At 34.3% G+C, this 57,671-nt stretch carries 30 protein-coding genes, 2 tRNA genes and 10 pseudogenes (1 of these 42 cut by a window edge); 3 read left to right on the top strand and 39 right to left on the bottom strand.

Annotated features, from left to right (window positions below):
- Window positions 1-5 precede the first annotated feature (5 nt).
- The 33 genes and pseudogenes from ACZZ95_RS09180 to ACZZ95_RS09020 all read right to left on the bottom strand — a co-directional run bounded on the left by ACZZ95_RS09180 (window position 6) and on the right by ACZZ95_RS09020 (window position 46,983).
- Entirely contained in the window at window positions 6-356 is a 351-nt protein-coding gene (locus tag ACZZ95_RS09180) for a cytochrome C oxidase subunit IV family protein (RefSeq protein ID WP_463468804.1), read from the bottom strand.
- A 19-nt stretch (window positions 357-375) separates the two neighbouring features.
- A pseudogene (locus ACZZ95_RS09175) lies at window positions 376-1,363 on the bottom strand (cytochrome c oxidase subunit 3).
- Window positions 1,364-1,405: 42 nt separating this feature from the next.
- Window positions 1,406-1,993, bottom strand: coding sequence for a cytochrome c oxidase subunit 3 (locus ACZZ95_RS09170; protein ID WP_463468803.1), 588 nt, complete (start codon window positions 1,991-1,993; stop codon window positions 1,406-1,408).
- Window positions 1,994-1,995: 2 nt separating this feature from the next.
- Window positions 1,996-2,899, bottom strand: a pseudogene (gene cyoE / locus ACZZ95_RS09165) (heme o synthase).
- Window positions 2,900-3,056: 157 nt separating this feature from the next.
- Window positions 3,057-5,180 carry a gliding motility protein RemB gene (locus tag ACZZ95_RS09160; protein WP_463468802.1) on the bottom strand — a complete coding sequence of 708 codons (2,124 nt, stop codon included), beginning with the start codon at window positions 5,178-5,180 and terminating at the stop codon, window positions 3,057-3,059.
- 19 nt (window positions 5,181-5,199) lie between these two features.
- Window positions 5,200-5,943: a deoxyribose-phosphate aldolase gene (gene deoC, locus ACZZ95_RS09155; protein ID WP_463471648.1), complete on the bottom strand. Its 744-nt coding sequence runs from the start codon at window positions 5,941-5,943 to the stop codon at window positions 5,200-5,202.
- A 115-nt stretch (window positions 5,944-6,058) separates the two neighbouring features.
- Entirely contained in the window at window positions 6,059-6,442 is a 384-nt protein-coding gene (locus ACZZ95_RS09150) for a VanZ family protein (RefSeq protein ID WP_463468801.1), read from the bottom strand.
- Entirely contained in the window at window positions 6,435-6,815 is a 381-nt protein-coding gene (gene gcvH, locus ACZZ95_RS09145; protein ID WP_463468800.1) for a glycine cleavage system protein GcvH, read from the bottom strand. Before gcvH ends, ACZZ95_RS09150 begins: the two co-directional genes overlap by 8 nt.
- 85 nt (window positions 6,816-6,900) lie before the next feature.
- Window positions 6,901-14,117, bottom strand: a pseudogene (gene sov, locus ACZZ95_RS09140) (T9SS outer membrane translocon Sov/SprA).
- A 25-nt stretch (window positions 14,118-14,142) separates the two neighbouring features.
- The gene (gene ruvA / locus ACZZ95_RS09135) at window positions 14,143-14,724 is read right to left on the bottom strand and encodes a Holliday junction branch migration protein RuvA (protein ID WP_095953346.1); all 582 of its coding nucleotides are present in this window, start codon (window positions 14,722-14,724) and stop codon (window positions 14,143-14,145) included.
- Window positions 14,725-14,802: 78 nt separating this feature from the next.
- Window positions 14,803-17,095 (bottom strand): annotated as a pseudogene (locus tag ACZZ95_RS09130) (NADP-dependent malic enzyme).
- Window positions 17,096-17,251: 156 nt separating this feature from the next.
- A complete protein-coding gene (locus ACZZ95_RS09125; RefSeq protein WP_095953344.1) occupies window positions 17,252-17,677 on the bottom strand; it encodes a CBS domain-containing protein in 426 nt (141 codons plus the stop codon).
- Between the two features lie 2,490 nt (window positions 17,678-20,167).
- Window positions 20,168-22,177, bottom strand: a complete 2,010-nt coding sequence (locus ACZZ95_RS09120; protein ID WP_463468799.1) for an OmpA family protein — start codon at window positions 22,175-22,177, stop codon at window positions 20,168-20,170.
- A gap of 8 nt (window positions 22,178-22,185) precedes the next feature.
- Window positions 22,186-23,097, bottom strand: a complete 912-nt coding sequence (locus tag ACZZ95_RS09115; protein WP_463468798.1) for a PorP/SprF family type IX secretion system membrane protein — start codon at window positions 23,095-23,097, stop codon at window positions 22,186-22,188.
- A gap of 46 nt (window positions 23,098-23,143) precedes the next feature.
- Window positions 23,144-23,443, bottom strand: coding sequence for a gliding motility-associated C-terminal domain-containing protein (locus ACZZ95_RS09110; protein WP_463471647.1), 300 nt, complete (start codon window positions 23,441-23,443; stop codon window positions 23,144-23,146).
- A 91-nt stretch (window positions 23,444-23,534) separates the two neighbouring features.
- The gene (locus ACZZ95_RS09105) at window positions 23,535-27,206 is read right to left on the bottom strand and encodes a DUF7507 domain-containing protein (RefSeq protein WP_463468797.1); all 3,672 of its coding nucleotides are present in this window, start codon (window positions 27,204-27,206) and stop codon (window positions 23,535-23,537) included.
- The gene (locus ACZZ95_RS09100; RefSeq protein WP_463468796.1) at window positions 27,136-27,360 is read right to left on the bottom strand and encodes a hypothetical protein; all 225 of its coding nucleotides are present in this window, start codon (window positions 27,358-27,360) and stop codon (window positions 27,136-27,138) included. The genes ACZZ95_RS09105 and ACZZ95_RS09100 overlap by 71 nt, the downstream gene beginning before the upstream one ends.
- A gap of 59 nt (window positions 27,361-27,419) precedes the next feature.
- Window positions 27,420-28,643, bottom strand: a complete 1,224-nt coding sequence (locus ACZZ95_RS09095; RefSeq protein ID WP_463468795.1) for an immunoglobulin domain-containing protein — start codon at window positions 28,641-28,643, stop codon at window positions 27,420-27,422.
- Window positions 28,634-28,945 carry an Ig-like domain-containing protein gene (locus ACZZ95_RS09090; protein WP_463468794.1) on the bottom strand — a complete coding sequence of 104 codons (312 nt, stop codon included), beginning with the start codon at window positions 28,943-28,945 and terminating at the stop codon, window positions 28,634-28,636. Before ACZZ95_RS09090 ends, ACZZ95_RS09095 begins: the two co-directional genes overlap by 10 nt.
- A complete protein-coding gene (locus ACZZ95_RS09085; RefSeq protein WP_463468793.1) occupies window positions 28,911-30,233 on the bottom strand; it encodes an Ig-like domain-containing protein in 1,323 nt (440 codons plus the stop codon). Before ACZZ95_RS09085 ends, ACZZ95_RS09090 begins: the two co-directional genes overlap by 35 nt.
- Window positions 30,220-31,173, bottom strand: coding sequence for a hypothetical protein (locus ACZZ95_RS09080; protein WP_463468792.1), 954 nt, complete (start codon window positions 31,171-31,173; stop codon window positions 30,220-30,222). The genes ACZZ95_RS09085 and ACZZ95_RS09080 overlap by 14 nt, the downstream gene beginning before the upstream one ends.
- Window positions 31,124-31,597: a hypothetical protein gene (locus tag ACZZ95_RS09075; protein WP_463468791.1), complete on the bottom strand. Its 474-nt coding sequence runs from the start codon at window positions 31,595-31,597 to the stop codon at window positions 31,124-31,126. Before ACZZ95_RS09075 ends, ACZZ95_RS09080 begins: the two co-directional genes overlap by 50 nt.
- A gap of 500 nt (window positions 31,598-32,097) precedes the next feature.
- The gene (gene queG / locus ACZZ95_RS09070; RefSeq protein WP_463468790.1) at window positions 32,098-33,021 is read right to left on the bottom strand and encodes a tRNA epoxyqueuosine(34) reductase QueG; all 924 of its coding nucleotides are present in this window, start codon (window positions 33,019-33,021) and stop codon (window positions 32,098-32,100) included.
- Window positions 33,021-34,367 (bottom strand): cytochrome P450, encoded by a 1,347-nt coding sequence (locus ACZZ95_RS09065; RefSeq protein WP_463468789.1) that lies wholly within the window; start codon window positions 34,365-34,367, stop codon window positions 33,021-33,023. Before ACZZ95_RS09065 ends, queG begins: the two co-directional genes overlap by 1 nt.
- An 11-nt stretch (window positions 34,368-34,378) precedes the next feature.
- Window positions 34,379-35,403, bottom strand: a pseudogene (gene ruvB, locus ACZZ95_RS09060) (Holliday junction branch migration DNA helicase RuvB).
- 180 nt (window positions 35,404-35,583) lie between these two features.
- Window positions 35,584-37,386 (bottom strand): cytochrome c oxidase subunit I, encoded by a 1,803-nt coding sequence (locus ACZZ95_RS09055; RefSeq protein ID WP_095952719.1) that lies wholly within the window; start codon window positions 37,384-37,386, stop codon window positions 35,584-35,586.
- A 146-nt stretch (window positions 37,387-37,532) separates the two neighbouring features.
- Window positions 37,533-38,609: a cytochrome c oxidase subunit II gene (locus ACZZ95_RS09050; protein WP_463468788.1), complete on the bottom strand. Its 1,077-nt coding sequence runs from the start codon at window positions 38,607-38,609 to the stop codon at window positions 37,533-37,535.
- Window positions 38,610-38,628: 19 nt separating this feature from the next.
- The gene (locus ACZZ95_RS09045; RefSeq protein ID WP_463468787.1) at window positions 38,629-40,023 is read right to left on the bottom strand and encodes a quinol:cytochrome C oxidoreductase; all 1,395 of its coding nucleotides are present in this window, start codon (window positions 40,021-40,023) and stop codon (window positions 38,629-38,631) included.
- Window positions 40,024-40,050: 27 nt separating this feature from the next.
- The gene (locus ACZZ95_RS09040) at window positions 40,051-40,596 is read right to left on the bottom strand and encodes a c-type cytochrome (RefSeq protein WP_463468786.1); all 546 of its coding nucleotides are present in this window, start codon (window positions 40,594-40,596) and stop codon (window positions 40,051-40,053) included.
- 8 nt (window positions 40,597-40,604) lie between these two features.
- Window positions 40,605-41,128: pseudogene (locus tag ACZZ95_RS09035) on the bottom strand (DUF3341 domain-containing protein).
- A pseudogene (gene nrfD, locus ACZZ95_RS09030) lies at window positions 41,121-42,519 on the bottom strand (NrfD/PsrC family molybdoenzyme membrane anchor subunit). The pseudogenes ACZZ95_RS09035 and nrfD overlap by 8 nt, the downstream one beginning before the upstream one ends.
- A 34-nt stretch (window positions 42,520-42,553) precedes the next feature.
- Window positions 42,554-45,616: pseudogene (locus ACZZ95_RS09025) on the bottom strand (TAT-variant-translocated molybdopterin oxidoreductase).
- Between the two features lie 32 nt (window positions 45,617-45,648).
- Window positions 45,649-46,983: pseudogene (locus ACZZ95_RS09020) on the bottom strand (c-type cytochrome).
- A gap of 220 nt (window positions 46,984-47,203) precedes the next feature.
- Between ACZZ95_RS09020 and ACZZ95_RS09015 the strand changes: the two are divergent.
- Window positions 47,204-47,593: an SPOR domain-containing protein gene (locus tag ACZZ95_RS09015; protein ID WP_095952713.1), complete on the top strand. Its 390-nt coding sequence runs from the start codon at window positions 47,204-47,206 to the stop codon at window positions 47,591-47,593.
- Window positions 47,594-47,884: 291 nt separating this feature from the next.
- Here ACZZ95_RS09015 and ACZZ95_RS09010 read toward each other — a convergent pair whose 3' ends face one another.
- From ACZZ95_RS09010 to rimP, 4 genes and pseudogenes are all read right to left on the bottom strand, one after another.
- A complete protein-coding gene (locus tag ACZZ95_RS09010; protein WP_463468785.1) occupies window positions 47,885-48,394 on the bottom strand; it encodes a DUF4920 domain-containing protein in 510 nt (169 codons plus the stop codon).
- Between the two features lie 140 nt (window positions 48,395-48,534).
- Window positions 48,535-51,418: pseudogene (gene infB / locus ACZZ95_RS09005) on the bottom strand (translation initiation factor IF-2).
- Window positions 51,419-51,477: 59 nt separating this feature from the next.
- Entirely contained in the window at window positions 51,478-52,731 is a 1,254-nt protein-coding gene (gene nusA / locus ACZZ95_RS09000) for a transcription termination factor NusA (RefSeq protein ID WP_095952710.1), read from the bottom strand.
- 13 nt (window positions 52,732-52,744) lie between these two features.
- Window positions 52,745-53,209: a ribosome assembly cofactor RimP gene (rimP, locus tag ACZZ95_RS08995; protein WP_463468784.1), complete on the bottom strand. Its 465-nt coding sequence runs from the start codon at window positions 53,207-53,209 to the stop codon at window positions 52,745-52,747.
- Window positions 53,210-53,383: 174 nt separating this feature from the next.
- Here rimP and ACZZ95_RS08990 point away from each other — a divergent pair, with 174 nt between their 5' ends.
- Window positions 53,384-54,208, top strand: coding sequence for a universal stress protein (locus ACZZ95_RS08990; RefSeq protein WP_463468783.1), 825 nt, complete (start codon window positions 53,384-53,386; stop codon window positions 54,206-54,208).
- Window positions 54,209-54,486: 278 nt separating this feature from the next.
- Here the strand turns inward: ACZZ95_RS08990 and ACZZ95_RS08985 are convergent.
- Window positions 54,487-54,557 (bottom strand) — tRNA-Gln (locus ACZZ95_RS08985).
- Window positions 54,558-54,665: 108 nt separating this feature from the next.
- Window positions 54,666-54,736 (bottom strand) — tRNA-Gln (locus ACZZ95_RS08980).
- A gap of 245 nt (window positions 54,737-54,981) precedes the next feature.
- On the opposite strand from ACZZ95_RS08980, the gene ACZZ95_RS08975 reads away from it, so the two are divergent.
- Window positions 54,982-57,671, top strand: the 5' portion of a protein-coding gene (locus ACZZ95_RS08975) for a glycosyltransferase family 117 protein (RefSeq protein ID WP_463468782.1). Its footprint extends 592 nt past the window's final position; only the first 2,690 of its 3,282 coding nucleotides appear in the window; the start codon lies at window positions 54,982-54,984; its stop codon lies beyond the right edge, outside the window.

Raw genomic sequence — 57,671 nt, 5'->3', positions numbered from 1 at the left:
TCATGTTAAAAATTCCATTTAATAGTAGAATCTTTAAAAACCCCATAAATATAATGTCCTTCTGTCAATAGAATAAACAATAAATATAAAACAAGGAAGACAACTGATGATACAACAGACCATCTAAGGTAGCTTTTTTCACCTTCCATGTGCATAAATGCCCATACAATATAATATGCTTTGAAAATTGTAAGGATATAGAAAATCCAATTTAACAAATTCAAACCGATAAAATGAGTAAATTCTAATGATGCAGGTTTGTAGATACCTAAAATAACTTCTACTGTAGTTACTAATGAAAGTAATCCAAAAACAAACCAGATTCTTTTTGTATTTGATACGTGCTCGTGTGACATAATAATTAAATTCTAAAAATTAAACTAGGTAGAAAACTGTAAATACAAATACCCAAACTAAATCTACGAAGTGCCAGTATAAACCAACTTTTTCTACCATTTCGTAGCTTCTTCTCTTCTCATAAGTACCTAATAATACATTAAAGAAAATAATGATATTGATGATAACTCCAGACAATACGTGGAATCCGTGGAAACCTGTAATGAAGAAGAAGAAATCAGCAAATAATTTATTACCGTATTCGTTTCTAATCAAACTAGCACCTTCTACTACATATTTAGCAGTTGCTAAATGAGCTTCAGATTCTTCTCTTGATAAAACTGTTTTTTTCTTTTTCTCCGTAAGTTTTTCTGTTCTAATTAAGATTTCTGGATGTGCTTTAAATCCTGCTTGAACTTCAGCAACCGTGTAAGTTGGAAGAGATTGAGCATCTTCTACAAACCAAGTTGAATGACTTCTTGTTAAAGCTTCTCTTTGTTCTGGTAATTTCACAGCAAAATCAGCTAGAGCTACTCTTTTACCATCTTTATCAACAAATTGCAATAAGCTTCCTCCTACAGTTTCAACTGCACCGTACTCACCTTTAATGAAGTTTTTCCATTCCCAAGCTTGAGAACCAACGAAAATAATACCTCCAATAATTGTTAAGAACATATAGATTGCAACTTTAGTCTTTTTCAATTGGTGACCTGCATCAACAGCCAAAACCATTGTTACAGATGAAAAGATCAAAATAAAGGTCATTAAAGCTACATAATACATTGGAGTACGCAACACCATGCATAAATGGAAAGTGAGTAAACACTTCATCAGCCAAAGGCCAAGTTTCAATAAATTTAAATCTAGAAAAACCGTAAGCTCCTAGAAATCCAGAGAATGTTAAGGCATCTGATACGATAAAAAACCACATCATCATTTTACCATAACTTGATCCTAGTGGCTGGATCTCATGACCGCCTCCCCAAGTTTTTTCGTCGTTGTTTGCAGTAGTAACTGTCGCTCCCATAAAAGATATTCGTTAAAAAGTTCCCAAATTTACGTTTTTTTCTTATTTAAAGAAAAATAAAAATAAAAATAAATATACCCATAATAAATCTAAAAAATGCCAATACATCGCACCTAGTTCTATACCAAGAGTTTGAGTCGAATTGTATTTTTGTTTAAAATGATTATAAATTATAATTAAAAGTGAAATTAACCCACCAGCAAGGTGCGGCAAGTGTGTAACCGTTACTACATATAAGAAAGTTGTAGTAATTGAACTACCTTCTCCTGTAAAATAATATCCTTGTTCAACGATTTGACCAAATCCTTGAAATTGTAACACTACAAATAAAATACCTAATGCTAAAGTTCCCAAAAGCAGTCCTGTTACTGCGCTTCTATTATCTTTTTTAATGGCTTTTTTTGCCAGATAAAAAGTAACACTGCATCCAATAATAACAGCTGTACTCCAGTAAAACGCAGAAGGAAGTTCGAAATTCTTCAACCAGTCTGCTCTAGATTTACTTACTACAAATGCACTTGTTAACCCCGCAAACATCATGGTCATACTAACCATTGCAAAAAGCAGAATCAGTTTTGCTGATTTTGATTTTCTTGCCTGTTCTTCATTTATTGTCATTGTCATTTCCATAACTATCTTAAAAATTTATCTACTATAAATACAATTTGTAAAAGCGAAATATACGAAACACTTACCAGCATTAATGTTCTTGCTCGCTTTTGCTGTTCTTAATTTATATAAACGAACTGCGTAAAAAAGCATCCAAATCCCTAAAAGAAACACTAAAATTGTCGCAATTGGAGAAATAAACAATTGTCCCGTAAAACCTAAAACTGGTAATAACGATGCTATTATAAGCCAAATTGTATATAAAATAATCTGCAATGCAGTTCCTTTATCTTTTTTGCCTGTCGGAAGCATAAATATACCTGCTTTTTCATAATCTTCATATAAAAACCATCCGATTGACCAAAAATGCGGAAACTGCCAGAAAAACTGAATTAAAAACAAAGTTCCTGCTTCGATACCAAAATCTCCTGTCGCCGCCACCCAGCCAAGCATAAATGGAATTGCACCAGGAAATGCTCCAACAAAAACAGACAATGAAGTAACGGTTTTTAGTGGCGTGTAAACGCTTGTATACAAAAATATAGAAATAGCCGCAAACATTGCCGACTTAGCATTTATAGTATACAAAAGTGCGATACCAATAATTGTAAGCAGACTTGCTACGAACAAAGCCATTCTTGGAGACATACGGCCTGAAGGAACCGGACGATTTTTAGTTCGATCCATCAGTGAGTCGATATCTTTTTCTATTACTTGGTTAAAAGCGTTTGAAGCTCCAACCATGCAATAACCTCCAACTGCCAAAACAGCCAAAACACTCCATTTAAAAGGATGTTCAGTATCAACTCCTAATAAATATCCTGCAATAGAAGAAAACAAAACACTAATAGCCAATCCGGCTTTAGTAATCTCTTTAAAGTCTAGAAATATTGATTTGATTGATAATGTATTTTTTGCGGCGTTCAATACCGTTGTTGTTTGTGTATTTTTTTTGAGTGGTGCAAATGTACAAATTAGATTGTAGAATTTAGACCTATAAAAATAGATTTTTTTCAATAAAACCTGTACAAATTAAGAACTCGCTATACTTTAACACTATTATTTCGAAAAATCTTATTAAAAACTAGTAATCAAAATACCAATTAAAGATATCCGAGCGTAAACCAATGCTAAACCAAGTGGTACTTTGCTTAAAAGTTGTCGCAGTTTCTTGAGTTGGATCAAAATTTCGATAAATTAAACTTCCGAATAATTTTAAATTCGTCATTGGGTTAATTAGATAACCAGCTTGAATATCTGCAATAAAAATACTTGTTTTATTTCCCTGCCCTACTTTTACACCTGTATCGTACGGGCGGTTTACATCATAACTTTTATAAATATTTCCTCCGTAATTAAACGAATCTTCAGCTGTATCAAAATCTAAACCTCTTGTTCCCATGGTAAATTTCGCATCTCCATACAAACGACCTTTGTGATAACGACCAATTACGAGTAACTCTTTAAAGTTTCCTCCCCATTGATGTCCTACGCTTTGATTATTATGTCCGTAATTGGTAATAACAGCACTGTGCGAATAAACATAAGGACGAACATGATTAAACTCTACCTGAAACAACAAATCTTTTACATTAAATGCATTGAAGTACTTTGCTCCTATTTGAAAACCAAATTTATTTTTCCAGCTTTGATTTCCTGCTCCTACATCTGAAACCGAAAACTCATCAATTAAAAATTGAGAATATAAATTAATACTATTATTCCATTTGTATTTACCTGTTAATCCCAAAAGTGCATTTCCACTCCTAGATGAAGAACCAAATTCTACCGCACGGTAAAAAATAATTGGATTTACAAAGTTTATATCAAAACCTCTATTATTTGAATCCGTCCAAACTACAGATTCAAAGAAACCTAAATTTAATCTATTTGAAACATTCCAGCTCAAATAGTGATTTGCCATAAATTTAGTAGCATAAGTTCTTTCTTCCGTTACTTCTGGGCGAACATCTTTCATCCACATATACGTATTGGTATATTTTATCTTCCAGAAATTGGTATTAATTTTAAAATAAGGATACGGACTTGCTCCATCACCTTCTAAAAGTGAGCGATACCCATCTCCAATAAAATTACGGCCATATCCTAACTGCAGATCAAAAATTTTACTTGGTGCAAAAGTAATATTAGCGTCGGCTAAAGGAAAATCATAGGCATCTGTTTTAAAACGTTTCGCAATTCCAACACCCGGAATTATCGCCGGATTTCCTCCAGATGGTTTGATTGATTCCGCATAATCATTAAAATAACCCGCAAATCTTCCTTGACTTTCAAAAAATGTGGTTGTAAAATTAATCTGTTTTCCTAAACCTCCTCTAAAATTCAGTGCCCTTGTATTCACATAAGTATAAGATGCATCGCTGTCTGAAGCTTTACCCATTTGTAAATCAACAATTGGGTTTAAAGAAAACCAGTAATCTTCTCCTTGAATCTGCACCATGTTTTCATTCCACCACTTTCTCCCTAACCAGCTTGAAACATTTTTTTGTAATGACTGATTTACTGCTTTTAGGTTATAATATTTAGAAACCTCTGTATAAGTATAAGGTTTAGAAGCCGTGTGATTATTACTTCCTACCTGATTCATTGCTCCATCAAACTGAGCGTAATAACTATGAGAAAATGGAATATTTAAATGACTTTCAAATTCTGGATTGTTGTATTTTTTATACACAATACTATCCAGCTCTGTCATTGGTTTTTCGATTGGCTTTAAAATTTCTGACGTCGCTAAAGCTTCTGTCGCCAATTGTTCTGAGCTTTTCAAAGGCACATCTATAGCAATAGTATATTTAGAATAAGTTGCTTTTCCGTTATAAGTTGAAGGTTTTATTTTTGGAAATTTTCCAAATACACGTTTTGCTTCATTAGATAATTCTTCATTTCCTGCTGAAACATAAATTACTTTAAACTCTCCTTCGGCATTAACTTCAAAAAGCACTTTAACTGCTTCCTTATAATTGTTTTGTTTTAAATTTTCTGGAACTTGAAAATTACCAAACACAAAGTCCTGAACTTCTTTGTAAAAACAATTTTCTAATTTTTTACCTTCTAAATTTTCACAGTTTGGAAAAATGGGAAACATTTCTGCAGTAAAACCAGGCTGAATCGAAGAACTGCCATTTTGCTGTGAAGAAACAATGAAAAATGAAAAAATAAAAACAAGGGCTAAAAAAAACTTATTCACTTAAAATATAGGTATTTATTTAATATTGATTTGGGGAATCTTCTCCGTTTGCAATTGCTTTTGCCGCCGAAGTACCGATACGTTTAACTCCTAAAAGAATCATTTCTACTGCTTCTTCAAATGAACGAACTCCACCGGTTGCTTTTATGGATAATGGCGAAGCATTTTCAAGCATGATAATTATTTTTGGAATAGTTGCCCCGTTGGGCTGGCCCTCTTCGGTTTTATAAAAACCCGTTGAAGATTTTACAAAAACAGATGCAAATTCTTCTTCTTGAAAATTTGACACTACAACATTTTTTATAAGTACAGACAACTGGATAATTTCTTTATCTGTCAGCGCGACAACTTCTATAATCCACTTTACTGTTTTATTATTGGCTAAACCAATTTGTGTTCCAAACAAAATTTCCTGTTTGACTAAATCTATTTCGCCGTTTTTGAAAGCTTCATAATTACAAACAAAATCTAAATCGTCTGCACCGTTTGCGATTGCTTCGTTTGCTTCCTTGATTTTGGTTTCAAGACTAGACTTGCCTTCTGGAAAATCAATTACGGTTCCAACCAGTAAAACAGAATTGGCTTCTGTAATCATTTCTTTCGCCAGAGCAACATATTCCGGCCGAATCATAATTAGCTTAAATCCTTCCTGAATTGCTTCTTCAATTGCATTTTTAACCACAATAGTATTTTCTGCTTCAGAAAGACCAGCTTGCGAGGCAGTTTTTAAATAAGTGGAATCTAAATATTGCTTTACATTCATAATGATAGAAGTTGCAGAAAACCAGCACAAAAGTACATTTTATATTGATAAAAAACAGCGTTTTTAAAGCTTTGATTTTCTTGTACAAAAAAACCCACCGAAGTGGGTTTCTAATTTATATTTTATCGATCTGCTTTTTGAAGGCTATCGCAGAAAAAACTGCCGTAAAGGCTCCAAGAGCATTTGCCAGAACATCTGAAACATCTGCGACTCTAGTTACAGTAAGAGCGACTTGCAGGATCTCGATTGTAATTCCAAAAAAAACAGAAAATATAAAAGAAATTAAATAGGCTTTAAAATCATCTGCTTCTTTTCCTTTTAATTCTTTTTTGAAAAACACAATCCACGAAATAGTAAATCCAAAATGAAAACAGAAATGTATAATTTTATCAAGACTTGGAAAATTAACTGCTGGTAAATTACTGGAATCTGTCAAACAGAAATAAGCAATAATTCCAGAGCATAAAATTGCCCAAATCAGCAATAATAATTTAGGCACCGATTAAAGTTTTATAAGCTTCTTCAGATAATAAAGAATCAATTTCTGCTGCATCAGCGATTTTAATTTTAATCATCCACCCTGCTCCGTATGGATCAGAATTTACAGTTTCTGGAGCACTTTCTAAATCTTCATTAAAAGCAATGATTTCACCTGTTAATGGTAAGAATAAATCTGAAACTGTTTTTACAGCCTCAACAGTTCCAAAAACTTCATCTTTTGAAAGTGTCTGATCTAAAGTTTCTACCTCAACATACACGATATCCCCTAACTCTTTTTGTGCAAAATGAGTAATTCCTACAGTCGCAACATCTCCTTCGATGCTAACCCATTCGTGATCTTTTGTGTACTTTAAATTTGCTGGTATGCTCATAATAGTATGTTTGAAAATTGATAATTTAAAATTTAAGCCACAAATGTAATAATCTTCTAATGAAATCTAGTTTAGAAACCAAAAATTAATTTCCAAAATTATAACGAAGTGTGAAACCGGATCTGATGTTCGTTAAAGGAAATGAAGTCGAAATAACTGCTTTCGAGAACGAATGATCATAATAAAATATTGCTGTCAAGTTTTTACTGAAAGCATAATCAGCAGTTAACTTTAAAGTCCAAATATTTTGTCCTGTCGCCAATTGATTGTTATCGTAATCTAAATATCTAACCAGAGTTTCATTATTTCTAAATGAAAAATCTGCTTTTATATTGATATCACTTTTAATAATTCCCGTCGGATTATCTGCTAATCTTGAAGAGAAAATTACATCCTTAAAACGATATCCTAATCCCACAACGTATTCTACACCTTTAACTTCTGTCAACAAATTATTATCAAAACTCATAGACAGAGCACGATCTTTTTTAATTTCTGTTAATAAACGAAGTGAACTCTTCAACTCGAAATCAACACGAATAAGCGGACTAAACTGCTCTACTAAGTTGACATTTGACATAATTGTTTTATTGTAGAAATTTGTATTTACATCCTGTCCGTTTGGTGTTTCTAAATAATCAAAATTTGATCTAAACTGACTAATCGTATACGAAGCTCTATAATTGTGCTGTAAAGAGAAACGTTTGAAATGATCTTTAAAATATTTATAACGCATCAAACCATTATATTTTACAGTCCAGTTTGGAATAGGAAAACTTCTAAATATATCTGTAGAACTGCTTGAAGCATTTGCTCCTGTGTAAGCGACCATGAAAGATGGCAGTAAAACCGCTTGATTACTTTTTGAAAAACCAATCGGGTAACCTTCGTTTGCTACAAAAATTTTATAATTCGGATCTGTTTCCGCAGGAATAGGATTGTTTGCATCTCCATATCTTGGAATTCTTGCTCCCGCCCCATAACGCTCTTCAGCCAAACGGTTTGCAATAACCAAACGATTACTTCTAAAATCATCAAAAGTCGCCGATTCTGTTTCTGTACTCGTAGAAAAAGATGTTTTTATCAAAACTGTCGAAATAGAAAACATTCCGTAAGTGTATGGAGATAAAGGCATGTATTGATTTGTAGTAGGATCTACACTATATTGTTCTGATGAATTTTCAGAGTAAGCACGATCCATATTTAAATCAATTTTTAGATCAGGAAACAAATCTACATTGGCAGTAACTTTCAAAAGTTTATTACTTACCTGCGTAAAATTTTGATTAAAATCCTGATAATTGGTCAGCCATCCATTTTTAGTCGCTTCATATCGTACATCATCCTGACTACCAAACACAAATCCTAAAGAAGGTTTTGATGTTCCAAAGAAACCAACTCCTGGAATATATCCCGGCAGAACAGTTCCGCTGTTTTTAGTATAATTAATCTGAATGTTTTTAACACTTGTCAAAACGCCTATTAAACCATCATAAAAAGGACTGCTGCTTACAGTTGGTTTAGCCGTATTTACAATCTTTTCTCCTGGTTTTGGCGGTGCCATTGGTTTTGTTTTCGCTGCTTTTTTTGCACCTGGAGTTAATCCTAAATACTTATACAACATGTTCATATTTAATGTTGTCGTTAAAGTATTTGAATTCGCATTCTGAATTGTATTTCCTAAATCCCATGAATCTCCATTTGCATCTTCATATTGAGAAAAAGCTGTCGAAGATCTCTGCCAATTATAATCGGCTGTATAAGAATAACTCGCTTTTACAAAACTAAAAATTGGAATTTTATTAATTGGAATATCATAGTTTAAAACCAATTGCTGTAAGTGCTGGTTTGGTGTACCAATATCAAAATAATCGTCCCAGATATTAAAATCTTCTTTTGGTGAATTATCATCATTTAAAAAGTTTCTCACGATATTATTAGACGATGCCGTATAATTTAACTTTAATGATTTGGTCAAATTAAATCCGAAACCATATTGGTAGTTAAATGCAAAGTTTCTTCTATAAAGTGGATCAAGACCAATGTCGCCTTCCTCCAAATCAACTTGTCTAAACTGCTGGCGATTGCTTTGTCTGATTATATTGGTATTGAAAGAAACATTCGAAGGAAGATAATTAATATTAAAATCGCTTAAAAGTTTCCAATATTCACTGGTTTTCATGAATTTAGTCTTCTTGAAAGGAACTACTTCTTTTGGCTGAAACGTGTAAGCATAATTTATCGCCGTATTAGATTGTTCGTCCTCATAATTTTCCACTTCATAATCATGTCTTTCTACTTGATTGTAAGATTGAGAAAATGTAAAGTTTTCTACATCATAAACGTGAGGCTTTTGTTCTGGTGCTCTGTCTTTTCTTACCCCAATAAAGTTGATACTTTTACGCTTAGTATAATCTACTGCACGCGTTCTGATATTTTCTTTTTCTGCTGGATCTGTAGTCTCTCTAATTAATTGATCTAATTTAATATCCTGATTAAACGGATCATATTCTGGAGTAATAACTTCTTCTCCAATCGCATAGTTGAATGGCAGGTTGATACCCCACTTTTGAGGAAGCAATTTTCCTAAATTTAAATTGGTTACAATATTGTACTGCTGAATATCTTCACGATCTCTTTCATTAGCTCCCTGTTCTAGAGAACCGAAACCAATTGTACTCTTTTTACCCGATGCCGATAAAGTTGCAAAATCTGCCATATTGGTATCAACATTTAACAATGCCGCCATACCTCCTTTGTTTTCCAAATCAGACATACGAAGCTCGTTAAACCAAACTTCTCCTTTAATATCTTTATGATCTCCCGCACTTTTTACTCCGACCATTAAATTTCGAACTAAACCAAAATTCGGATTTCCTTTAATACCTAATGTCAATTTACCGTCCTGGTCACCTCCTTCAACAGACGGATCCCTATCTGGATAATAAATACCATTTACATCTCTTCTAGCATCGTTAGGATCAATCTTCATGGCTAATATTTTCATTCTTGTCAACAATGACAGAGCCACATCAATATTATTTTCGTCCATCCAAACCTGATCTGGACTTATCGAACATGATCCTCCCGAACTTGTTACCTTTAATGGAATTTCGATCTGATAAAAGTTTTGTGTAAAATCGTTACCGAAACGAATAAATCCTATCATTTCATCATCTTGCGGCGGACTTTCATTTGGAAGTGATTCTGCGTGAAGGAACATTTTCAATTTTTTGTATTGACGCATATCAACACTTACATTTTTGAAAACTGCTCTTGAATCTTGATATTCTAATCCTGAACCTCCAATTCGCAATGCTAGAGACTGCTCATTTTGGTTAATAATTGTATTGTTATTATACAACTGCTCTCTTTGAACTCCTGGAGGAATAACATAATTTACAGGACACTTCGTACTGTTTTCTTGAATATTAACTGTCTGCAACATCAAATTCAGTTCCGTCGTTTTCTGGATTTGTATCATTAGCGTCAAGCGTTCCTGTATATCTTCTCCACTCTCCTCTAACTAAATCTAACGCTCCGAAACGAACAGTCATTTGATCATTAAACCCAGTCATAAACATACGCATGAAACGAATTGATCTAAAGTCTGTAATATTTCCAATTGTATTTTGAGGTACGCGAAACTGGAATTTTAAATTGTATCCATCTTGCATTAGTTGTAGATCCATTTGGAAGTTCTACATTACTAACTTCTCTAACATCTGTGATGTAATTTTCACCAACCTGCATTCCTGGTCTTAAATCAATACTGTATTCATAATACGCATTGATTGTACTCATGGTATTGTCACGGTTAATATCTTCAACGTCTGGAAGTGTTGTAGAACCACGATTTGGATCATCTACACTTACTGCGGAGTTCCCGTCAGTTCCATTATATTTTTTATAACGGTCTAAAACGCCTCCATCTGTATTTAAATAGTACGTATAATCATCTGCTTGCAGGATCACTTTCACCTGCGTAATTTGTATAAACGGAACCTTCGCTAGAATTTGGAAGACCATCTAAACCGACATCTTGGTTTCTACGGTTTTCAGGATTGGTATCAAATGCATAAATTAATGATTGAGACGCCGGAACATCTCCCCAAATTGGTCGCGGATTTACCTTAACCTGATCTGGGCCTAATCCGTTTTCATATTGTTTTCTTCCGTCTTTTAAAACATCTTCAGAAACTTCACCTAAATTGAAATAAATTTTACCGGTATTATTTGGTCGCGATTCTCCTGTTCCAACATAAGGATCAAGTACCCAGAATTGGATATATTCGACATTTCCCTGCTCAAAATTGGTAGAGTTAAGCGCGCGCATGATTCCTCCAAAGTTGGTTGTAGGACTACTTGTTCCAAAATTAGGATTGTTGTTGTAAGGCCCTCTATCTGATGGATAATAAGTTAAATCCAATGTATTAACAACTTGAATTTGTCCTTGCGCAATATCGGTATTTGGATAAAGTTCTCTACTGTAAATTCTTCTGGTAGAATTAAAAGACAAATCGTTATTTGAAATCCCAGAAGGTTTTGATGCGTAAAAAACTGGATCAATAGTATACCAAGCTAATTTTGCACGTTTATAACCATATTCTAAAGTATTTGAATTGGCATTAAAAGTATTATCGTTTATTGAGTTTACAAATGGTGTTGAAGCTAAACTCCATGCATAAGCAGACCGCATATCTATTGTTGTCTGAGAACCTTCAAAGTCATCGATATAAATAGTAGCTTCTCCTTCAAAATCACTTGCTTTGGGAGCATCCGGTTTTAAAAACGCCACTTCACCACGAATCGAAAGATTAGAAGGAACATCTGTATCAATATTTGGAAGCTTATTCGCTAATCTTGTTAAAAAAGGAACTTCTGTTGAATAATTTCCGTTAAAACCAAAAATAGTATTATTTACAGATTCCTGTCCATAACTTGACTTTTGAGTAAAAGGACGTTCTGTCATCTTTAATAACGTTGCTCCTAAAACAAAGTTTTCAGACATTTTACGTTCGATATTAACCCCCATAAATCTTCTGGTCTGTTGTCCAAAAATGGAATTGTTTTCCAAAGAAACTTCAATTGGCGTATTAGAAGCCTGAAGCGAAGGATCGAGAATCTGCACTCTTCCTAATTGATAATCTACACTATAATCAATACCTTCAATTAAAACTCTTCCGGCCGCAGTTACAACAACAGAACCTTGAGGAACATTAAAGGCTCCAATAGGAATACCGTTGCTTCCTGAAGATTTGTATTTTCCTCTTAATAAAAATTTGTTTTTGTCACTATCCTGCAGTGCACCAGCTTGTGTGCTTCGATACATATTTCTAAATACATATTTTCGCTGGTTATCATTATAGGTCGTTGGATCATTATAATTTTCACCCGCAGTTCCTGTATTTAATTTTCTAAACAAAAGTTCCCCAAAAGGCTCTTTGGTTGTAAAAATAATTCGGGCATTTTGCACATCGACTGTTACCCCTGGAACATAATCAAAAAAACCATCTCCTCCACTTTGTGGATCGTTATTGTAATTTAAGCGGTCCAGATTAAATACATTTAATAAAGGAGTTTTCTCAACCCTATCATCTGGCGAAGGATTTGCTGGAAAAGTTGTTCCTGGTACAGGATCGATATAATTTATAGGCGAAGGATCTGTGTAAAGAATGTTCAGCCTGAAATCTTCCTGCTTGATTTGATATGCTTGTGGAATTTGATACACGTTTTTCATCATCAAGTTCCAAACTGGATTGTTAACGTTTGTCAAACTGCTTTTCAGCATTTTCAAAACCAAACTCTGCGTAACAATAGCTTGATTGGTGTTATTTGTTCCGGTAACAACAGTTGCATCTACACCATCACTTCCAAACTCTCCGACTTGATAAACTTTACCTCCTACTGTATATTCAAAAGCAACGGCTAAAATTTCGTCATTTGCCAGACGTCGCTGTAACGAAATATATCCTAACTGCGAATTGAAAGTATATTCGTTTGTAGTTAATTTTCTAGCGTTTTCTAAAACAGAATAATCGGTGGCCTCACTTATATTTGCATTATTAAATCCAGAACCTGCAGTAACAATTTCTCTAATATTAGAATTTAAATAACTTCCCGCTCTACCTATTGCGACTGGATCGTATTTGTTGTTTGTGTTATCTGTTGGAGAATCTATAGGATTATTAAAAAATCCTGCTGAATTGGTAATCACGACAACTTCATTATCTGGCACGCCGGTAACCTGACCTTCACCTAAATCCTGAAGCGCAATAATATTTCTTAAGTTGTTATTGTTTGTAGTTACTCTATTTTGTTTATTGGTAACCCATACTTCTAATCTTGTAATTTGAACACGGCTGTCAATAAATGGATAATTTCTTAGAGACGAATCGTATTTGTTTCTGAAGTATTGAGACAAGAAGAAATGTCGGTCATTATCATAGTCCAAAGCAAACAAATCAAAGTTCTGAACTGTCCCTCCACCTTCTGCGACTATACTTTTGGTCTGAGACTTCTGCTCTGAGAATACTCCAGTAATAGTTGTTTTACCAAATTGCAATACCGTCTTAACCCCAAATAAACTTTGAGCACCTCGAATTAAGGTACTGTTTAGCGGCATACTAACATTACCAACTTCTACTTTTTGAACAATATCATCTTCAGTTGGTGTGTAGGCTAATTTAAAAGATTCTGAAAAGCAAATGTTGATTGTGTATCGTAATTTGCATTTACTTCCAGACGAGTTCCTATTTTCCCCATTAAACTCATACTGATCCTTTGATCAAAATCAAAAGTCAGGCTGGATCTGTTTCTGGGCGAAAATGAAGGATTGTCTTGTTTGGTGTAACGCAAACCCAGATCCATTTCAACTGATCCTGTGGGCTTTACATCAATAGTATTACTTCCAAAAATGCTTTCAAATAAGCTGGAATTGATATAATATCTTGGAAGCAAATCTTTTTTAGTCGCTTCACTTCCTGCTTTTTTACCATCAATGGCATCAGATTTTTTCCTAAAATAATCTCTTCTGGATTCTTTTAAGACTAAATCTTCGTATTCTTTTGGAGTTAATATTAAAGGGTAATTGATTGAGAAACCGTCGACCGAATTGGTAAAAATATAACGATCTGTAATAGGATCATATCTGTAAGCTGAAAGAACACTCGGAGGATCTTCGAGTTCAATTTTACCAACTGAAAACTGAGTTTTAGTTGTATCTTGAGTTGCCGGGGTTACCTGCGCACGCAAAACATTACCGCAGAGCAAGACCAGCAACAAAATACAAATTTTACGCATAGAATTCTTTTATATAGAATGAATTTTATAAGCTTTTTAAAGCTTTTTTGATAATTGTTTCCACTGTAGCTTCTGGATCTTCTTTGACAATCTTTTCTACTACTTTTTCAGAAGCTTTTCTAACAAAACCTAAAACTTCCAAAGCAGATAACGCTTCATCTCTATTTGTATTGTTTTGGACTACCGAAACTTCATCCAAATCGTACAACTTTAACACTTTTTCTTTTAAATCAAGTATAACCCTTTGTGCTGTTTTGTTCCCTATCCCTTTGATAGACTGAATTACACCCACATCTCCCGATGCGATGGCGTTTATAATTTGTCGTGGTTCTATCGACGAAAGCATCGTTCTTGCGATACCCGCTCCGATTCCTGAAACCGAAAGTAACATTCTAAAAATTTCACGCTCCGATTTTTCGGCAAACCCATATAAAGTATGCGCATCTTCTTTAATTTGAAGATGCGTATACAATTTTATATTTTCAGAATTTGGAATTAATGAGAAGGTATGCAAAGATATATTCACCTGATAACCAACACCTCCACAATCAATCACAACTTCTGTAGGATTTTTTTCTACTAATCTGCCCTGCAAATGTGCTATCATAAATATAATTTATTAGTATCAAATATAATAAAAATGCCATAAAAATACGACATTTTTACTCAATCCTCATTAGAACGTTTATTGTGTGATTTTATTTTTTTTATTTTCTTTTTCTTGTGCATCAATAACTGCAATAGCGACCATATTTACCATTTCTTCTACGCTTGCACCCAATTGGAAAATGTGAACTGGTTTACCCATACCCATCATGATTGGTCCAATTGAATTCACTTTATACAATTCTTTCAATAATTTGTAAGTGATATTTGCAGATTCTAAATTAGGGAAAATTAATGTGTTTACTTTTTTTCCTGCTAATTTAGAGAATGGGAATTTCTCCTGCAACATTTCTGGATTTAAAGCAAAATCTGCTTGAATTTCTCCATCAACGATCATTTCAGGATGATTTTTGTGTAAATAAGCTACTGCTTCTCTAACTTTTGAAGCACTCTCACTTGTTGAAGAACCAAAGTTTGAGAATGAAACCATTGCAATAACAGGTTCAACTCCAAACATTTTTGCTGTTTTAGAAGTCATAATTGCAATATTAATCAAATCTTGTGCAGATGGATTAATATTTATTGCAGTATCTGATAAAAACATTGGTCCGCGAGACGTAAGCATCATGTTTGCAGTCGCGATAAGAGACGCGTTTTGCGCTTTTGGAATTAACTGCATCATTGGTTTTACTACTGAAGGATAGCTTCTAGAGTATCCAGTAACTACTGCATCTGCTTCTCCTTCGTTAACCATCATTGTCTGCAAAATAGTTTCTTTCGCGCATGAATTTCTCAGCATCTAGTTTAGAAACCCCTCTGCGTCCTCTCGTTTCCCAAAAGAATTTGCAAATTTGTTACGTCTTACTGCTTCTTCATCTGTTTTAGGATCAATAATTTCCAGATCAACATCAAAACCTAATTCTGCTTTTAATTCTAAAATTGCTTCTTTGTTTCCTAATAAAATTGGGAATCCAATTCCGTCCTCATAAACAATTTGTGCTCGCTTTTAGTACGTTTAACTGGTCTGCCTCAGCAAAAACAATTCTTTTAGGGTCTAATTTTGCACGATTGGTAATCAATCGAACCATTTTATTATCATTCCCCATACGCTCGCGAAGATTATCTTCATAAGTCGCCCAGTCTGTAATTGGATTTTTTGCCACTCCAGATTCCATTGTTGCTTTTGCAACTGCAGGAGCTACAACAGTAATCAATCGAGGATCAAATGGTTTAGGAATAATATATTCTTGTCCGAAACCTAGTTTTGTCGCGCCGTAAGCTACGTTAACTTGTTCTGGAACTGGTTCTTTTGCCAAAATAGCTAAAGCTTTTACAGCCGCCATTTTCATTTCTTCGTTAATTTTAGTCGCTCTAACGTCTAGTGCTCCTCTAAAAATATAAGGGAAACCTAAAACATTATTTACCTGATTAGGAAAATCTGAACGTCCTGTCGCCATAATAACATCTTTACGAGTTTCTACAGCTAAATTATAATCGATTTCCGGATTCGGATTTGCCATTGCAAAAACGATCGGACTTTTTGCCATTGTCAACAGCATTTCTGGAGAAAGAATATCTCCTGACGATAATCCGATGAAAACATCTGCGTCTTTTATTGCTTCTGCCAAAGAAATTTTTGGTCCGTCGATAGCGTATTTTAATTGTAAATCTGAAAGTGCAGGATTGTCTTTTGTTAAAAGTCCTTTGCTGTTGAACATTAAAACATTTTCCACTTTCACACCCAATAAAACGTACAAATCAGTACATGCAATTGCCGCAGATCCTGCTCCAGAAACTACTACTTTTACGTCTTCTGCTTTTTTTCCTGCTAATTCAAGTGCATTGATTAAAGCTGCTGAAGAGATAATTGCTGTTCCGTGCTGATCGTCGTGCATTACCGGAATATTTAATTCTTCTACCAGTCTTCTTTCGATTTCAAAAGATTCTGGCGCTTTAATATCTTCAAGATTGATTCCGCCAAAAGTTGGAGAAATATTTTTTACCGTTTGAATAAATTCTTCAACATTTTCGGTATTGATTTCGATATCAAAAACATCGATATCAGAGAATATTTTAAACAATAAACCTTTTCCTTCCATTACAGGTTTTCCTGCCTCAGGACCTATATTTCCTAGACCTAAAACAGCTGTACCGTTTGAAATTACAGCTACTAAATTTCCTTTTGCTGTATATTTATAAACGTCATCAATGTTTTCTGCAATTGCTAAACATGGTTCTGCAACTCCTGGCGAATAAGCCAATGATAAGTCTCTTTGGGTTGCATATTTTTTTGTTGGAACTACCTGAATTTTTCCTGGAGTCGGTTCTGAATGGTACAGTAACGCTTCTCTTCTTTTACTCTCTTTGTTCATTATTTTTAGCTTTTATTCTAGCTTACAAAGATATAAGTCTTGTTTTAAAATGGCGTGTTTTTAGCGTTTTCTTTTCTTAAAATCGATTTTGATAAATAAAAAAAAGTCCAATAGAAATTGGACTCGTTTTAAATTTTTATCGCTTTTAGCTGTGCTTTATTGAGAAATATAAGAATTCAAATGATTAATGGTATCTTTTTGAATTTCTATAATTGCCTTCACCACATCGCTGATTGAAATTATTCCAACCACTGTTCCATCTTCTAATACAGGCAGGTGTCTTATTCTTTTTTCGCTCATAAGTTCCATACAATCTTCAAGATTATCTGAAAGTTTTACTGTAAAAACATTACTTTCCATAATCTCATGAACAAATGTTTCTTTAGAAGATTTATCCTTTAAAACAATTTTACGGGCATAATCTCTTTCAGACAATATTCCTTTTAAATCATTATCGTCAATGATTAAGATTGCTCCAATGTTTTTTTCTCCCATTACTTTTAACGCTTGATAAACCGTTAAATTGGAAACAACGGAATACACATTTCTTCCTTTTGCTTTAAGTATTTGATCTACAGTCATAATGAAAAATTTTTAGGTTTATAAAGTTATAATAAAAACAAACACGATTTGCGACTGAAATCGATTTTTTAAAATCACAACTAATTCATTTTAAACATTATACATCAAATCTAACATTTTGAAAATTATCCATTAAAGAAAGAAAAGATTTAGATTTATTTTTTGAAGAAAATTAGATTTTTTAACTTTTATTGAATTTTTACAACTAAAAGAGATTTTTAAAATGCTCCTGCGGACCAAATATTTATAGCAAAAGATAATAAGGAATATAGCACCCTCGGAGCTACTTATCACCCCGAATGGGGTTTCTTTTATGGGGATTATAATATTTCTATAAATATTACGTCCCTCTGGGACTGAGGAAAATTAGATTTGTTTTATTGTTCAAACGTGAATAATAAAAATGAAATTAATTATTTATTAATTGTTTTTGTCACAATATCAGATGTCCCGAAGGGACAAAATGCGGATCGAAAATCATTTCAAGGCTACCGATGAGAAACTCCTAACGGAGTTTTTGTAGAAAAAAACGTTGTGAGAAATTATAGATTGGACGCAAAGTAAATATCAATCAGGATTGTATAAAAGAGGAAACATATAGTTAGAAACTACGCTAGGAGTTATTCATTGGTAGAAAAAAAAATATTCCCACCCAAATAGTATCCCGTAGGGATATTTGAATAGAAAAAAGATTTTGGAGCGACATATCACCCCGATGGGGTCTCTTTTATGGGGATTATAATATTTCTATAAATATTACGTCCCTCTGGGACTGAGGAAAATTAGATTTGTTTTATTTTTTAAACGTGAATAATAAAATGAAATTAATTATTTATTAATTGTTTTTGTCACAATATCAGATGTCCCGAAGGGACAAAATGCGGATCGAAAATCATTTCAAGGCTACCGATGAGAAACTCCTAACGGAGTTTTTGTAGAAAAAACACTGAGAGAAATTATAGATTGGTCGCAAAGTAAATATCAATCAGGATTGTATAAAAGAGTAAACATATAGTTAGAAACTCCGCTAGGAGTTATACATTGGTAGAAAAAAAAATATTCCCACCCAAATATTATCCCGTAGGGATATTTGAATAGGAAAAAGATTTTGGAGCGACATATCACCCCGATGGGGTTGTTTCATGGGGAATATAAAAATTTCTATAAATATTACGTTCCTCTGGAACTGAGGAAAATTAGATTTGTTTTATTGTTCAAACGTGAATAATAAAAATGAAATTAATTAATTATTTATTAATTGTTTTTGTCACAATATCAGATGTCCCGAAGGGACAAAATGCGGATCGAAAATCGTTTCAAGGCTACCGATGAGAAACTCCTAACGGAGTTTTTGTAGAAAAAACACTGTGAGAAATTATAGATTGGTCGCAAAGTAAATATCAATCAGGATTGTATAAAAGAGTAAACATATAGTTAGAAACTCCGCTAGGAGTTATTCATTGGTAGAAAAAAAGTATTCCCACCCAAATATTATCCCGTAGGGATATTTGAATAGAAAAAGATTTTGGAGCTACTTATCACCCCGATGGGGTTTCTTTTATGGGGATTATAATATTTCTATAAATATTACGTCCCTCTGGGACTGAGGAAAATTAGATTTGTTTTATTGTTTAAACGTGAATAATAAAAATGAAATTAATTATTTATTAATTGTTTTGTCACAATATCAGATGTCCCGAAGGGACAAAATGCGGATCGAAAATCGTTTCAAGGCTACCGATGAGAAACTCCTAAGGGAGTTTTTGTAGAAAAAAACGTTGTGAGAAATTACAGATTGGTCGCAAAGTAAATATCAATTAGGATTGTATAAAAGAGTAAACATATAGTTAGAAACTACGCTAGGAGTTATTCATTGGTAGAAAAAAAAAATATTCCCACCCAAATAGTATCCCGTAGGGATATTTGAATAGAAAAAAGATTTTGGAGCGACATATCACATCGATGGGGTTTCTTTTATGGGGATTATAATATTTCTATAAATATTACGTCCCTCTGGGACTGAGGAAAATTAGATTTGTTTTATTGTTTAAACGTGAATAATAAAATGAAATTAATTATTTATTAATTGTTTTTGTCACAATATCAGATGTGCCGAAGGGACAAAATGCGGATCGAAAATCATTTCAAGGCTACCGATGAGAAACTCCTAACGGAGTTTTTGTAGAAAAACACTGTGAGAAATTATAGATTGGTCGCAAAGTAAATATCAATCAAGATTGTATAAAAGAGTAAACATATAGTTAGAAACTCCGCTAGGAGTTATTCATTGGTAGAAAAAAAAATATTCCCACCCAAATATTATCCCGTAGGGATATTTGATATTTAATGAAACAAAATACATATTACTGTTTTTTATAAACAAAAACCCTTTTCTAAACTTTAGAAAAGGGCTTTGATTTCGTACTTCGTGACAATTATTTTATCAAACCAATTGGAATTTGGAATTTCAAAAAATTGGAATTTCTTTAATTACATTGCTACAATGATGAACTCACTTCTTCTGTTTTGCATGTGTTCTTTTTCGGTACACTTTACTCCGTCGGCACATTTGTTTACCAATTGCGTTTCCCCATAACCTTTTGCAGACAAACGTTCTTCGCCTATTCCTTTTTGAACAAGCCAGTTTTTAGTAGACTGTGCTCTTTTTTCTGAAAGAATCTGATTGCTTTCTGAAGACGAACGGCTGTCGGTATGCGAACGAATATCTAATTTCATATTTGGATATTCCTTTAAAAGATTCACCACTTTTAACAATTGCGGTTCTGATGTTTTTTTGATCGTTGCTTTACCCAAATCAAAGAAGTTCATCGGAAGATGTAATAATTTTGCTAAATCTGCTCCGACTCTTATCGATCCCAATTTAACTGGACTTATAGCAATTTTTTTAACTTCGATTGTTTTTGCCGCTAAAGGTTTGAAAACTTTATTTAATCCAATCATCAAAGTAGTTTCGGCATCTTTTGAAATATGCACAGAAACTTCTTTTGCGTTGTAATCATTCTTAGAGGTTCTAATCGTATATTTTCTGCCGCATTTTACAGCAGGAAAACTATAATTTCCTTTATCATCTGTAAAAATTGTTCCAACTGGATCAAATTTATCGTTAAACAAAGTAAGTGAAGTATTGGCAAGCAGTTCATTAGATTCTACATCATTTACTGTTCCTGTCAAGTTTTGTTCGCAGATTAATCTTTTGGTTTCGGTAAATCGGTAAATATCATCTAAACCTTGACTGCTTTCTCTATTTGAAGAGAAAAATCCGTTTCTGTTTTTACTGTCAATAGAAAAAGCAAAATCGTCTTGCTTACTATTTACAGGCTCGCCAACATTAAGCACTTCGTCAAAAGTTCCGTTAGCTTTTATTCGCACAGCAAAAATATCCAATCCGCCCAAACCTGGACGACCGTCAGTTGCAAAATACAATTCGTTATCTCCAGAAATAAAAGGAAAAGTTTCTCTTCCTTCGGTATTAATTGCAGGACCTAAATTTTCTGGTTTCCCAAAAGTGCCATCTTCGTTAATCGCGACTTTAAAAAGATCTGACTGTCCCAACGTTCCGGGCATATCTGATGCGAAATACAATGTTTTTTCGTCCACACTTAAAGCTGGATGCGCTGTACTATATTGGTCGCTGTTGAATGGAAGTTCTTGAATATTTTTCCATTCGTCATCAATTAATTCTGCTTTGTATAATTTTAAAAGCGTAACATTTTTATCGTTGCTTCTTCTTTTTCCGTCCGTAAAATTATTTCGGGTAAAATACATCGTTCTGCCGTCTTTTGTAAAAATCGGACTTGACTCATTGAAATTGTCTTTTTTCCTTTTTACTAAAAGCTCTGGTTTTCCAACACTTCCATCGGGCATTAAAACTGCGGTGTATAATCGAGAGAAAGATCTGTTTGTCCATTGAAAATTAGCTTTAACGACTCCGCCTGTATCGCGCGCAGATGTAAAAACTATTTTATTATTGTAAACCGTACTTCCATAATCTGAAAAATTAGAATTCACTCCAGCATCGGCAATTTGGAATCGGCCTGAATTTTCTTTTATTAGCTCTAAATAATTTTTATCACTTCGAATTAAATCGGCTCTTTTTTCTAAAACTGCTTGTTCATTAAACTTTTGTAAAACTTCGTCAGATTTACGATAATTCCCCGCCGATTTTAAAGATTGGGCATAACGGTACAAATATTCTGATTGCTGATTTGGATTTATTGCAAATAATTGTTCGTACCATTTTAAGGCGCTTTTAAGCTCTCCATTAAAATAATAAGAATTTGCGAGACGCCGCATAATTCCTTCATTATTGTTCTCGGCGTTTACTAAATTTTCATACACTTTTATGGCATCCGCGTAAGCGTATTCATCGTACTTTTTATCTGCATATTTCAAATTCATATTGGTGAATGGATTTTGGGCATTCACATTTGAAAAAAAAGCTGACAGCAAAAAGATCAAAAGTAATTTTTTAACTTTCATAGGTATCATTAAAAGAATCTTGGAGATATCATTTTATTATAATTATTGAAGAAGTCGAATCTTAGGAAAATTTCATGAGATCCAGAATTGTATTTTCTCAATCTTGTAGTTTCATGATCGTAACCATAACCTATATACATTCCTTTTGTAACTTGAAATCCTGCCATAGCACTAACAGAAGCACTCCAGCGATACGCGACTCCTAAAACGAATTTATCATTAAACATAAAATTTCCTGAAACATCTACCTGCAAAGGTGCTCCTTCGACCATTTTGGTCATTATAGCTGGTTTGAATTTGATGTATTCTAAACGATCCAGATTAAATACATAACCTGCAATTAAATAATAATTGATTTTTTCTTTGAAAATAGCTGTATCATCAGAATCATAACGATTTGTTTCGATAAAATTTGGCACAGATAATCCGATATAAGCACGATCTGAATGGTAATAAATTCCGGCACCAACATTAGGAGATATTCTGTTTTTCAAATTCTGAAACTGCTGATCGTCCTGATCTTCCATACTCAATTTATTGATGTCCAGATTAAAAAGATTTGCTGTTCCTTTTATTCCGAAAGATAAATTCCATGATTCTGAAGTTGGAATGGTATAAGACAAATCTGCCGATAGTGTATTTTCTGTCGTTGGTCCGATTTTATCATTTACTAAAGAAACCCCTAAACCTAAATCGCTGTTACTTAAAGGTGTATTTACAGAAAATGTACTTGTTTCTGGGGCACCATCTAACCCAACCCACTGCGTACGGTATAATCCAAAGACACTCAAAGCTCCTCTCGAACCTGCGTACGCTGGATTAATTTCGATTGTATTGTACATATACTGCGTAAACTGCGCGTCTTGTCGCGCATTGGACACAATCGAAAAAAACATAAAAATTAAAATTAACTTTTTCATTTAGTAAGCTTTAAACGGCTTAGATGCACTAATCCGTAATCTATTTTTATTTATTGATGTATAAGTAACTTGATTCTTGGTGTGGGTTATTAGCACTGTCTTTGTATTTCAAAATATAGAAATAGGTTCCTACTGGCAGGCTGTCTGTCTGTTTAACCGTAGAACGTCCGTTAGAATATCCTGTAAAAACTCTGTCATTATTATCGTAATGATCTATACTGAAAACCAAAACTCCCCAACGATTGTAAATTTCAACACTATTCTCTGGGTAGCATTCTATACCACGAATGTAGAATCTTGAATTCTTCTCGTCTCCATTTGGAGAGAAAGCGTTAAGGACTTTAATTGAACAGCCATTTAAATCTAAGACAGTAGGATTATCTCCACTATTACTTGAATCGTCTGAAAGATCTTCAACATTTACTCCTCTCGCACTGTCAGCCTTTTACAGATGCTTGGTTACTTACACTGCCTCGATTAATGTCTTCTTGTGTTATTTTGTAAACCGCACTGAAATTAGAGTTGTTAGATTCACCCACGGCCAATGAAATTGATTGTCCTGAAACCATTACTCCCGTTAAAGGATCTGTCACCGTAACATTTATAAGAGGTACATTTCCTGTGTTTGTTACCGTAAATTTATACGTGATTGTTTCTCCTGCATTGGCAAAACCGCTCTTGTTTTCGTCGTTGAAAACGGCAGTTTTTACAACTGCAATAGCTGGAACTTCAACAAAAACATTTAAAACAGCTGTTGCACAATTTGCTGTACTTCCTTTTTCACAAACCTGATAAGTTAATGCATAATCTCCTCCTGGTGTGTTTGGTTTAACACTTACAGTTCCATCTGCATTCCATTCAAAATAGGTATTAGTTGTTAAAGGCTTAACTACAACATTTTCAGGATTGATTGGCTGTCCGTTTATCAAATCATTGTCTAAAACATTCACAAATTCAATAGCGCCGTTAATTCCGTCAACACTACTATTATTGTCATTTTCTAAAGTAATTTGAATTGATGTTGGAGGAGCTGGGTCCACACTATTCAACACCGTAATTTTAATTACCGCCTGACTGCAATTTGAAGTATTTGAAGCGTCACAAATTTGATACGTTAATTCATAAATTCCGTTTGGCGTATTTGTCTTAATGTCTATTGAACCGTTTGGATTTAGCGTCAAATTTGGATTTGCAACAACTGTTGATAAAATAACATCAGAAGGATTTGGGCTCACTCCGTTGACAATATCATTTGCAAAAATATTAAATGAGGCATTAATTCCTTTTTTCACATCAATTGGTCCTGCTTCGTCATTATTTGCTTTAATTGAGAATGTTGGACGTGCATTACAACCTGATACCGCCGCTGGATAAGCAACAGAAACGGTAACAGTTGGATTTAATGAAAATTCCATTTTCACTCCATTTCGTGTAAGTTCAAAGCCATCTGTGCCTTCTGTCCACTGTCCGTTATTTAAAATCCATCCCGGCCAATCTACTCCATTTCCCCTGCCATCAACTACTGCGCCCGGCCAGATAATAGTACCGCTTAATGGTAAGTTTGATTGAGTCGCTACAACATTATTTGCACTATCAATCCATTTAATTGTCAATAGATTACTTGTTGTAAAATTATCCGGAGTAACTGTATAGTTTACGTAAGGAACGTTGTTGGCACAGTAGCTATCTGCTATTACTGTCATTTTTGGTTCTGTTACCGTTACTTTTACAACATTAGAGCTACAGTTATCTAAATTTAATTTCTCACAAATTGTATATGGTAACTCATAATCTCCTGCTGGTGCATTAGGCGAAAGGATAACATTTCCATTTTCATCTAATGTTAAATATCCTTTTGGATCTGTTCCTGAAGTAAGCTTTACATCTGATGGTACAAGAGCGTTTCCATCTTTTGTATCATTCTTGAAAACATTTATTACTGTTTGCGGAACGTTAACTCCAACTGCAGATGGTACAAGATCTTCATTTGCAATAAGATTTCCTCCTGTAACTATTACTACTGAAATTACTGAATCGCAGTTTGTCGGATTGGTATTTTCGCAGATGCGATATTCTACATTATAATTTGTCGCCGGCGTATTTGGCGCAACAGTAATGGTATAATCTGGGTTTAATGTAAATCCTGCAGGAAGTGTTCCAATAATATTAAACTTAACCTCTCCTGAAGATGTCCCTGTCGCTACTGGATTTCCATTTAATTTATCATTAGCAATTAACGATATTGTTGTTCCTCCAATATTTCCATTAATTGAAGTTACGGGATCTGCAACTGCTTCAATTTTTGGAGCAGTTACGGTTACCTTAACTGTATTTGATTTACAGTTTGAAGTATTTAATTTCTCGCAGATTGTATATTCTAACTCATAGTCTCCTGCTGGGGCGTTAGCTCCTAAAGTCAATGTTCCATCTGGATTCAATACTAAATACCCTTTTGGATCTAATTTTGAAACTGTTAGAATTACATCTGCAGGATCTAATTTCACTCCATTTTTAGTATCATTATCCAAAACATTTATGCCTAATACCTGATCTGTATTTGATCCAACGATTGAAGGCAGAAGATCTTCATTTGCTACAAGATCACCTGTTGTAACTGGTATCACTATAGTCACAAAATCGCAATTGGCAGGGACTGCACCAACTTCACATATTATATATTCTACATTGTAATCTCCTCTTGGAGTGTTTGGATTTACTGTAATAGTTCCATTTGCATTTAATGTCAATCCTGTTGGTAACGTCCCAACAATATTTATACTAATAGTACCGGAATTCGTACCTATTGCAACTGGGCTTCCGTTTAAAGTATCATTTCCTGTTAATGCAACGGTAGTTCCACCAGTATTTCCATTAATTGGAGAAATTATGTCTACAACTGCTTTAATATTACCTTTTACCACAACTGTCGCTTCTGCTGTATCACAGTTTGCAGGATTCGCGCCTGTCTCGCATAATTCGTATGTAATTTTATAAATACCTGATACTGTATTTGGCGCAAGAGTCAGGACTCCGTCCGCATCAATACTCAAAGGACCTGTTGTAATTGCTGTTACATCTGTGTTTGATGCCGTAACTGCTGTTCCGTTTAAGGTGTCGTTTGCGGTTACATTTCCAACTGTTACTGCCGTTAATGCATTTGGAACTGCTGTAAATGAAGAATCATCTTTTGCATCCAAAGTTCCTTTTACCACAACCGCCGCTTCTGCTGTATCACAGTTTGCAGGATTCGCGCCTGTTTCGCATAATTGGTATGTAATTTTATAAGTACCTGATAAAGTATTTGGCGCAAGAGTCAGGACTCCGTCCGCATCAATACTTAAAGGACCTGTTGTAATTGCTGTTACATCTGTATTTGATGCTGTAACTGCTGTCCCGTTTAAGGTGTCGTTTGCGGTTACATTTCCAACTGTTACTGCTGTTACTGCATTTGGAACTGCGGTAAATGAAGAATCATCTTTTGCGTCCAGAGTTCCCTTTACCACAACTGTCGCTTCTGCTGTATCACAGTTTGCAGGGTTTGCGCCTGTCTCGCATAATTCGTAAGTAATTTTATAAGTGCCTGATAAAGTATTTGGCGCAAGAGTCAGGACTCCGTCCGCATCAATACTTAACGGACCTGTTGTAATTGCTGTTACATCTGTGTTTGATGCTGTAACTGCTGTTCCGTTTAAGGTGTCGTTTGCGGTTACATTTCCAACTGTTACTGTCGTTAATGCATTTGGAACTGCTGTGAATGAAGAATCATCTTTTGCACAAATTTCCGAATTAATTTTAACTGAATCTGAAACATCAGATGTACAACCATTAGATGTGGCTGTGACTGTATATGTTCCTTTTGATGCTGTAACTACACCTGTTGTTGTATTCAATGTAGCTCCACCAGGAGTTATAACGTAATTATAAGTAGAATTATAATTTGTAATTGTAAAACTTCCAGTTGATGTCCCGCATACAGGTTGTGTAACGGAATCAAATGTTGGTTTTGACGGATTTGCTGTAGTCGTAATATCTACCATATTACTTGATGTGGTACATATTGGTGTTGTACTTGATGCTGAAGTAACATAATATCCAGTACCTGCTTGCAAGATTTGACCATGTAAGTCCTGAACCATTTCCTGTTTGAGAGGATTGAACTGCCGTATTACTTGAATTATATAATTGATAACTTACTCCATTTGCTGAAGTTGATGATGTAATTGTACCAGTTCCTGCAAGCAGATGAACAAATTGCACTTCCATTTAAAGTAAGCGTCGCTGGATTTGAATTAACAGTTACAGCCACAGCTGTTCTTGAACCCTCACACAAACTTGTTGCTTGAGCTACATAATATGTTCTTGTAGTTAAAACTACTGTTGATGCTAAAGCAGCCGCCTCCTGTTGACTCTGTATACCATTTGTAAGCGGCTCCCGATGGTGCTAAATCACTTACTGTTTTATTATCTGCTGAGCAGAATGATTGGGCTAAAGCCGAAGGTGTCGCTGGAGTTGGATTTACCGTTACATTAACTGCTGTTCGTAAGCTCTCGCATCCGTTTGTTGTTTGACTTACATAATAAGTTCTAGACGTTACTACATCTGTTGATGCTAAAGCACTGCCTCCCGTTGATGCTGTATACCATTTGTAAGCGACTCCAGATGGAGTTAAATCATTTATTGTTTTATTTTCTGCTGAACAGAATGACTGTGCGGATGCCGTAGGTGCTGATGGGATAGGATTTATTATTACATTTGTTTCAGTTGAAAATGCACTTGGACATCCTGAAGCATTTGTTATCTGAACTCTATAATTTCCCGAAGCAGAAACAGTAATAGATTCTGTGGTTTCTCCTGTAGACCATAAATAACTACTACCACCACTTGACGTTAAAGTTACATTTTCCCCTTGGCAGAATGTTGTCGCTCCACTAGCAGAAATTGTTGGTGCGACCGGCGTAGGATTTATGGTAACAGTTACCAAAGTTCGAGGACTTTCGCAACCACTTACAGTCTGGCTTACATAATAATTTCCATTCGCAAGTGTTTCTGTTCCTGCATAAGCAGTACCACCAGTCGATGCATTGTACCATTTGTATGTTGCACCTGAAGGTGTCAAATCACTTACCTTTTTTGCATCTGCTGAACAAAATATCTGAGCTGATGCAGTTGGTGCTGACGGATTATTAACCGTTACAGATACTGCGGTTCGTAAACTCTCGCAACTGTTTAAGGTTTGTGTAACATAATATGTTCCTGTACTTAATATTTCGTTTCCAGTATAAGGTGTTCCTCCTGTATAAGCACTATACCATTTTAAATCAGTTCCTGATGCTGATAAATTGTTGACTTTTCTGCCATCAATCGAACAGAATGTTTGTGCTGAAGCTGTTGGTGTCGCTGTATTATTTACAACAACAGACACAGGAGTTCTTGAACTTTCTCCACAACTGTTAGTTTGAACAACATAATACGTTTTTGTAGTAAGAACTGTTGTTGCTCGCCAAAGCTGTTCCTGCTGAAGAAACATCGTACCATTTATAAGCAAGCACCTGAAGGAGTTAAATTACTTACCGTTTTATTATCTGTTGAACAGAATGTTTGAGTCGAAGCCGTTGGTGTTGCCGGTATTGTGTTTATAGTAACAGTAATTTTAGTTCTATCACTTTCTCCACAACTATTTGCCGTTTGGCTAACGTAGTAATCTCCATTAGTCAAAAAATCTGTTGTTAAAAGAGGCGTTCCTCCTGAAGACACATTATAGAATTTTCTGGTTGTTGTGCCAGTTGTCGCTAAGTCACCCACTTTTTTATTATCAGCGACTGCAAAAAGATTGTGAAGCCGTCGCAACTGGTGCCGAAGATTTTGTATTTACCGTTACTAATACTGGAGTTCTTGTTGAACTTTCGCAAGTATTTACCGTTTGAGTTGCATAGTAAGTTGTGTTATTAACTAATACCTGACTTGATGCTAATGCTGTCCCTCCGGTATTAGCACTATACCATTTTATATTAGAACCAGCGACAACTAAATCCCCTACTTTTTTATTCTCTGAAGAACAAAATGTTTGATCACTTGCCGTTGGTGCATTTGGTCTAAAAGTAACAACATACGGTGTTGAACTATTACTTATACAGCCATTAGTATTTGTTCTTTGAACAGTATAACTTCCGTCTGCCGTAACAGTAATTGCCTGAGTAGTTGCCCCCGTTGACCACAAATATGTTCCCGAAGTACCAGATGCCGTTAAAGTGACACTTCCTGTTGGACATGTAGTTGAGGCACTAATTGTCGGCACACCTGTCTGTGCCGTTATTGCCGCAATAACTGGTTTTACAAACTGACATCCATCAGCAGAAACTGCTTTTATATAATACGTTCCCGCAGTAGAGACAGCATTAGGCGAAGCTAAAGCCGTCGTTGTTCGCGCATTTGTCCAATACGAAAGTGTCATATTTGATGTACTTCCCGTCGTAATACCCGCGACTGTTAAATCTACAGTCGCAGGCGCGCAAATAGTCGCTGGATTTGTTATAATAAGATTTGATAATTTTGGATTTACAGAAGCACTAGCCGAATTATTTGCCGTATTGGTATCTATATCTGCTGGTAATGATGCGGTATTGGTATAATTACCAGATGCATTTACAGTCCCAACGATTTTTAAAGTCAGTGATGTTTGTGCTTCTACATCTCCAATAGTCCAAATACCTGTTCCTAAATTATAGGCTCCAGTTGATGGTATCGAACTTACATAAGTGTATCCTGAAGGAAGCAAATCAGTTACAGAAACACCTGAAACATTATTTCCCCCTAGATTACTTACTTTCACAGTAAATTCTACATTAGACCCAATACATGGAGTTGTATTATCAACTGTTTTTGTAATTCCTAAATCAGTACATAAAGTAACTGCAACTGATTTTGATGGTGTTTGAGCTCCACAAACTAAAGTAGAAGAAACGGAATAATTACCTGTTTTTGTTGCTGTATAGGTTGGAGAATTTGCTCCTGAAATTGCAGTTCCGTTATAGTACCATTGATACGGTGCAAAACCAGCAGGAGTAGTTAATTCTGCAGTGTTATTTGTACACCCTCCCCCTTCAATATAAGTCATTCCTGGATCACCAGGCGACACGAGCAAAAGTTGAGAAAAATCCCGCCATTGAGAAACCACCTGCTTGCTGTACTATCGAAACAGTCATTTTAGACTTACTTTCGATTGAAAGAAACTCTGGTCTTCCTATTTTCTCACTATTAAAATTTATTATATACCATCCTGTTGAACCAATTTCATAACGAGCTCCAATTCCAGAAATATCTGTAGTTTTTACTCCGTTGATTTTTACGTCTTCTGATTTACTCCTCAAAAGAATGTAACCAAAATAATCTAAATTATTTAATGTATAGCCTTTAAATTTAGATGTTTCAATAAATTCAGAACCCCCACATTCAGAAACAGGTGCAATAGTTGAAATATCAACCTCACATCCTTGTGCAGTTCCCGAATATACTGCCACTCTTTTATCTGCAACGATATGTGAGGCTGTAAAATTGGTATCATTTGAACCGTTTACAAAAGTATGAAACTGACCTGCCAGCTTTAACTTAATTGTAGTTGTAGTTACCAGTACTCCAGTAGAAGAATACCCTTCAATAGTTACATTTGTATCATCTTTTGTTGCTACAACAGTAGTTTGCTCTGCTATACTAATACCTGTTCCTCTTTCCAAAAAATATTCTGTTCCCAAAACAGATTCAGGTGGAATCTGATTATATGCACTATCCCCACAACCGCCAGGAGTATCGATCGCGACCGATGTGTTCATCACAACAGGATAAGACGATTCAACCAACGTTCCAATTGGTGCTTTAAATAAATAACTCTGTCCAGCATTTAAAGTAGTTTTAACAGTATTATCAATTTTTATCGTTGTATTATTAACAGTGGCCATAATACTATAAATAGGACGCTGATCTCCGTAACTATTAAAATTTCCTAAAGACCCATCTCTATAATATCCTACTCTAAATCTTATTCCCAGCCCTGCATCTCCAAAACTTGTTAATGCGAGCATTTCCCTTAATATCCTTATCTACATTAGTACCCGATAAAGCATCAGAAGCGACGTTTCTTAAATTAATAGACACTGGTGCACTACCTTCTATAATTAATCCTGCACCGCTTAAAACAGTATCAAAAACATACGCCTTAGTTGTACTAGGCGTACCAACAAATCTGTAAACAGCAGGAGTCCCTTTAATTGCCGTTAGGTTAGTGATTAATGTTCCATCACTTTTGGATAGAATAATGTTTACAGTACTTGTAGAATTTGTTGCTATAACAATTTCATTAGCATTATTAAAATACTGCCAAGGAGCAGGTGCAATATAGTGCTTCGCATAAAATTGAGCAGAAACGCTATAAGCGTTTAACAATAAAAAAACAATAAGAAAGATGTGTCTAGAAAATCCAGACAGATTAAAAGTAAAGTTACGCATAGACAACTTGAGTTTGTGGAACAGAAATATCAGACACTAAAAAACCGATGATAGTTTTTAGGGTACAGGTGAAATACGAAAAAATGAAATAAATGGATTTTACAATTGCGATAAAAATCTCAGAAAGACTTCTAAATAAGCTAAGTAGCGTTTGGACCATAGTCATGATAGGTTCAATACACATTATTGTGTTTTAAGTTTATAGGTAGTTTTGGAGCGACGAAATTATATAAAGAAACAAGTTATACCGACATTTGTCGACAAACTGCAAGTAAACTCGTCAAACAACAATATTTAACAATTGTTCATGTCCGTTTAACGCTAAAAATGTAAAGATTTGATAATGAAGAAGTAAAAATTTCTTAAATAATTATCATTATTTTAAATTCTTACAGAATTTATTGACAAAATATCAATATTTGTAAGACAGGACAAAAAGAATCAACAAAAGGAATTCAATATTAAGTTATTGAAAAACAAGCAATTAAAACGTACATATTTTATTCTAAAAACTTAATATTACGTCTTAGGCCTTCAAACTTTGTTCTTTTAATGGGAGAGTTTTTAAAAACGAGTTTAAAAGTTTCTTCTGTTATTTCAATCCAGTCTTTTTTAGTAAAAGAAATTAAATCCGGATTCGGATTGAATAAAGGTTCTTCGTGAGGTTTAGAAAATCGATTCCATGGACAAACATCTTGGCAGGTATCACAACCAAACATCCATTCATCAAATTTTCCTTTCATTTCAAAAGGAATATTTTCTTTTAGTTCTATAGTATAATAAGAAATGCATTTACTTCCATCCACCACATAAGGCGCAACAATTGCCTGAGTTGGACAAGCATCTATACAAGCTGTACATGATCCGCAATGATCGGTTACTGCGTAATCATATTCTAAATCAAGATCTATAATAAGTTCGGCTATAAAGTAAAAGGAACCGACCTTTTGAGTAATCAAATTACTGTTTTTTCCAATCCATCCCAAACCACTTTTTGCGACCCAGGCCTTATCTAAAACAGGTGCCGAATCAACAAAAGCACGACCCGATACATCTCCTATGTTTTCCTGAATAGAGTGAAGAAATTCTTTTAATTTATCTTTTATTACAAAATGATAATCTTGTCCATAAGCATATTTCGAGATCTTAAAACTATCATCATTTTGCGAAGATTCTGGATAATAATTTAATAAAAGTGAAATTACACTCTTCCCATCATCAACCAATAAAGTAGGGTCTAATCTTTTATCAAAATGGTTTTCCATATAAGCCATTTGGCCATTTTGATTATTCTTTAACCATCTTTCAAGTCGTGGCGCCTCCTGTTCTAGAAATCCTGCTTTAGATATTCCACAAGAAAGAAAGCCGAGTCTTTTGGCTTCGGCTTTTATAAACTTTGAATATTTCTCTTTAGAATTAATCATTATCTTTTAGAAAAAACGACTTCTACTCCTACTGGTTTTAATGTAATTAATGGATTAAAATTCACACTTTTTCCAGCAGAAGTAATTTTATAATTCTTAACTATATAAGAAATTGCAAGACACATTTCATAAATCGCAAAACCAGCTCCAATGCACATCCTTGGTCCAGCACCAAAAGGATAGAAATATTGCATAGAATGTTTCTTTTGTTCGCCTAAAAATCGATCTGGATTAAAATCATCAGGGTTTTCCCAGTATTTTGGATTTCGATGTAATTCATAAAAGGAAACCCCAATTAAAGTACCTTCTTTTATATTAAATTCCCCTAAAGTATCATCTTCAACGTTCTGGCGATCTGTAATCCATGCAGGTGGATACAAGCGCATCGATTCATTTAAAACTGCATTTGTATAAGTCATTTTTTGAAGTCGCTCTACAACATCATCAGTTTCAGATTCTATTCTAGTAATTTCTTCAAATATTTTTTCCTGTACATCAAAATCATTACCCAGTAAATGCAGTGTAAAAGTCAATGCATTTGCAGTTGTCTCATGCCCGGCAATGAAAAGAATTTTAATTTCATCAATTAATTGCTTTATAGACATTCCTTCACCACTATCTTCATAACGAGTTTCAAGAAGCATATTTAGCAAGTCGTTAACCACGTTATTTGAGTTAACTCTTTCTTCAATAATACCTTGAATGATTTTGTTATTTTCTTCGGCTAATTCAAGATGCTTTTTCACTTGACCACTAATAGAAAACCACCAGGCCTTATGTGGAAGCCTAATTTCTTTTATTAGAAAATTTTGAACTTCTTCAATAATATATTTTATACGATTTAATTTTTCCTCTGCTATCGAAAATTGAAATAATGACTTAGCCACGACATTAAATGCCAGCTCACTCATTACAGGAAAAAGATCGATTTTCTTATCAACTATCAACCCATCTAACTCAGAAATAATAGTCAATCTCATATTATCAACCAGCTGATTCATTTTTTGTTTATGAAAAGCAGGCTGAATAAGTCTTCTTTGTCTCAACCAAAACTCGCCATCAACAGTCAAAAGTCCTTTGCCTAAATATTTCGAAAGATAAACCGATTGAAATTTAGACTTATGATAATTTCTTTGGTTTTTCTGCAAAATATATTGTGCTACCTCATTATCTCTTGATAAAATGATATGCTTAGAACTTCCAATTTTTATAGAAAAAGAATCACCAAAACTATCAAAGTAATTTTTATGATACGGTATAGGATTTCGTCTCACTCCTTCCGCATCTAAAAAGAATCTTAGAATAGAAAGCTTTGGCGGATAATTGTATTTTTTATTAACAGACATTTCTATTTGAATTAAAACAATCCGCCTTGAATGTTTGTGTTTATTTTTCCTAGATGTTTATAAGCTTTATCCGTGACTTCCCTTCCACGAGGTGTTCGCATAATAAAACCTTCCTGAATCAAAAATGGTTCGTAAACTTCCTCGATAGTTTCACTACTTTCACTAACTGCCGTCGCTAAAGTTGAGAGTCCAACTGGACCGCCTTTAAATTTATTGATGATAGTTAATAAAATCTTATTATCCATTTCATCAAGACCGTGAGCATCAACATTTAAAGCTTTTAAAGCATAACGAGCAATCTCCAGATCAATAGTTCCATTACCTTTTATTTGAGCGAAATCACGAACTCTTCGAAGTAAAGCATTTGCAATACGAGGTGTTCCTCTGCTTCGTCCAGCAATTTCAATAGCCGCATCAAGTGCAATTGGCATTTTTAATATAGAAGCACTTCTTTCAACAATCGAAGTCAAAAGTTCGGTTGTATAATATTGTAAACGTGAAGAAATTCCGAAACGAGCACGCATAGGCGCGGTCAACAATCCGGATCTTGTGGTAGCTCCAATTAAAGTGAAAGGATTTAAATTGATCTGAACAGTTCTCGCATTCGGACCTGATTCAATCATAATATCAATTTTAAAGTCTTCCATCGCCGAGTACAAATATTCCTCAACTACTGGACTTAAACGATGAATCTCATCAATAAATAAAACATCTCTCTCATCAAGGTTTGTCAATAAACCAGCTAAATCTCCCGGCTTATCTAAAACGGGTCCAGACGTAATTTTAATACCAACTTCTAACTCGTTGGCAAGAATATTTGCAAGTGTAGTTTTTCCTAAACCTGGAGGTCCATGAAATAAAGCATGATCAAGAGCTTCACCTCTTTGATTTGTCATGCAGCAACAAATACTTTTAAATTTTCCAAAACTTGATCTTGTCCCGCAAAATCATCAAATGACAGCGGACGTAATCTTTTTTCAAGATCTAATTCTTCTGGGTTATATCCTTTTGTAGTAGGATCAAGATTTTCATTCATCTTACAAAGATAGAGAAACTAATTAGTTTTGTAAAATAGATAATTCCCAAATAAAAAATTCCAGATAGCAACAAGACATCAAACTTCATTGACATTTGGAATATTAAATGTGATTTAAGATATAATAATACTTCTTTAAACACGAAAGACCATCTTTGCAGATGGTCTTTCGTGTTTTTTTTAGTGGTGTAAAACTTCTTCACCTTCTTTCATTGGTACATTTTGCGGTACAAAATCTACATCATGATTTGGGTTACTATAGTCATACGGCCAACGGTATACGTGAGGAATTTCTCCTGGCCAGTTTCCGTGAATATGTTCAACTGGAGTTGTCCACTCTAAAGTTGTAGATCTCCAAGGATTTTGAACTGCTTTCTTACCGTAGAAAATACTACTGAAGAAATTGTACAAGAATACTAATTGGAACGCACCTCCTACAAGAGCAAATGTTGTAATTAAAACATTCACATTTTGTAAATCATCAAATAATGGGAAGTTTGTATTTGTATAATAACGTCTTGGTAAACCTGCTAATCCAATAAAGTGCATTGGGAAGAAAACTCCGTAAGCACAAACTGCAGTTACCCAGAAGTGAATATAACCTAAGTTTTTATTCAACATTCTTCCATACATTTTAGGGAACCAGTGGTAAATACCAGCAAACATTCCGTAAAGTGCAGAGATACCCATTACTAAGTGAAAGTGAGCAATAACGAAGTAAGTATCGTGAACATTAATATCTAAAGTACTATCTCCTAAAATAATTCCTGTTAAACCTCCAGTAATGAAAGTTGAAACCATCCCGATAGAGAATAACATTGCAGGGTTAAATTGTAAGTTACCTTTCCATAAAGTTGTAATCCAGTTAAAAGCTTTTACAGCAGATGGAATTGCAATCAATAAAGTTGTAAAAGTAAATACAGATCCTAAGAAAGGATTCATACCTGAAATAAACATATGGTGACCCCAAACAATAGTTGATAAGAATGCAATTGCAAGAACTGACATAATCATCGCTCTGTATCCGAAAATTGGTTTACGAGAGTTCGTAGCCATAATTTCTGAAACTAGACCCATTGCAGGTAAAATTACAATATATACCTCAGGGTGTCCTAAGAACCAGAATAAGTGCTCAAACAATACAGGAGATCCACCTTGGTAATGTAAAACTTCACCGGCAATATAGATATCAGATAAGAAGAATGAAGTACCAAAACTTCTATCAAAAATCAGTAATAAGGCTGCAGATAATAATACTGGAAATGAAATAACACCAATAATAGCTGTTACAAAAAATGTCCAGATTGTAAGAGGAAGTCTTGTCATAGACATTCCTTTTGTTCTTAAGTTAAGAACTGTAACAATGTAATTTAAAGATCCCATCAATGAAGATGCGATAAAAATAGCCATAGATACTAACCATAAAGTCATACCTGTTCCAGATCCTGGAATTGCTTGTGGTAACGCACTTAATGGAGGATAAATCGTCCAACCTGCAGAAGCTGGTCCAGCTTCAACAAATAATGAGCTTAACATTATAACAGCAGATAAGAAAAACAACCAATATGAAATCATATTCATGAATCCAGAAGCCATATCTCTCGCACCAATTTGAAGTGGAATAAGTAAATTACTGAAAGTTCCACTTAAACCAGCTGTCAGTACAAAGAATACCATGATGGTACCGTGAATTGTAACTAAAGCTAAATAAATATCATTTGCCATTACACCATCAGGTGCAAATTTATCTCCTAATAAAACATTAAAAATCTTAAAAGACTCTTCTGGCCAAGCCAATTGCATTCTGAAAAGCAAGGACATTGCAATACCAATGATTCCCATAATAATACCAGTAATCAAGTATTGTTTAGCAATCATTTTGTGGTCTATACTAAAAATATATTTAGTAATAAACGTGTCTTTATGATGATGTTCGTGCTCGTGATCGTGTCCGTGATCGTGATCGTGCGCTTCTGCTGACATATATGTGTACTTTAAATTTTCTTAATAATATTATTTCATCGCAACTTTAGCTACAGTCGCTTTAACCGTATCAACAACCGCTTTAACAGTGTCAATTACTTTTGCGAGCAGTGTCAGTTGAGGCGACTCCTTCAGCGACTGGTTTCTCAGCAGCAGCTAATCGCTTTAATATCCTGAGCTAAAGTAGTTTTCTCGCTTAACCATTTTTTGTAGTCTTCTGGAGTATCTACAACAACTTTCATTTGCATGTTATAGTGAGAAGCTCCACAGATTTTATTACATAATAATAAGTAATCAAATGTATAAGGATCTAAAGCTGTACCACCTTTTCCAACTAACTCAACGCTTTTTTCAGCTCTAAGTTTATTGATGTGTGCAACTTTTTCAATCATAAATGGTAACTCTCTATATTCCGCAGTGGTATAAGTTGGAACGAAAGCAAATTCAGTAACCATACCTGGAACACAGTTCATTTGAGCTCTAAAATGAGGAAAGTACGCTGAGTGCAATACGTCTTGTGAACGCATTTTAAAATGCACCTTTTTCCCTTTTGGAATATGTAATTCAGAAACTACAATATCGTCCTGAGAGTTTTTATCAGACATGTCTACTCCAAGAGTATTAACACCTTCAATTAATCTTACGTTTGCTTTTCCTAAAGTATTATCAGCACCAGCATATCTTGCTGTCCATTTAAACTGTTGAGCATATAATTCAATCTCAACAACATCTTCATCTTTATCAACAAACATAATGTTATTCCAAGCATACAATCCGTAAAGAATTAAACATGCTAAAACAACAGAAGGAATGATACTCCAAAGTGCTTCTAATTTATTACTGTCAGCAAAAAATAATGCTTTTTTATCTTTATTTCCTTTGTATTTAAAAGAAAACCAATACAATAAACCTTGAGTAATTACTTGAACAGTAAAAATCAAAACCCAAGTAATATTCATTAAATTATCTACTAAAAGTCCATGCTCTGATGCAGGAGTATGAAGCGCTAAATTACCCCATTTTAGTAAACCATAAATAGTAAATATATAAATGAAAGCTAAAAAGCCAAACATAATATATCCCTGAATGTTATTGTCATTATCTGATGCAACTTGAGAATCGTCCGAAGATACTCCTACTTGAGTAAGATCAAATATCTTGGTCAATTGCCATAATGCAACTGCTAATAAAACTAAAACTATAATTACCAACAAACTTGTCATCTGTTTACTTCTTTAAATATTAATAATGAAAATGTTTACTTTCTTCTATGAAAGGATTTCTTTTTGCAAGCAAAGGAGATTTAGTTAATGCAGTAAATACAACAAATATAAATAAACCTAAGAAGAAAAGAATAGATGCAATTTCAGGAACTCCAATAAACCATTTGTCTCCAACAGTACCAGGCATAATCATATTAAAGAAATCAACATAATGACCTAATAATATTACAACACCAGCCATAACAACAACCCAGTTAAGACGTTTAAAGTCAGTATTAATTAATATTAATAATGGGAAAACAAAGTTCATAACAACCGCTCCAAAGAAAGGTAAGTTATACAATTGAATTCTAGTTACGAAATAAGTTACCTCTTCTGGAATGTTAGCATACCAAATCAACATGAATTGAGAGAACCATAAATAAGTCCAGAAAACACTAATACCAAACATGAATTTTGCTAAATCGTGAATATGACTGGTATTTACAAATTCTAAATATCCTTTTGATTTTAAATATATTGTTACTAAAGCAATAGTAGTAATACCACTTACAAAGAAAGAAGCAAAAACATACCATCCAAATAAAGTACTAAACCAGTGCGGATCAAAAGACATAATCCAATCCCAAGACATAATAGACTCAGAAACGATAAAGAATACTAAAAATCCAGCAGAAGCTTTGAAATTCTTTTTGTAGTGAAGATCATCATTTGCCTCATCTTGTGCCAAACAGTTTTTTCTAGAAAAATGACGGTAGATGTTCCATCCTAATAAAAAGATAAAAGCTCTAGCAATCCAGAAAGGAAAGTTTAAATATCCTGATTTACCAGCAATGATAGCATCATAATTGGCATTTTTAGGATCTGTTACTCCCTCACCTAACCATACGAAAATATGATTAAAATGTAATCCACATAAAATTAAAATTATAAAAAAGATAATTGAACCAGCTGGTAAATAAGCTGTTATACCTTGCATAACTCTAAATAAAACTGGAGACCAACCTGCCTGAGCAACTTGTTGAATAGCATAAAAAGCTAATACTCCCATTGAAAGCAGTAAAAAGAAAATACAAGCAACATATAATGCAGACCAAGGCTTATTTTGCAGTTGGTGCAATACATGCTCTAAATGTTTTTCGTGCTCATCAGCACCAGAAACTTGAGCATGTGCGGCTCCTTTGTGAGAATCATGTGATGCTTCAGCGACTTCATGATGATTCGCTTCTTTATGAGATGCCTCCGCTTTTTCTTCATGTGCGGCACCATGGGAACCATGTTCATCTGCGACTAGTATTTTTTCAACTTCTTGAATATCTTTTGGCGCACTTAAAAAACCATACCCAATTCCTAATATACCAACGGCCATTAAGATGATAGAAAAAGTTTTTAATTTACTTGAAAATGTATACATATCTATTACGATCAGTTTGTTCAACAATTATAATTGGCTTTTTAGTTTCAGAACATAGTCAGCAACTAACCAACGTTCGTGAGCACTTAATTGATTTGCATGTGAACCCATTGCATTTAAACCATAAGTCTCAACATGAAAGATACTTCCTTCAGTGATTACTCTGTCTTTATAGCTAGGTACTCCAAGAAATTTTTCTCTTTCAACCAATTTACCTTTACCATTACCAGTAGCACCATGGCGACTGATACAGTAAATCTCGAAAAGCTCTTTACCTTTTCCAGAATTTCTTTCAATAGAATCCAAAGGAGATTTTAAATTAGCTTTTGCTAATTCATAACCAGCAGTTGAATTTTCATAGTCATAAGGTTCAAAACCTCTATTAATAGTTCCTGCAACAGGAAGCTGTCCTTCTTTTCCTCCCTTAAATATTTTTGCTTCTGTATATGGCTCATAAGCAACAGACTCATACATATTTGGGAAATATTGATAGTTCGGTGCCGAATTATTGTGGCAAGATGAAACTAAAATAGTTATACCAACTAAGAGTGTTATTTTATATATCCTTTTCATAGCTACAATTAATTCTTATCTATTACTTTAACTTCAACAGCTCCAGTTCCTTCAAAGAAAGAAACCAATTCTGCTTCGTTATTATTTACAGCAACCTCCATTAAAAAGTGGTCATCTGTTGTTCTAACATCTGGATTTTCAGCTTGTTTAAAAGGCCATAATCTACTTCTCATATAAAAAGTAATAACCATTAAGTGAGTCACAAAAACACAGTCATCTCAAACATAATTGGCACGAAAGAAGGCATGTTTTGAATAAAACTAAAACTTGGTTTACCTCCAATATCTTGCGGCCAGTCATGAATCATGATGTAGCTCATCATAGTTGTTGCAACAGAAATACCAACACATCCATATAAAAAAGCACATATTGCTAATCTTGTTGGTGCTAGTCCCATAGCTTTATCCAATCCGTGAACTGGGAATGGAGTAAAAACCTCTTCAATATGATGATGAGCGACTCTAGTTTTCTTTACTGCATCCATCAAAATGTCATCGTCATTATAAATGGCGTATATAACTTTATTACTCATGATGTGAATCTTTATTTGCTCTTTCTCTAATGTAATTATCTCCTGTTCCTTTCAAAATTGTTTTAACCTCTGCCTGAGCAATTACAGGGAAAGTTCTTGAATACAATAAAAACAATACGAAGAAGAAACCAATTGTTCCAATGAAAATTCCAATATCAACAAATGTTGGTGAGAACATTGTCCAAGAAGATGGAAGGTAATCTCTATGTAAAGAAGTAACAATAATTACGAATCTTTCGAACCACATTCCGATGTTTACTACAATCGAAATAATGAATGAGAACATAATACTAGTTCTTAATTTTTTAAACCACATGAATTGAGGAGAGAACACGTTACATGTCATCATCGACCAATATGCCCACCAGTAAGGTCCCGTAGCTCTATTTAAGAATGCATATTGCTCATACTCTACTCCTGAATACCAAGCTACGAATAACTCAGTGATGTAAGCCACACCTACAATCGAACCTGTAATCATAATAATGATATTCATTAATTCGATATCTTGCAATGTGATGTAAGCTTCAAGGTTAGAAACTTTTCTCATAACGATCAACAATGTATTTACCATCGCAAATCCAGAGAATACCGCTCCTGCAACGAAGTAAGGAGGGAAAATTGTTGTATGCCATCCAGGGATTACAGAAGTAGCAAAGTCCATAGATACAATAGTGTGTACAGAAAGTACAAGAGGAGTAGCTAAACCAGCTAATACTAAAGATACTTCTTGAAACAGCGCCAGTCTTTTGCTCTACCGCTCCATCCAAAACTTAAGATAGAATAAACTCTTTTATTAAATGGAGTTATAGCTCTATCACGAAGCATTGCAAAGTCAGGTAATAAACCAGTCCACCAGAAAACTAATGATACTGAAAGATAAGTTGAAATCGCAAATACGTCCCAAAGTAATGGTGAGTTAAAGTTTACCCATAGCGATCCAAATTGATTTGGAATAGGTAATACCCAGTATGCTAACCATGGACGACCCATGTGAATAATTGGAAATAAACCTGCTTGAACTACTGAGAAAATAGTCATTGCTTCTGCAGAACGGTTAATAGCCATTCTCCAACGTTGACGGAAAAGTAATAATACCGCAGAAATTAATGTTCCGGCGTGACCAATACCTACCCACCAAACGAAGTTAGTGATATCCCAAGCCCAACCAACTGTTTTATTTAATCCCCATGTTCCGATACCGGTAGATACGGTGTAAATTATACAACCTAACCCCCAAAGGAAGGCTACTAATGCGATTGTAAATACAATCCACCATTGCTTATTTGCAGGTCCTTCTACAGGCGCGCTACATCTACAGTTACATCGTGATAAGATTTATCACCTATAACTAAAGGTTTTCTAATGGGTGCTTCGTAATGAGACGACATAATCCTTTATATTGTTTCTTAATTAATAATTTTTCTAAGTATTTCTAACTTTTACATGATAGAAAACATTTGGTTTTGTACCCACATGCTCTAATAAGTGATATGCTCTTTCGCTTTCAGCAAGTTTAGCAACTTCACTTTCTTTATCATTAACGTCTCCAAAGACCATAGCTCCAGAAGAACAAGCGACAGAACAAGCACAAGCATTGTTGAACTCATCTTTTGCTACCACTCTACCTTCACGTTTTGCTTGAAGAATAACAGCTTGAGTACTTTGGATACAGAAAGAACATTTTTCCATAACCCCACGAGAACGAACGTTTACGTCTGGATTTAATACCATACGACCTAAATCGTCATTCATATGATAATCGAATTCACTGTTCTTGTTATATAAGAACCAGTTGAAACGACGTACTTTATAAGGACAGTTGTTTGCACAGTAACGAGTACCAACACATCTGTTGTAAGCCATGTGGTTTTGACCTTGGCGTCCGTGAGATGTAGCGACTACAGGACAAACTGTCTCACAAGGTGCGTGATTACAGTGTTGACACATTACTGGCTGGAATGCTACCTGAGGATTATCTCCTGGTTTTTCCATTTCATTAAACGTAGATAATGAACTAGATAACCCTGCAATTCCTTCTTTTCTTTCATTATCTCCTTCAAAAGTACTTTCAGAAGAATAATATCTGTCAATACGTAACCAGTGCATATCACGGCTTCTTCTAACTTCAGCTTTTCCAACAACTGGAACGTTGTTCTCAGCGTGACAAGCAATAACACAAGCACCACATCCAGTACAAGCATTTAAGTCAATTGAAAGATTAAAGTGGTGACCAGTCGAACGATCAAATGATTCCCAAAGATCTACCGTAGTAGCTTCCACTTCTTGGTGATCTAAAGATACCATTGGTTTTTCATTCCAATGTTCTGCATCTTTAGTATTAAATACTTCTAAAGTAGTTTCTTTAATAATATCTCCTCTACCCATTAAAGTTTTCTGACCTTGAACACAAGCAAACTCGTGCTCTCCTCCAGCTTTAACAATAGAAACAGATTGAACTCCATTAAATCCTTTATATAAAGCGTAAGCATTTAAACCTACTTGCATTTCTTCTTTTAGAGTCGCTTTACGTCCATAACCAAGAGCTAGACCAACAGTTCCAACTGCTTGACCTGGCTGAACAATAACTGGAACATTCTCCAATTTAACTCCGTCAGCAGTAGTAATAGTAGCATAACTACCATTTAAACCACCATTTGCAACAATTTCATTTGATAAACCAATCTTCTTAGCATCAGCATTTGAAACAGTAACATAGTTATCCCAAGAAACTCTTGTGATTGGATCTGGAAACTCTTGCAACCAAGGATTGTTTGCATGTTGTCCATCTCCTAAACCTGTTTTAGTATACAATACTAATTCAAAGTCACCAGCAGATTTAGATTTTGCAACAGCATTTGCGGCAGTTGCGGCATCGATAGAACCACCAGCTAAAGCAGTAGAACCAACAACAAAAACACCATCATGCAATACTTTATTCCAAGAAGATCCCGCAGTGAATACTCCAGAATTAACTTTTAAATAATCATAAAAAGTACCAGCAGTACCATTTAATGTTAATAAAACATCTTGAAATTGTTTTGTATTAAAGATAGGACGAATAGTAGGTTGTGTTAAACTATAAGTTCCTTTAGTTAACTCAACGTCACCCCAAGACTCTAAATAATGAGGAGCCGGAGTCGCAACAGTAACAAGTGATGCAGTTTCATCTTCTTTTAATGAAAAAGCAACTGAAACTTTAACTTTTTTCAATCCAGATACAAATGCGGCTGAATCAGCTAATGTATAAACTGGATTAACACCACTCATAATTAAAGTATGAACACTTCCTGCATTCAAATCTTTAATTAACTGCGAAACAACAGCATTAGAACCTTTTCTAATTTGTCTAGCTCCCGCAGTAGTAAAAGCTTCACTAGCCAATACTTGATTGATAGCTAAAACTAATAATTGAGCATTTTTATCTTCAATTCCAGATACCAAAACCCCTTTTGAACCAGCGGCTTTAAGTTGCTGAGCGACTTTAACTACTTCAGCTTTAACGTTTGCATCTAAAGCTACAGGAACAGAAGCACCTGCAATAATATTATAAATTTGAACTAAAGCTTGTTTTTGAACAGCTGTAGTCATCGGAACACGCTTATCAGCAGCTGACTCCAGATAATGTCATATTTGATTCAAACTGGAAGTGACGAGACATTTTTCCGTTTTGCGGAATACGTCCTTTTGCATATCCAGAATCATATCCACCACCTTGCCAATCTCCTAAGAAATCAGCTCCAACAGATACGATTAATGATGATTTAGAAAAATCATAATCAACTAAAGCTCTTTCACCATAAGCGACTTCAAAAGCATCTAAAGCTTCTGATGAAGAAACTGCATCGTAAACAACATGCTTAGCATTTGGATTCTTAGCAATAAACTCAGCGATTAATTTTTCTGTAGATGGACTAGCCAAAGTATTAGTTAACAATACAACTTGACCACCTTTTGCTTTTGCATCAGCTAAGCTTGATTTAATTCTTAAATCAGCGACAGACCAAGTAGAATCTTTACCATCTACTTTTGGTTCTTTTAAACGAGCGCTGTCATATAATCCTAAAATAGATGCATGAATTCTAGCGTTCGCTGACAAATTTAGCTCCAGCAATTGTATTGTTTTCAATTTTAATTGGACGACCCTCACGAGTTTTAACCAAAAGATTAGCAAAATCAAAACCATCAAAAACTGTAGTTGCATAATAATCTGCAACACCAGGAATGATTTGCTCTGGTTGTAATACATAAGGGATAGACTTGTGAACAGGACCTTCGCAGGCTGACTAATGTAACAGTTGCAGTACTAAACCCTACGTACTTTAAAAAGTCACGACGTGAAGTCCCAGATGTAGATAAAGCCTCAGCGTTACCCAAAAACTCATCAGTAGGAATTTCTTCAACAAATTCGTTATTTCTAAGCGCCTCAACAATAGAACTATTTTCTAGTTCTTCAACACTTTTCCAGTATTTTTTGTTTGATGACATTGTATATATATATTAAAATCTTAATAAATCGATTAATAGTGGCATTTACCGCATTCTAAACCTCCCATTTGCGCTTTGCAGTTAATTTCTCTACACCGTATTTTTTAGAAAGTTCAGCATGAATTTTATCATAGTAAGCGTTTCCTTCCATCTTAACATCAGTTTTTCTGTGGCAATCCACACACCATCCCATTGTTAATTTAGAGTACTGCTTCATGATTTCAAATTCCTGCACTGGTCCGTGACAAGTTTGACATTCAATTCCAGCAACAGAAACGTGTTGTGAGTGATTGAAGTAAACAAAATCAGGAAGATTGTGAATACGAACCCATTTTACAGGCTGTGTTTTTCCAGTATAAGCTTGTTTAGCTTTATCCCATCCAACAGCATCATATAATTTTTGAATCTGCGCATCATAGAAAGCTTTACTGTACTCAGGAGTAGCAGTTGTTTCAGCAACTTCAGAAATGTTTTTATGACAGTTCATACAAACGTTTAATGAAGGAATACCAGCTGTTTTACTTACACGAGCGACAGAGTGGCAATATTTACAATTGATTTCGTTATCACCTGCGTGAATTTTGTGAGAATAGTGAATTGGCTGAATTGGCTCATAATTTTGATCTACACCAACCTGCATTAGGTACCCGTATACAAAATAACCACTTGCCAAAAGCAAAAAGATTGCAGTTACTAAAACCAAAAATTGATTTCTAACAAAAGCTTTCCATATTGGAGTTCTAGCTTCTTTTGGAGCGACTACAATACCATTTTTATTTGCAACTTTAGTCAACACCTTGTTCACCATGAACAACATCACAACTAAAATAGCCATTACAAGAGCAAGAGCCCCTAATATAATGTTATTTGAAATTCCACTTCCCTCAGCTTGAGCACCACCAGTTGGCAATGGAACAGTTCCTGTAGGAGGAGCAGGTTTTTCTTCAGAAGTATATGCAATGATATTATCAATATCTCCTTCAGATAACTGAGGAAAAGAAGTCATAACAGATTTGTTATTTTCCTCAAAAAGTTTAACTGCAACAGGATCACCTGACTTAATCATGTCAGAACTGTTATGCACCCACTTGTAAAGCCAAGCTTTATCATGTTTCATGACAACACCCCTTAAAGCAGGACCTGTTGATTTAGCATCTAATTTGTGACATGCGGCGCAATTTGCATTAAAAAGTTCCTTCCCTTTTACTGGATCACCGCCTTCTGCGGCTGGAGCGACGATACAGCTTCAGGCAGCCGCTGAGCAATGAAGCATCTTGAGCAAATGAAGTTAGGGAGAAAATTAACGTCAGCGATAAGCCAAACAGCAATTTTCTTGAGATCGAATTATGGTTACCCACCTTTTTCATATAGTATAAATAATTGTCTACTAATTTTTGGTATGATTTTTTCTGTATTAAGTTCAGTAAAAACACACACCCTCTTTTAAAACTTGCACAAAAATACGACTTATGAACTATTCTCAAAACCTTAAAATACCCTTAAATATCAATTTATATCAATTCTAAATAATATTAAAATTTTACACTCAAACTTTAAATAGTATTTTTGCATAAAAACCATCACATTATGAGAATTTTAAGTCCTTCAAAAAATCTTTTATTAACAATTACAACAATTGCTTTTACACACAATATTAAAGCACAAGACCAAAATTTAACATTGAATCAAGACCCTAAATTTGAGCAATTGTTAAACGAGAAACGTAAAATTAACACGTCAATAAATACAAACGATACTTACAGAATCCAAATCTTCAGTGGCAAAAGCGATGAAGCAAAAAAAACTCTGTCAGATTTTAAGAGAGAAAATTCAAACATTGACGGAACTATTATTTTCAGCACTCCTAATTATAAAGTAATTGTTGGAAACTTCAAAACCAGAATAGAAGCAGAAAGAAATTTAGCTGAAATCAAAAAGAGATACAAAAGCGTTTTCTTGCTTAAACCTGGAAGATAAGAAACCCTAATAAAAGTAGAAAAGCGAGTCTCACCTCGCTTTTTTTATTCCCAAAATAATCGATAAACCTTTTAAAATCGACCTTACAAGCTATTTACGCTAGCAAAACAGAAATAAAACCAAACAAAGACATTAAGAAAAAATACCGCCTCAAATTAGCCAAAACCACTTATTAGCGATGTGTAAAGACCAAAAAAAAGCCCTAATTTAAATTTAGGACTTCATTTATAAAAACTTTACCGAATCAACATACGCAAAGCTAGAAAAAGATTTAAACAAAGCAGTTCAGCTTTAGTTTACCACTTTAATTCCGCTAGCCATAAATCTTATTTCCTCCTTTGGAACAGTTATAGCATCTATTTCCGCCTTTGATTTCTTAGCATCTTTTGCATAGTGTTTTAATTCCTCAACAGATGTAACTTTTCTTTCAACACTGCCTTCTAAAACAATATTCTTTCCTTTTACTGCAGTTGGAACAAAAAAGGCATAATCTTTCATTTTTACAAAAAAAGAAGAACCATCATCTGTTTTAAGACTAATCCAACACCCTCTTTTTGGACATACCCCTGTCACCTCTCCTTTTACAGCAACATTTTCTATTTTACTATCCGCTTTTAATTTATCTTCTAATTTATCTACCGAAATAGCTTTATTCACTGAAGCATTTGAAACATCAGCACCATAATAATCTCCTACTACCGCATTGCCAGCCGGAGGAGCAGGCTTTTCAACATCTTCTTGCGAAAAGCACAAGGAAGAAAAACTTAAAAACAAAACAGCTGTGTATATTCCTAATTTCATATCTATATTATTTAGTTTGATCAAAATTAGTATTAAAATTTGAAACTAATTATTTTAAACCCTATAAAATTAACCTGTAAACTTTTTCCAAAAAAAAGTCCCAATTTACATTGGGACTTTCTGTTTATATAAACTGAATATTATTTCAATTTCTTTTTAATTGCTACTTCGTGGTAAGCTTCAATAACATCACTAATTTCGATGTCATTAAATCCTTTTATTTGAATACCACAGTCATAACCTTTAGATACTTCTTTAACATCATCTTTGAAACGTTTTAAAGCAACTAAATCACCGGTATGAACTACAACTCCATCTCTAATAACTCTAATTTTAGAAGTTCTTAAGATTTTACCATCTGTTACCATACAACCTGCAATTGAACCCACTTTAGAAATTTTGAAAATCTCACGGATTTCTGCTGTTCCTAAAATTTCTTCTTTCATTTCAGGAGCTAACATTCCTTCCATTGCATCTTTCAAGTCATCGATAGTCGCATAAATAATAGAATAATAACGAATATCGATTTCTTCTTTATCAGCAAGCTGTCTAGCATTTCCAGCAGGACGAACGTTAAATCCAATAATAATTGCATCAGATGCAGAAGCTAAGTTAACATCAGTTTCTGTAATCGCACCAACACCTTTATGTATAATATTAATTTGAACTTCTTCTGTAGAAAGTTTAGAGAACGAATCTGATAATGCTTCAACAGATCCATCAACGTCTCCTTTAAGGATAACATTTAATTCTTTAAACTGACCAAGAGCAATACGACGACCAATCTCATCAAGTGTAATATGTCTTTGTGTACGAACTGATTGCTCACGCATTAATTGAGAACGTTTAGATGCAATTTGTTTTGCTTCTTTTTCGTCTTCAAAAACATTGAACTTATCACCCGCAGTAGCCGCTCCATCTAAACCTAAAACTGATACTGGAGTTGAAGGTCCTGCTTCTAATACAGTATGTCCTCTTTCATCATGCATCGCTTTAACTTTACCATGATGTTTCCCAGCTAACATGTAATCTCCAATTTTCAAAGTTCCGTGTTGAACCAAAACTGTAGAAACATATCCTTTTCCTTTATCTAAGAAAGCCTCAACAACAGATCCTTGAGCTGCTTTATTTGGATTTGATTTTAAATCTAAAATTTCAGCTTCCAATAAAACTTTTTCAAGTAATTCTTTTACCCCTAATCCTGTTTTAGCAGAAATATCGTGAGACTGGATTTTTCCTCCCCAATCTTCAACAAGTAAATTCATACCTGCTAATCTTTCTTTAATTTTATCAGGGTTAGCATTTGGCTTATCTACTTTATTGATTGCAAATATAATTGGCACATTAGCCGCTTGAGCGTGACTTATTGCCTCTTTAGTTTGCGGCATGATATCATCATCCGCTGCAATTACAATAATAGCAATATCTGTAACTTGAGCTCCACGTGCACGCATCGCTGTAAACGCCTCGTGACCAGGAGTATCTAAGAAAGCTATTTTTTGTCCATTATCTAAAGTAACTCCATATGCTCCAATGTGCTGTGTAATACCTCCAGACTCACCAGCGATAACATTTTCTTTACGGATATAATCCAGTAAAGATGTTTTACCGTGGTCAACGTGACCCATTACTGTAACAATTGGCGCTCTAGTTACTAAATCTTCTTCTCTATCTTCTACAACTTCAATCGCTTCTTCGATATCTACTGTAATAAATTCTACATCGTAACCAAACTCATCTGCAACGATAGTTAGTGTTTCAGCATCTAAACGCTGATTCATGGTTACCATGATTCCAAGAGACATACAAGTTCCAATTACTTTAGTAATCGGCACATCCATCATGATTGCAATTTCACCAACTGTAACGAATTCTGTAACCTTAATAGTTTTACTTCCTTCGTCAAGAGCTCTTTGCTCATCATCAGATTTCTGACGGTGCGTTTCTCTTTTATCTCTTCTATATTTAGTCGCTTTAGATTTCCCTCCCTTACCTTGAAGTTTTTCAAGAGTTTCTCTAATTTGGTTTTTTACTTCTTCTTCTGTTGGCTCAACCTTAGCTACAATTGCTGGACGGTTCCCTTTTACAAAACCAGGTCTAGAACTTCTGTTAGCATTAAAACCTCCACCACCAGTATTTGGTGTAATTTTATTTGGATTTGGTGTTCCAGGAGCATTATTACCCGCAGGTTTTGGCGCTCCAGGCGTACCTGGTTTAGGAGCAATTCTTTTACGTTTATTTTTGTTAGCGTTATTGCCGCCAACCCCAGGAGTTCCAGGTTTATTTTGAGTCGCTTTAGGATCTTCTTTCTTTTTCTTAGGCTTATTAAATTGAGATAAATCAATTGTTTGACCTGTAAGAGTTGTACCTGAAAGCTTTTGATATTGAGTAGTAATCGTTTCCTCTGAAGTTGCTGGATCAGTAGACACAATTGGCTCCTGCGTGACTTTTAGACTCTGCTTTAACTTCTTTTTTCTCAGTAATAATTGGTTGCTCTGCTTTTTTTGTTTCTGAAACCTGTTTTACTTCAACTGGTTCAGCTTTTACAGTTTCATTCTGAACAGGCTTTTCAGTCTGTACAGGTGCAACAGGAGCTTTTGGCTCTTCGACCTTATCAGCCTTCACAGTTTCTTCAGAAGGAGTAATTGCAGGTTTTTTTGGATTCAAGTCGATTTTACCAACTTGTACAGGTCCTGTAACAACAGCTCTTGCTTTTATTATTTCCTGTTGTTTTTGACGCTCCTCTTCTTGTCTGCGTTTGTCTTCAATTTCTTTTTCGCGCTCTACACGTAAAGCTTCTTTTTCTTTTCTTTTCTCTTCTCCAACCTCTTTAGAAGCCTCCTTATTCCCCTTATCGCCCGCAAATTGGCTTTGAAGGATATTAAATTCGCTATCAGAAATTTTTGCATTAGGATTTGCATCAATAGCAATTCCTTTATCTTTTAGATAATCTACAGCTCTTTCTAACGAAATATTTAATTCCCTTAAAACCTTATTTATTCTTATTACTCTCTCTTCAGACATATAACCTTTTTATTATTACCTTTTTCGTTGTGTTGTTAGAGCAGATACTCAGCTATCTCTTAGCTGTCAAACTCTTCTTTTAGTATTTTCATAACATCTAGAATAGTTTCCTCTTCTAAATCTGTTCTTCTTACTAAATCTTCTACTTCATGTTTCAAGATACTTTTTGCAGTATCTAAACCTATTTTAGCAAACTCTTCAATTACCCATTCTTCAATTTCATCTGAAAATTCTGTTAATTCAACATCATCTTCATCTGCAACAGTACCAGCAACATCACCTTCACGAATAACATCTAATTCATAACCTGTCAATTGACCTGCTAATTTGATATTGTGACCACCTCTACCAATTGCTTTAGAAACCTCTTCTAATTTCAAGAAAACTTCAGCTCTTTTCGTTTCTTCATCGATTTTGATCGAAGAAACTTTAGCAGGGCTTAATGCTCTTGTAATAAACAATTGAATATTGCTTGTATAATTGATTACATCAATATTTTCATTTCCTAATTCACGAACAATTCCATGAATACGAGAACCTTTCATTCCCACACAAGCTCCAACTGGATCAATTCTATCATCATAAGAATCAACAGCTACTTTTGCTTTTTCACCCGGAATACGAACTACATTTTTCACTGTAATTAATCCGTCGAAAACCTCTGGAATTTCTTGTTCAAATAATTTCTCTAAGAACTTTTCTGAAGTTCTAGACATAATAATTTGAGGTTTATTTCCTTTCAATTCAACGCTTTCAATGATTCCACGAACGTTATCTCCTTTACGGAAAAAGTCAGATGGAATTTGTTTTTCTTTTGGAAGAACAATTTCATTTCCTTCGTCATCAACCAAGATAACTACTCTTGGACGTACATGATGTACTTCTGCTGTATAAATATCACCGATAATATCTTTAAATTGTTTGTAAAGATTTGTATTATCGTGTTCGTGAATTTTAGATATTAAGTTTTGACGCAAAGCCAAAATAGCTCTTCTTCCTAAATCAATCAATTTTACTTCTTCTGAAACTTCTTCACCAATTTCAAAATCCGCTTCAATCATTCTTGCTTCAGTCAAAGTAATTTCTTCATTTTCAAAATCAAGATCTTCGTCAGCAACAATTACTCTTCTTCTCCATATCTCCATATCTCCTTTATCAGGATTTATAATAATATCGAAGTTATCATCAGAACCGTATTTTTTCTTCAATGCATTTCTAAACACGTCCTCTAAAATTGCCATAAGCGTTACACGATCAATAAGTTTATTATCTTTAAACTCTGAGAATGAATCGATTAATGCTAAATTTTCCATGCGAATTCTTTAATTAAAATGTTACTGTAACAATTGCCTCTTTAATTTCTGTATAAGGTATTTGTTGCTCTTTTTGAACTGTTTCTTTTCCTTTTCCTACTTTTTTCGGTTCTCTTGCTTTCCACGACAAAATTATAAAAACATCATTAGCTTCTATCAATTCTGCCTCAATTTTTTCAGTATTTGTAGTAACAATCAGCGTTCTACCAATATTTTTCTTATATTGTCTTACTAATTTTAAAGGTGATCCTACTCCTACTGATGCTACTTCAAGCGAAAAATCTTGTTCTTCACGATCTAGATTATTCTCGACTGCACGACTAATATCAATACAATCCTGCGGCGCCACTCCATTATCCCCGTCTAAACCAACACTAATTTTAAAAGAATCCGAAACCGCCAAATCGATCAAAAAGATTGATGGTTTTTCCAGAAGAGCTTCCGTAATTAATCCGTTTACTTTTTCTTTAAATGTCATAATTTTATAAAAAGAGGGGACATTTAGTCCCCTCATTATTTAGATTTTAATAAATAACAGTGCAAATATAGTGATTTTTTTATAAATCAAATAAATAGATTGCTCTAAAAATATTTCTTATCTTTATAAGAGCATTAAAACAGCGAATTATTCATATCATTAACCCTCAAAACTATGAAACGAATTTTAGTACCTACCGATTTCTCAGAACACGCAGAAGATGCTCTAAAAGTTGCCTCGCAAATTGCAAAAAAGAACAACGCCGAAATCATCCTTCTCCACATGCTCGAATTACCACATCAAACAAATGATGCGATAATGGGCGGGGTCAGCATTCCAGAAAGCATGCTTTTTATGAAAAAAGCAAACGAAATGCTAGACGAAGCGACATCCAAACAATATTTGGACGACTTATCTGTCACCGAAGTTGTAAAGATGGACAAACCGATACACGGCATCACACAAATAAGCAAAGATTACAATGTTGATTTAATTGTAATGGGCTCACACGGCTCTTCTGGTGTCGAAGAATTATTGATTGGCTCTAACACTGAAAAAGTAGTTCGGAATTCAGAAATCCCAGTTTTAGTCATCAAAAAAAATATTTTAAATTTTAATGCATCCAACATTGTTTTCGCTTCTGATTTCTCGGACGAAGCAAAAAAACCATTTGAAAAACTTTTAAACTTCTCTAAGTTATTTGATTCAAAATTACATTTAGTCACAATCTGCACACCAAACAGTTTCAAACCTACTCATATTAGCGAAGAAGCAATGAATGAATTTGTCTCTCAATTCAACATCAGCAATTACACTACTCAAATCTATAATGATACAAATATCGAAAAAGGAATTATTAATTTTTCCAACAAAATAGACGCCGATATAATAGGAATGTGCACACACGGCAGAACAGGTTTCGCCCACTTTTTTAACGGAAGCATCAGCGAAGGATTAGTTAACCACGCAGTGAGACCCGTTATCACTTTAAAAATCTAAACATAGCGCTCAAACAGATTTCAACCACTGGGTCGCAACATACACAACAACTTCTCCCGTGGTTGAAACCACGGGCTATATCTTAATATGCCGAATTAAAAATACAGATTTCTTCTTATCAGACTACCTAATCTTTTACCTAATTCCAACTTTGCAACTGATCCATTTCTTCTCTTTTCCGTAGTTTTTTAAGATTGACCCAAAGTCATCTTGATACTCAATTACAAAAAATTTGAGTTTATCCCATAAAAAAAGCCTCTCAATTGAGAGGCTTTATGTTGGTCTACTAGGACTCGAACCTAGAAAGACTGCACCAAAAACAGTTGTGTTACCATTACACCATAGACCAGCAATGCTGTTAAGCGGGTGCAAAATTATACTTTTATTTAGTTTATGCAAACTTTTAGAGAAAAATTTTTACATAAAAAAAAGCCTCTCATTTCTGAGAGGCTTTATGTTGGTCTACTAGGACTCGAACCTAGAAAGACTGCACCAAAAACAGTTGTGTTACCATTACACCATAGACCAGCAGTGCGATTAAGCGAGTGCAAATTTAAAGCTTTATTTAGTTTGTGCAAACTTTTTGAGCAAAAAAATTCATTTTTTTTGCTTTTTTTCACTGTGCAATTCTCTAGAACATCAGAAACAACTCATAGACAACAGATTGCCATTTAGCGACAGTTTTATAGATTTTTTTGTTAATGCTCGTTTCTTTACATAAAAAAACATTTTCTTTGTAGGATAGAAAACTTTCAAATTTTTAACACCTAAATATGGCACAATTCAATTTCAATAAATGGAATACAATTATTGGTTGGTTTGCATTTGCAATCGCTTTAATTACCTACACTTTAACTGTTGAACCTACAATGAGCTTTTGGGATTGCGGAGAATATATTGCTACCGCGACCAAACTTGAAGTAGGCCACCCTCCTGGAGCTCCGCTTTACCAAATGATGGGTGCATTTTTTGCAATGTTCGCAATAGACGCACAGCATGTCGCAGTAATGGTTAACATGATGTCAGTTTTCTCTAGCGCTTTTACTATATTATTTATGTTCTGGTCATCATCTATGATCTTAAAAAAGATTATAGCTCGTTTTGCCGAAATTGACCAAAACAATTCTATCGTTATTTTAGGAAGCTCTTTCGTTGGAGCTTTAGCATATACATTCTCTGATAGTTTCTGGTTTAATGCTGTTGAAGCCGAAGTTTATGCTATGGCATCTTTATTAATTGCATTACTTTTTTGGCTTGGTTTACGCTGGGAACAGGATATGGACAAACCAAAAGGAAACAAATGGTTATTAATTATTTCTTTGGTTGTCGGACTTTCTTTTGGAGTTCACTTTATGGCTCTTTTAACTATTCCTTCAATCGGATTTTTATACTATTTCAAACACTACGAAAAAGTTACAATTAAAAACTTCCTTATTGCTAATGTAGTTGTAATTGGAATTTTGTTATTTATTTTCAAATTACTTCTCCCTTTAACCATGGCTTTCTTCGGAAAAACCGAAGTTTTTATGGTAAACAGCATGGGACTTCCTTTTAATTCAGGAACTATATTTGTAGCCTTATTGTTTATTGCTTTCTTTTATTTTGGTTTAAAATTCACCAAGCAAAAAGGTTTAGTATTCTACAATACTATAATATTATGTATTTTATTCATCCTGATTGGTTTCTCTACTTGGATGATGCTTCCCGTTCGTGCGAATGCTAATACAGTTATTAACGAAAACAAACCTTCGGATGCTACTGAGGTTCTGGCTTATTACAATCGTGAACAATATGGTGTAAATCCTTTGTTTTACGGACCTCAATATACAGAGGTTTTCTCTGGACTTGATGCTAAAACACCTTATTTAGATAAAAAACCAAACTACGAAAGAGATTATAAAACTGGTAAATATATTATTACCAACAATTATAAAAATGCAGAACAAAATTCTGATGACAATCAGAAAACAGTTCTACCTAGAATGTGGAGTACAGATACACCTCATATTCAAAACTATATCAACTTTACAAATCCTCCTAAATTCAGAATTAACCCAAATTATGATTACGAAGAAGATTTAGCTAAATACGGAATTGACCCAAGCCAATTGAGTGAAGATGAATACAATAAAGCTACTGCTCAATTACGCAATGAAGTTGAAAAAACTATTTCTGAATTTAGACAAGCTTATGCTCAAAAACAAATTGACAACGAAGGTTATGTTAAGTTCTTAAGAAGCTATAAGGATTATTTAATTATCGAAAAACCAACTACTGCTGATAATTTTAGTTTTATGTTCGAATATCAATTTGGATATATGTACTGGAGATATTTGATGTGGAACTTTGTTGGGCGTCAAAGTGATGTTCAAGGTAAATATGATAATTTAGACGGAAACTGGATCAGTGGTATTAAACCTTTAGATTCTGTTCATTTAGGGTCTCAGGACAATTTACCTTCTGATGTATTAAATAATAAAGGACGTAATGCTTATTATTTCCTTCCATTTATTTTAGGTTTGATTGGTTTAATGTATCATGCCAACAAAGACTTAAAAAGCTTTTATGTTCTTTTGGCTTTATTCTTATTTACAGGAATTGCATTAAAAATATATTTGAACGAAAGACCATTTGAACCTCGTGAAAGAGATTACGCCCTTGTAGGATCCTTTTATGTCTTTGCCATCTGGATCGGATTTGGTGTTTATTCGCTCTACGAAAGTATTCAGAAATATTTAGCACCAAAAATTGCAGGTCCGGTTATTATTGCCGGAAGTTTATTGGTAGCTCCTATTTTAATGGCTTCTCAAAACTGGGATGACCACGATAGATCTGGAAGATATACTGCTGTATCAATGGCTAAGGCTTATTTAAGTTCTTGTGATAAAGATGCCATCTTGTTTACCATTGGAGATAATGACACATTCCCGCTTTGGTATGCACAGGAAATTGAGCATTTCAGAACGGATGTTAAGATCGTAAATACAAGTTTATTTATGACAGATTGGTACATTGACCAAATGAAAGCCAAATCTTATGAATCTAATGCGCTTCCTATTTCTTTTACACATGATCAATACGTAGGAGATAAATTAGACTACACTGCTTACATTCAAAAAATAGATACCCGTTGGAATATTACTGATTTTATTGATTTTATCAAAAATCCAAAATCGACTGTTGGTTTACAAAATGGTCAAACTATTCATTTCTATCCAACGAATAAAATTAGAGTGAATGTTGATAAAAACACTATTATTCAGAACAAAGTAGTTAATCCTAAATATTACGATTCTATTGTTCCTTATTTAGATATTGATATTAAAGGAAGTGCTTTATACAAAAACCGATTAATGATGCTTGACATCTTAGCTAATAATAATTGGAAAAGACCAATTTATTTTAGCGGTGGTGCATTTGACGACGAAGATTATTTATGGCTGAAAGACTATCTGCAATTGGA

Source organism: Flavobacterium sp. AC267 (assembly GCF_979258715.1).
Note: the sequence above shows the minus strand (reverse complement) of the source record. Positions and strands in the feature narration are given on the sequence as shown.

What these genes read in the sequence shown, in the direction of transcription:
- ruvA (WP_095953346.1), bottom strand. Translation starts at nt 14,724, where the DNA reads ATGATAGCACATTTGCAGGGCAGATTAGTAGAAAAAAATCCTACAGAA.
- ACZZ95_RS09045 (WP_463468787.1), bottom strand. Translation starts at nt 40,023, where the DNA reads ATGTATACATTTTCAAGTAAATTAAAAACTTTTTCTATCATCTTAATG.
- nusA (WP_095952710.1), bottom strand. Translation starts at nt 52,731, where the DNA reads ATGGAAAATTTAGCATTAATCGATTCATTCTCAGAGTTTAAAGATAAT.
- deoC (WP_463471648.1), bottom strand. Translation starts at nt 5,943, where the DNA reads ATGAATGTAAAGCAATATTTAGATTCCACTTATTTAAAAACTGCCTCG.
- queG (WP_463468790.1), bottom strand. Translation starts at nt 33,021, where the DNA reads ATGATTAATTCTAAAGAGAAATATTCAAAGTTTATAAAAGCCGAAGCC.
- ACZZ95_RS09170 (WP_463468803.1), bottom strand. Translation starts at nt 1,993, where the DNA reads ATGGAAATGACAATGACAATAAATGAAGAACAGGCAAGAAAATCAAAA.
- ACZZ95_RS08990 (WP_463468783.1), top strand. Translation starts at nt 53,384, where the DNA reads ATGAAACGAATTTTAGTACCTACCGATTTCTCAGAACACGCAGAAGAT.
- ACZZ95_RS09125 (WP_095953344.1), bottom strand. Translation starts at nt 17,677, where the DNA reads ATGACTGTAGATCAAATACTTAAAGCAAAAGGAAGAAATGTGTATTCC.
- ACZZ95_RS09050 (WP_463468788.1), bottom strand. Translation starts at nt 38,609, where the DNA reads ATGACAAGTTTGTTGGTAATTATAGTTTTAGTTTTATTAGCAGTTGCA.
- ACZZ95_RS09120 (WP_463468799.1), bottom strand. Translation starts at nt 22,177, where the DNA reads ATGAAAGTTAAAAAATTACTTTTGATCTTTTTGCTGTCAGCTTTTTTT.
- ACZZ95_RS09100 (WP_463468796.1), bottom strand. Translation starts at nt 27,360, where the DNA reads ATGGAAGTGCAATTTGTTCATCTGCTTGCAGGAACTGGTACAATTACA.
- ACZZ95_RS09180 (WP_463468804.1), bottom strand. Translation starts at nt 356, where the DNA reads ATGTCACACGAGCACGTATCAAATACAAAAAGAATCTGGTTTGTTTTT.
- ACZZ95_RS09055 (WP_095952719.1), bottom strand. Translation starts at nt 37,386, where the DNA reads ATGTCAGCAGAAGCGCACGATCACGATCACGGACACGATCACGAGCAC.
- ACZZ95_RS09015 (WP_095952713.1), top strand. Translation starts at nt 47,204, where the DNA reads ATGAGAATTTTAAGTCCTTCAAAAAATCTTTTATTAACAATTACAACA.
- ACZZ95_RS09010 (WP_463468785.1), bottom strand. Translation starts at nt 48,394, where the DNA reads ATGAAATTAGGAATATACACAGCTGTTTTGTTTTTAAGTTTTTCTTCC.
- ACZZ95_RS09065 (WP_463468789.1), bottom strand. Translation starts at nt 34,367, where the DNA reads ATGTCTGTTAATAAAAAATACAATTATCCGCCAAAGCTTTCTATTCTA.
- ACZZ95_RS09040 (WP_463468786.1), bottom strand. Translation starts at nt 40,596, where the DNA reads ATGAAAAGGATATATAAAATAACACTCTTAGTTGGTATAACTATTTTA.
- ACZZ95_RS09075 (WP_463468791.1), bottom strand. Translation starts at nt 31,597, where the DNA reads ATGCGTAACTTTACTTTTAATCTGTCTGGATTTTCTAGACACATCTTT.
- ACZZ95_RS09115 (WP_463468798.1), bottom strand. Translation starts at nt 23,097, where the DNA reads ATGAAAAAGTTAATTTTAATTTTTATGTTTTTTTCGATTGTGTCCAAT.
- ACZZ95_RS09080 (WP_463468792.1), bottom strand. Translation starts at nt 31,173, where the DNA reads ATGCTCGCATTAACAAGTTTTGGAGATGCAGGGCTGGGAATAAGATTT.
- rimP (WP_463468784.1), bottom strand. Translation starts at nt 53,209, where the DNA reads ATGACATTTAAAGAAAAAGTAAACGGATTAATTACGGAAGCTCTTCTG.
- gcvH (WP_463468800.1), bottom strand. Translation starts at nt 6,815, where the DNA reads ATGAGCATACCAGCAAATTTAAAGTACACAAAAGATCACGAATGGGTT.